Annotated in this window: 47 protein-coding genes, 2 tRNA genes, 1 other RNA gene and 1 pseudogene (1 of these 51 running past the window's edge); 27 read left to right on the top strand and 24 right to left on the bottom strand. The window is 46.3% G+C overall.

What is annotated here, in order from left to right; translation table 11 throughout:
* Positions 1–467, bottom strand: the 5' portion of a protein-coding gene (mrdA, locus tag ACFI32_RS10645) for a penicillin-binding protein 2 (protein ID WP_462626570.1). The gene continues 1510 nt to the left of window position 1, outside the view; the window shows 467 of its 1977 coding nt (coding positions 1–467); it begins with the start codon at positions 465–467; the stop codon falls past the left edge of the window.
* A 576-nt stretch (positions 468–1043) separates the two neighbouring features.
* Here mrdA and ACFI32_RS10640 point away from each other — a divergent pair.
* The 6 genes from ACFI32_RS10640 to adk all read left to right on the top strand — a co-directional run bounded on the left by ACFI32_RS10640 (position 1044) and on the right by adk (position 7991).
* Positions 1044–2366 carry a hypothetical protein gene (locus ACFI32_RS10640; RefSeq protein WP_462626569.1) on the top strand — a complete coding sequence of 441 codons (1323 nt, stop codon included), beginning with the start codon at positions 1044–1046 and terminating at the stop codon, positions 2364–2366.
* A 136-nt stretch (positions 2367–2502) separates the two neighbouring features.
* Positions 2503–4506: a heme lyase CcmF/NrfE family subunit gene (locus tag ACFI32_RS10635; RefSeq protein ID WP_462626568.1), complete on the top strand. Its 2004-nt coding sequence runs from the start codon at positions 2503–2505 to the stop codon at positions 4504–4506.
* The gene (locus ACFI32_RS10630) at positions 4507–5160 is read left to right on the top strand and encodes a DsbE family thiol:disulfide interchange protein (RefSeq protein ID WP_462626567.1); all 654 of its coding nucleotides are present in this window, start codon (positions 4507–4509) and stop codon (positions 5158–5160) included.
* A gap of 131 nt (positions 5161–5291) precedes the next feature.
* Positions 5292–5795, top strand: a complete 504-nt coding sequence (locus ACFI32_RS10625; RefSeq protein WP_462626598.1) for a cytochrome c-type biogenesis protein — start codon at positions 5292–5294, stop codon at positions 5793–5795.
* Positions 5792–7072 (top strand): c-type cytochrome biogenesis protein CcmI, encoded by a 1281-nt coding sequence (ccmI, locus tag ACFI32_RS10620; protein ID WP_462626566.1) that lies wholly within the window; start codon positions 5792–5794, stop codon positions 7070–7072. Before ACFI32_RS10625 ends, ccmI begins: the two co-directional genes overlap by 4 nt.
* A 262-nt stretch (positions 7073–7334) precedes the next feature.
* Positions 7335–7991, top strand: coding sequence for an adenylate kinase (gene adk / locus ACFI32_RS10615; protein ID WP_462626565.1), 657 nt, complete (start codon positions 7335–7337; stop codon positions 7989–7991).
* 230 nt (positions 7992–8221) lie between these two features.
* On the opposite strand, the gene secB is transcribed toward adk, so the two are convergent.
* From secB to rsgA, 4 genes are all read right to left on the bottom strand, one after another.
* Positions 8222–8674, bottom strand: coding sequence for a protein-export chaperone SecB (secB, locus tag ACFI32_RS10610; protein ID WP_462626564.1), 453 nt, complete (start codon positions 8672–8674; stop codon positions 8222–8224).
* A 125-nt stretch (positions 8675–8799) separates the two neighbouring features.
* The gene (gene grxC, locus ACFI32_RS10605; RefSeq protein ID WP_462626563.1) at positions 8800–9063 is read right to left on the bottom strand and encodes a glutaredoxin 3; all 264 of its coding nucleotides are present in this window, start codon (positions 9061–9063) and stop codon (positions 8800–8802) included.
* A gap of 270 nt (positions 9064–9333) precedes the next feature.
* The gene (locus ACFI32_RS10600) at positions 9334–9783 is read right to left on the bottom strand and encodes a rhodanese-like domain-containing protein (protein WP_462626562.1); all 450 of its coding nucleotides are present in this window, start codon (positions 9781–9783) and stop codon (positions 9334–9336) included.
* A 138-nt stretch (positions 9784–9921) separates the two neighbouring features.
* A complete protein-coding gene (gene rsgA / locus ACFI32_RS10595; RefSeq protein ID WP_462626561.1) occupies positions 9922–11025 on the bottom strand; it encodes a ribosome small subunit-dependent GTPase A in 1104 nt (367 codons plus the stop codon).
* 205 nt (positions 11026–11230) lie between these two features.
* On the opposite strand from rsgA, the gene orn reads away from it, so the two are divergent.
* Positions 11231–11818, top strand: coding sequence for an oligoribonuclease (orn, locus tag ACFI32_RS10590; RefSeq protein WP_462626560.1), 588 nt, complete (start codon positions 11231–11233; stop codon positions 11816–11818).
* Positions 11819–11849: 31 nt separating this feature from the next.
* On the opposite strand, the gene ACFI32_RS10585 is transcribed toward orn, so the two are convergent.
* Positions 11850–12689: a UDP-2,3-diacylglucosamine diphosphatase gene (locus ACFI32_RS10585; RefSeq protein WP_462626559.1), complete on the bottom strand. Its 840-nt coding sequence runs from the start codon at positions 12687–12689 to the stop codon at positions 11850–11852.
* 24 nt (positions 12690–12713) lie between these two features.
* Complete coding sequence (locus tag ACFI32_RS10580) at positions 12714–13226, bottom strand: peptidylprolyl isomerase (protein ID WP_462626558.1); 513 nt, start codon at positions 13224–13226, stop codon at positions 12714–12716.
* Between the two features lie 281 nt (positions 13227–13507).
* Between ACFI32_RS10580 and ACFI32_RS10575 the strand changes: the two genes are divergently transcribed.
* From ACFI32_RS10575 to ACFI32_RS10560, 4 genes are all read left to right on the top strand, one after another.
* A complete protein-coding gene (locus tag ACFI32_RS10575) occupies positions 13508–15235 on the top strand; it encodes a glutamine--tRNA ligase/YqeY domain fusion protein (RefSeq protein ID WP_462626557.1) in 1728 nt (575 codons plus the stop codon).
* A gap of 178 nt (positions 15236–15413) precedes the next feature.
* Positions 15414–16697 (top strand): TerD family protein, encoded by a 1284-nt coding sequence (locus ACFI32_RS10570; protein ID WP_462626556.1) that lies wholly within the window; start codon positions 15414–15416, stop codon positions 16695–16697.
* 236 nt (positions 16698–16933) lie between these two features.
* Positions 16934–17572, top strand: coding sequence for a peroxiredoxin (locus tag ACFI32_RS10565; RefSeq protein WP_462626555.1), 639 nt, complete (start codon positions 16934–16936; stop codon positions 17570–17572).
* A gap of 270 nt (positions 17573–17842) precedes the next feature.
* On the top strand, positions 17843–18505 hold the full coding sequence (locus ACFI32_RS10560; protein ID WP_462626554.1) for a glutathione S-transferase family protein: 663 nt from the start codon (positions 17843–17845) through the stop codon (positions 18503–18505).
* Between the two features lie 196 nt (positions 18506–18701).
* Here ACFI32_RS10560 and ruvC read toward each other — a convergent pair whose 3' ends face one another.
* Entirely contained in the window at positions 18702–19286 is a 585-nt protein-coding gene (ruvC, locus tag ACFI32_RS10555) for a crossover junction endodeoxyribonuclease RuvC (protein ID WP_462626553.1), read from the bottom strand.
* Positions 19287–19413: 127 nt separating this feature from the next.
* On the opposite strand from ruvC, the gene ACFI32_RS10550 reads away from it, so the two are divergent.
* A complete protein-coding gene (locus ACFI32_RS10550) occupies positions 19414–20034 on the top strand; it encodes an FxsA family protein (RefSeq protein WP_462626552.1) in 621 nt (206 codons plus the stop codon).
* 162 nt (positions 20035–20196) lie between these two features.
* On the opposite strand, the gene ssrS is transcribed toward ACFI32_RS10550, so the two are convergent.
* A non-coding RNA gene (ssrS, locus tag ACFI32_RS10545) (6S RNA) lies at positions 20197–20392 on the bottom strand.
* A gap of 235 nt (positions 20393–20627) precedes the next feature.
* Here ssrS and gpmI point away from each other — a divergent pair.
* Both gpmI and ACFI32_RS10535 read left to right on the top strand, forming a co-directional pair.
* Positions 20628–22253, top strand: coding sequence for a 2,3-bisphosphoglycerate-independent phosphoglycerate mutase (gpmI, locus tag ACFI32_RS10540; protein ID WP_462626551.1), 1626 nt, complete (start codon positions 20628–20630; stop codon positions 22251–22253).
* A 272-nt stretch (positions 22254–22525) separates the two neighbouring features.
* Positions 22526–24019 carry a S41 family peptidase gene (locus tag ACFI32_RS10535; RefSeq protein WP_462626550.1) on the top strand — a complete coding sequence of 498 codons (1494 nt, stop codon included), beginning with the start codon at positions 22526–22528 and terminating at the stop codon, positions 24017–24019.
* 18 nt (positions 24020–24037) lie between these two features.
* Here the strand turns inward: ACFI32_RS10535 and ACFI32_RS10530 are convergent, their stop codons facing one another.
* The 3 genes from ACFI32_RS10530 to ACFI32_RS10520 form a co-directional block, all read right to left on the bottom strand.
* Positions 24038–25696 (bottom strand): sigma-54-dependent transcriptional regulator, encoded by a 1659-nt coding sequence (locus tag ACFI32_RS10530; protein ID WP_462626549.1) that lies wholly within the window; start codon positions 25694–25696, stop codon positions 24038–24040.
* 124 nt (positions 25697–25820) lie between these two features.
* Positions 25821–27623: an ATP-binding protein gene (locus ACFI32_RS10525; RefSeq protein ID WP_462626548.1), complete on the bottom strand. Its 1803-nt coding sequence runs from the start codon at positions 27621–27623 to the stop codon at positions 25821–25823.
* A gap of 17 nt (positions 27624–27640) precedes the next feature.
* Positions 27641–28276: a response regulator gene (locus ACFI32_RS10520; protein WP_462626547.1), complete on the bottom strand. Its 636-nt coding sequence runs from the start codon at positions 28274–28276 to the stop codon at positions 27641–27643.
* Positions 28277–28694: 418 nt separating this feature from the next.
* Here ACFI32_RS10520 and ACFI32_RS10515 point away from each other — a divergent pair, with 418 nt between their 5' ends.
* Both ACFI32_RS10515 and ACFI32_RS10510 read left to right on the top strand, forming a co-directional pair.
* Positions 28695–29756: a serine hydrolase gene (locus ACFI32_RS10515; RefSeq protein WP_462626546.1), complete on the top strand. Its 1062-nt coding sequence runs from the start codon at positions 28695–28697 to the stop codon at positions 29754–29756.
* Positions 29757–29871: 115 nt separating this feature from the next.
* On the top strand, positions 29872–30573 hold the full coding sequence (locus tag ACFI32_RS10510) for a thiamine phosphate synthase (RefSeq protein WP_462626545.1): 702 nt from the start codon (positions 29872–29874) through the stop codon (positions 30571–30573).
* A 25-nt stretch (positions 30574–30598) separates the two neighbouring features.
* On the opposite strand, the gene ACFI32_RS10505 is transcribed toward ACFI32_RS10510, so the two are convergent.
* Positions 30599–30928: a TraR/DksA family transcriptional regulator gene (locus ACFI32_RS10505; RefSeq protein ID WP_462626544.1), complete on the bottom strand. Its 330-nt coding sequence runs from the start codon at positions 30926–30928 to the stop codon at positions 30599–30601.
* Positions 30929–31296: 368 nt separating this feature from the next.
* Here ACFI32_RS10505 and ACFI32_RS10500 point away from each other — a divergent pair, with 368 nt between their 5' ends.
* The 5 genes from ACFI32_RS10500 (at position 31297) to ruvB (ending at position 36441) form a co-directional block, all read left to right on the top strand.
* Positions 31297–32505: a phosphoglycerate kinase gene (locus tag ACFI32_RS10500; protein ID WP_462626543.1), complete on the top strand. Its 1209-nt coding sequence runs from the start codon at positions 31297–31299 to the stop codon at positions 32503–32505.
* Between the two features lie 331 nt (positions 32506–32836).
* Positions 32837–33271: a hypothetical protein gene (locus tag ACFI32_RS10495; RefSeq protein WP_462626542.1), complete on the top strand. Its 435-nt coding sequence runs from the start codon at positions 32837–32839 to the stop codon at positions 33269–33271.
* A 300-nt stretch (positions 33272–33571) separates the two neighbouring features.
* On the top strand, positions 33572–34609 hold the full coding sequence (gene fba / locus ACFI32_RS10490) for a class II fructose-bisphosphate aldolase (protein ID WP_462626541.1): 1038 nt from the start codon (positions 33572–33574) through the stop codon (positions 34607–34609).
* Between the two features lie 60 nt (positions 34610–34669).
* Positions 34670–35290, top strand: a complete 621-nt coding sequence (ruvA, locus tag ACFI32_RS10485; protein ID WP_462626540.1) for a Holliday junction branch migration protein RuvA — start codon at positions 34670–34672, stop codon at positions 35288–35290.
* 170 nt (positions 35291–35460) lie between these two features.
* Positions 35461–36441, top strand: a complete 981-nt coding sequence (gene ruvB / locus ACFI32_RS10480; protein ID WP_462626539.1) for a Holliday junction branch migration DNA helicase RuvB — start codon at positions 35461–35463, stop codon at positions 36439–36441.
* 128 nt (positions 36442–36569) lie between these two features.
* Here the strand turns inward: ruvB and ACFI32_RS10475 are convergent, their stop codons facing one another.
* From ACFI32_RS10475 to ACFI32_RS10455, 5 genes are all read right to left on the bottom strand, one after another.
* On the bottom strand, positions 36570–38015 hold the full coding sequence (locus tag ACFI32_RS10475; protein WP_462626538.1) for an FAD-binding oxidoreductase: 1446 nt from the start codon (positions 38013–38015) through the stop codon (positions 36570–36572).
* A gap of 36 nt (positions 38016–38051) precedes the next feature.
* Positions 38052–39713, bottom strand: a complete 1662-nt coding sequence (locus tag ACFI32_RS10470; protein ID WP_462626537.1) for an ABC1 kinase family protein — start codon at positions 39711–39713, stop codon at positions 38052–38054.
* 268 nt (positions 39714–39981) lie between these two features.
* Positions 39982–40668, bottom strand: a complete 687-nt coding sequence (locus ACFI32_RS10465; RefSeq protein WP_462626536.1) for a hypothetical protein — start codon at positions 40666–40668, stop codon at positions 39982–39984.
* An 83-nt stretch (positions 40669–40751) separates the two neighbouring features.
* A complete protein-coding gene (ubiE, locus tag ACFI32_RS10460; RefSeq protein WP_462626535.1) occupies positions 40752–41816 on the bottom strand; it encodes a bifunctional demethylmenaquinone methyltransferase/2-methoxy-6-polyprenyl-1,4-benzoquinol methylase UbiE in 1065 nt (354 codons plus the stop codon).
* Positions 41817–41980: 164 nt separating this feature from the next.
* Positions 41981–42694: an FFLEELY motif protein gene (locus tag ACFI32_RS10455; RefSeq protein WP_462626534.1), complete on the bottom strand. Its 714-nt coding sequence runs from the start codon at positions 42692–42694 to the stop codon at positions 41981–41983.
* Positions 42695–42966: 272 nt separating this feature from the next.
* Here ACFI32_RS10455 and ACFI32_RS10450 point away from each other — a divergent pair, with 272 nt between their 5' ends.
* Positions 42967–44724, top strand: a complete 1758-nt coding sequence (locus tag ACFI32_RS10450) for an ATPase (protein WP_462626533.1) — start codon at positions 42967–42969, stop codon at positions 44722–44724.
* A gap of 682 nt (positions 44725–45406) precedes the next feature.
* A complete protein-coding gene (locus tag ACFI32_RS10445; protein WP_462626532.1) occupies positions 45407–47014 on the top strand; it encodes an inorganic phosphate transporter in 1608 nt (535 codons plus the stop codon).
* Positions 47015–47158: 144 nt separating this feature from the next.
* On the opposite strand, the gene ACFI32_RS10440 is transcribed toward ACFI32_RS10445, so the two are convergent.
* Positions 47159–48823 (bottom strand): aminotransferase class I/II-fold pyridoxal phosphate-dependent enzyme, encoded by a 1665-nt coding sequence (locus tag ACFI32_RS10440; RefSeq protein ID WP_462626531.1) that lies wholly within the window; start codon positions 48821–48823, stop codon positions 47159–47161.
* A 532-nt stretch (positions 48824–49355) separates the two neighbouring features.
* Here ACFI32_RS10440 and msrB point away from each other — a divergent pair.
* From msrB to ACFI32_RS10420, 4 genes are all read left to right on the top strand, one after another.
* On the top strand, positions 49356–49781 hold the full coding sequence (gene msrB, locus ACFI32_RS10435) for a peptide-methionine (R)-S-oxide reductase MsrB (RefSeq protein ID WP_462626530.1): 426 nt from the start codon (positions 49356–49358) through the stop codon (positions 49779–49781).
* Positions 49782–49930: 149 nt separating this feature from the next.
* Positions 49931–50422: a glutathione peroxidase gene (locus tag ACFI32_RS10430; protein ID WP_462626529.1), complete on the top strand. Its 492-nt coding sequence runs from the start codon at positions 49931–49933 to the stop codon at positions 50420–50422.
* A gap of 447 nt (positions 50423–50869) precedes the next feature.
* Positions 50870–50945: transfer RNA gene (locus ACFI32_RS10425), tRNA-Val, on the top strand.
* Between the two features lie 36 nt (positions 50946–50981).
* Positions 50982–51058: transfer RNA gene (locus ACFI32_RS10420), tRNA-Asp, on the top strand.
* A 345-nt stretch (positions 51059–51403) separates the two neighbouring features.
* Here ACFI32_RS10420 and ACFI32_RS10415 read toward each other — a convergent pair.
* The 5 genes and pseudogenes from ACFI32_RS10415 to ACFI32_RS10395 all read right to left on the bottom strand — a co-directional run.
* Entirely contained in the window at positions 51404–52675 is a 1272-nt protein-coding gene (locus ACFI32_RS10415) for an McrC family protein (protein ID WP_462626528.1), read from the bottom strand.
* Positions 52672–55065 carry an AAA family ATPase gene (locus ACFI32_RS10410; RefSeq protein ID WP_462626527.1) on the bottom strand — a complete coding sequence of 798 codons (2394 nt, stop codon included), beginning with the start codon at positions 55063–55065 and terminating at the stop codon, positions 52672–52674. The genes ACFI32_RS10415 and ACFI32_RS10410 overlap by 4 nt, the downstream gene beginning before the upstream one ends.
* 38 nt (positions 55066–55103) lie before the next feature.
* The gene (locus ACFI32_RS10405; RefSeq protein WP_462626526.1) at positions 55104–56738 is read right to left on the bottom strand and encodes an SAVED domain-containing protein; all 1635 of its coding nucleotides are present in this window, start codon (positions 56736–56738) and stop codon (positions 55104–55106) included.
* A gap of 3 nt (positions 56739–56741) precedes the next feature.
* Entirely contained in the window at positions 56742–57257 is a 516-nt protein-coding gene (locus ACFI32_RS10400; RefSeq protein ID WP_462626525.1) for a Mov34/MPN/PAD-1 family protein, read from the bottom strand.
* Positions 57242–57671: pseudogene (locus ACFI32_RS10395) on the bottom strand (hypothetical protein); the annotation flags it as partial. The gene ACFI32_RS10400 and the pseudogene ACFI32_RS10395, both read right to left, overlap by 16 nt.

The raw sequence follows: 57671 nt of genomic DNA, 5'->3' as shown, positions 1-57671 counted from the left end.
ATGGTAACGCCGCGAAAAAAAGGCTTACGCTCGCTGAACTGTGCCACTTGAGTATCGGTTAAGTCGATTTTGATGGTGACAAGATCCTTTCTGGATTGGTCGATACGTGCCAAAATATCCGTCATGTCGGTATCGGTCAGGCCAAAAATAGGTGCCAGTAGTGCTAACGTATCTTCCGGGTCTTCGACGGCATCAGGGCTAAGCATGGCGGTAAAGACGGGCTGATTGTCCGCCAAAACGTTACCATTGCGATCGTAGATATAGCCGCGACTTGGCGGGGTTGATAAGTGCTTAATACGGTTGCTGTCTGCTTGTGCTTGGTATTTGTCATGCGCGTAGATTTGCAGGTAACCATAGCGTAGTAACAGTACACCCAATCCAAGAATAATAAGGCCGCCAAAAATCAAAATACGACGCGTAAAAATACGATCGACCCGTTCGTTGTCTGGGGTGAGGCGTGTAATCATATAAGCGCAGTACCAAGATGAGCGAAGATGAGTGACGAGTAGGGTGGTCGTCAAAACCATCAATAAAAATGGTTAGAATCCCAATTAAGTACAGAATTAGCGGTGCAGCGAACACAGTATAGCCCTGGACACTATGCCAACTTTGAGTATAACAGAATCAATATATAGGCGCTTCATATAGAAATTTAGGGAGGCTTGTTTTTGTTTATCAGCAGGGTACAAGATTATATTTTCTGTGCGGATTTGGTGAGTAAATGATACTCAAGTGTTGCCAATAACCGTGTTTATAGGGTCGCTTATATAGTGCCGCATATTGTTACGACTTAAGTGTGCAATGTCTGGTCAGAGTGTGCTAATAAATGGCAAGTATGTTAAAATCAGGCGGCTTTATTGGTCGGGTAGGTTAGAGACAACATAGAGCTAATATGGAGATATTTTTGCTGTATGAATGATTGATGGTTGTACGTTCAATCTTCGCATTTTGGTGCCAACTCAATGACGGTAGTAGCGATACTCGGTGGGTAAGTCCAAGCAAGTTATTGAAAGACAACGATTTAGGTGGGAGCAGATACAATCATGGTCACAACTTCAATATGGCAAATGCTCACTGAGCATCCAGAATTGACCATCCCGCCAGTGACCGCATTTGTCACATGGGTACATGTCTGGATGGCGCTAAAAATGCTGTTTTATCCCATTAGGTTTTGGGGCGTTCGCGTGCCTAACTTTCCTTTTTTTGGCCTGCCGGGTATCGGCTGGCAAGGGATCGTACCGCGTAAAGCTGGCAAAATATCAGGGGTTATTGTCGACCAGACATTATCCAAACTTGGCTCGCTTGATGAGTTTTTTAAGGCCATGGAGCCTGATCAGATGGCGGTGTTTATCACCGAGACGGTGGATGACAACCTCGAGCTACTAATCGATGAGATTATGTTAGAGCGTTCAGAGACGCTATGGGGCAATATCCCTTATGCCATCAAGCGCCGAATCTATCAACAAGCGCACGACGCGCTGCCCAAAATTATGCAGTCGTTGGTCACGGATTTGACCTATCATGTTGAGGATCTGGTGGATATGCGCCAGATGATCGTTAACAAGATGGAAAGTGACCGTCGATTGATGGTCAATATGTTTCTAAAAGTCGGTCAAAAAGAGATCAATTTTATTTGGCACATCAGCGCGCTGATTGGTCTGGTTTTTGGCATCATTCAGATGTTTATTTTTTTGGTGATACCGCAGCATTGGACAGTACCGTTTTTTGCGGCAGTGTGGGGGCTCTTAACCAATTGGATTGCCATTTGGATGGTGTTTAACCCTGTTGAACCGCGTCTTATTCCCTATATCAAGTTTTTTAGCGTCAGTAAGCGCTTGCCGTTTATTCGTTTAGAGTGGCCACATGTGGCGCGGTTTCGCTGGCAAGGCGGCTTTATGAAGCGCCAAGAAGAGGTCTCAGATGTGTTTGCAGGCATTGTGGTTCACGACTTGGTGACGGTAGAGAACATCATGAATGAAATGATGTATGGTGAGCGCGCGGCGCAAACGCGTGAACTGATGAAGTCGCACTTGTATCAGATTTTAGACACACCAGTGATCAGCACCACATTACGAGTGAGCCTTGGCCGCCGCGAATTTGGCCAATTAAAAAATACTATCATCGATAAGTCCATTACCGCAACCATGGTGCCGCTTCGTGATCCAGAGCTTAATGACAGCCGAGCCAGTAAGATTTTTGGTCTGTTTCGTGATCGCATTCGCGCGCTATCACCCAATGAGTTTCAAAATTTGCTGCGTCCAGCTTTTCGTGAAGACGAGCTCACATTGATCGTACTTGGTGGTCTGACTGGATTCTTGGCGGGCTGGCTGCATTTGGTCTTAGTATTTTTCCCCGCTACCCATTAGCCATAGACGACTGGACAATACGAGCCAAGCAAGCGTGCGACATATCAGCAAAAATAGGGCAGCAAATAATGCGCCCTTACTCTGCTTATTTCTTAAGTAAACTATGACCGTATTAAGGTAAACAAGGTTAGACCGTATGTTAATCACAGAATTGGGCTATTTTGCCTTACTGGCCGCCTTTGTATTGGCGATTTTGCAGGTCGTATTACCCACGGTGGGCATTATGCGCCATCAAGTGGCGTGGCAGCGTTTGGCTCCCAGTTTGGCTTGGGCGCAATTTGCCGCGATGCTGGTGTCATTTTTATCGCTGATGGCAGGCTTTTACTATAATGACTTTAGCCTTGTTTATGTTGCTCAGCATTCAAATACCTTGTTGCCTTGGTACTATAAACTGTCGGCGACATGGGGCGGTCACGAGGGGTCGCTGCTGCTGTGGATGACCATCATGGCCACATGGTGTGCTCTGGTATCCTATTTTAGCCGTGGTCTGCCGTTATCCATGCGGGCGCGGGTATTGGTGATTTTGGCAGGCGTGCAGATGATGATGCTGGCGATGCTGATTTTTACCTCATCACCTTTTAATCGTACTTTGCCCAATTTGCCAGTAGATGGTGCGGATCTTAACCCAGTACTGCAAGATCCCGGTTTGATCATTCACCCGCCGATGCTATATATGGGCTATGTGGGTATGGTGGTGCCGTTTGCTTTTTGTATGGCGGCGTTATGGTCAGGCCGCTTGGATGCGGTGTGGACACGCTGGTCGCGGCCGTGGACACTAACCGCTTGGGGCTTTTTGACCCTTGGTATCGCGCTGGGTTCATGGTGGGCGTATTACGAGCTTGGCTGGGGCGGCTGGTGGTTCTGGGATCCTGTTGAAAACGCATCATTGATGCCGTGGCTGGCAGGTACCGCGCTACTACATTCGCTGGCGGTTACCGAAAAACGCGGGGTGTTTAAAGCATGGAGCATCATGCTGGCGATTTTCGCATTTGCGCTAAGTTTGCTGGGTACTTTCCTTGTGCGCTCAGGTGTCATTACCTCAGTGCATTCATTTGCCGCTGATCCGACCCGTGGTATGGTGATTTTGGCTATTTTGGGCGTGATTGTCGGCGGCGGCTTGTTGATGTTTGCCATACGTGGTTGGCGTTTGACGGTTGAGAGTCAGTATAAGCTGATCTCACGCGAGTCCTTTTTGGTCATCAACAACGTTATTATTTTGATTTCCACCTTGGTCGTGTTATTGGGTACGCTATATCCCATCATCGCCGATGCCTTTAATTTGGGGCAGGTGTCTGTTGGCCCTCCTTATTTTAATGCCCTGTTTGTACCGCTGACGTGGCTGCTGCTACTGGCAATGGGTATGGGGTCTAATATTCGCTGGAAAAAAGATAAGCGTCCCTTGCTGGGCATCGCAATGGTAATAGGCGTGAGCGCGGCGGTGCTTGGGGCGGTGATTGCTTACTTTACTCATCCGTCTGACATGCTCAATATTGCTGTTTCGGTGGCGCTGAGTATTTGGGTGCTAGCATGGATGATATTTGATATCAAAGACAAAACCAAAAACGCACAAGGTTTGGGGTCTGGACTACGCCAATTACGCATGAGCTATTGGGGCATGCAGGTTGCACATATCGGTGTGCTAATGGCGGTGATCGGTGTGGCGTTTACCACCAGCCTAAGCATCGAACGTGATGTGGCGCTTGCTGAAGGCGATACCATTAACGTGCAGGGTTATGACTTTGAGGTTAAGGATTTTCATGATGTAAAAGGCAGCAACTTTGATGGTATTCAGGCGCAGGTAGAAGTTACCAAAAATGGCGCACCAGTAGCCACGTTATATCCTGAAAAACGTACCTATGTTGTCAGTATGATGCCAATGAATGAAGCGGCCATCGATGCCAGCTTGATGCGCGATGTGTATGTGGCGCTCGGTGAACCAATCGCTGATGGCAGCAACCAGTGGGCGGTGCGTATCTATGTGAAGCCGCTGATTCGCTGGATTTGGCTCGGCGCGATCATTATGGCGCTGGGCAGCTTAATCAGTATGCTTGATAAGCGTTACCGCATCAAAAAGACCAAAGCAGATAGCACTGGTTTGGTCTCGCCGCTGTCCAAAAAACCTGTGATGGGGGAGCAATAAATGAGCGCACAGCAACACACACCCAATCAAAATGGACAACCGAACAACAATGGTCGCCCAGTGCAGAAAAATAAGCTGAAAATATGGTATTTGATTCCGCTGATTGTGTTTGCGGGCCTGTTTATCATGCTTTATATGCGGCTTGGCAAACCAACAGAGATTGTGACCAATACCGCGTTAGAGCGTCCTGTGCCTGCGTTTGAGCTCCCACTGCTTTCTGACACCACACGGACGATGACCAATAGTAATCTACCAGATCAACCGTTTTTGATGAACGTCTGGGGCTCTTGGTGCGCCACTTGTGTTATTGAGCATCCGTTTTTGATGACACTTGCCGATCGCGGTATCAACATTGTCGGGGTCAATTACAAAGATGAGATCGGCAACGCACTCAGTTATCTCAATCAGCGCGGCGATCCGTTTTCGATGTCTATTCAAGATTCTCCCGGTCAGTTTGCCCTAGATTTGGGCTTGACTGGTGCACCAGAGACGTTTGTGGTCGATGGTGAGGGTGTTATTCGCCAGCATATTATCGGTGAGATCAACGAGGTGAATTGGCAAGAACGTGTGGCACCGTGCATGATGGTACTCAATGAGGCCAACACAAATGCCACCAGCCCTGATGCCCAAACGCTTAAGGAGGCCTGTCAGTGAAGTTACTAGTTATCAATCGCGCTGATAGGGCACTAAGTGGGTCGCCCACACTGATGCCAACGCATAAAAGCATGCCATCTGTGTTAGCAGATATCGCTAAAGCGACGTGGCTGGCGCTCATAGGTCTGCTGATGGCGCTATTATTTAGCGTATCAACGTACGCTGCTATCGATGTCTATGAGTTCGATTCGCCGCAACAAGAGGCCCAGTACCGCGGTTTGATCGAGGAGCTGCGCTGCCCTAAGTGTCAGAATCAAAACCTTGCAGGCTCTGATGCACCGATTGCGCAAGATCTCAAACAAAAAACTTATGATTTGGTCAAAGACGGCCGTACCGATGGTGAAATACGCAACTATATGCAAGAGCGCTATGGCGACTTTATCAGTTATCGTCCGCCTGTACGCCCATCGACATGGATCTTGTGGTTTTTTCCGCCACTATTATTGATTGTATTGATTGCCGGTTGGTTTTGGCGCAGTAAGCGTCAGCAATTGGCCGCTAGCGGTCAAAGTAGTGCCGCACCAATGCCAGCACCAGAGGCATTGAGCGCAAAGGAGCAAGCAGAGCTGGATCAGCTGTTATCACGCTCGAATACCGTTGACCATGATATCACCAGCCCAGAGGATAAAAAATGACGCTATTTTCTACTGCGGGCTTATTTGTTTCCCTAAGCTTGTTGCTCGCTTTGCTACTTGCTGTAATTGTTATTGTGCCATGGTTACGTGCGCCGCGCACACAGTCGCGTACGGCGGACAATCAGTTGCTAGATATCAACGTGGCCGTCTTTCGCGAGCGCTTGGCTGAACTAAAAGTCGATAAAGACAGTGGCACCATTGACGACGCCCATTATCAAAATCAAAAGCTAGAGCTTGAGCGTCAATTGCTCGATGTTCAGCGGCAAGCGACACCAATGGTAACCCCTAGTGTCAAAAGCCGCATGATCGTGACTGTTTGGGTACCTGTGTTGGCCGCGATGGCTTATCTGTTGGTCAGCGACCGTACACCAGTATTTGAGCTGTGGCAAGCGGAAGACAAAGTCGGCAAAGTGGCTGATGACTTGTTAACCGGCCAAATTGATCAGCCACCTGCGTGGGCGATTGAAGATGGCCGTCAGCTGATTACCGCGATGCAGACCAATGTCTATCGTCATGCTGATGACCCTGATCGCTGGATGCGCCTATCAGAGCTGTTTTTATCGTTAGAATCCACCGATTCTGCCTTAGAGGCATTATCGCGCGCGTATCGTTTGTCACCAGATAATGAAGATATTGCCACCACCTATGCACAGGTGAGTTTCTTTTCAAACAGTGGCCAGCTGGATGCTACCAGCCGCCGCGTTCTACAAGATGTGTTGGCCACAAACCCTAATCATGAAGGCGCGCAAATGATCATGGCCATGGGTGAAGCTCGTGCCAGTAATTTTGATCAAGCGCGTGGCTGGATCAATCGTTTGCGTAGCAGCATTGCCGCCAAACCCGGAGACCACACGCAAGCTTTGAGTAGCCTAGATGAGCTCAGAGCCAACGTAGACAAGCAGCAGCAGCAAGCAGCGCAGGGTATCGATATCACTGTCAGTATCAACAGTAGCTTGTTGCCATTGGTTCAGGCGGACGATGTGCTGTTTGTCGCCATTCGTGATGTTAACGGCGGTCCGCCGTATGCGGCCAAGCGTCTGCCCATCAGTGTCATCAAACAAGGTGAGGCCAGCGTCAGCTTAAGCGACTTGGATGCCATGATGCCAGGACGTACCATTCAGTCTGCCCGTGCTGAAAAAACTCAGCTCGCTGTGGTGGCTCGCATCAGTCACAGTGGTACGGCGATAGCACAATCTGGCGACTTATCAGGTAACCCTGTGGTCATCAGCGCTGAGCAAAACCAAGTCAACGTTGCGATCAATCAGCAGGTGCCATAACCTGCTGAGGTAGGCGGCACTGTAAGGTCGCTTTTTTCAGCTATGTTTTTAATATCTCATATATGCCATAGCCTGATGATATGTTGATCAAAATCAATTGGGTGCGAGTCTACGCAATGGTCGTCTATGACTCCCCAATTCACTGGCAGTAGTAGGGCTTGCGCTAAAAAAACTTGAGCTTTATAGGAGCACAAGGTAAGGTAGTCGTGGCAATGACTCAAATACCAATCCACCAATCCCATTTATGAAGGAGAAGCGTACAATGATGCGTATTATTTTGCTAGGACCACCAGGCGCTGGTAAAGGCACTCAAGCCCAGTTTATCTCAGAAGCCTTTGATATCCCGCAAATCTCAACGGGCGATATGCTGCGTGCGGCTATCAAAGAAGGCACTGAGCTTGGTATGAAAGCTAAAAGCATCATGAATGCTGGTGGTTTGGTATCTGATGATTTGATCATCAATTTGGTAAAAGAGCGTATCGCCAAGCCTGATTGTGCCAATGGCTGCATTTTTGATGGTTTTCCACGCACCATTCCTCAAGCGCAAGCATTGGCAGATGCCGATGTAGCGATCAATCATGTGGTTGAAATCAGTGTTCCTGATGATGAAATCGTCAGCCGCTTGTCAGGTCGTCGTCAGCATCCAGGTTCAGGTCGCGTGTATCACGTGGTTTACAACCCGCCAAAGCAAGAAGGTATCGATGACGTGACTGGTGAGGCGCTTATCCAGCGTGAAGATGACAAAGAAGACACCATCCGCGAACGTTTGGCCACGTATCATGAGCTAACCGCTGCTTTGGTTGGGTTCTATCAAGAAAAAGCCAAAGAAGGTGCCGATGCGCCAAACTATGATAAATTTGATGGTACGCAAGATATCGAGGTAGTTAAGCAGCAAATCTTGTCAGCACTAAAAGGCTAGTTATCGATTGTAGCCAATAGAGGCGCTTATTAAAGACCCTGCTAATAAGCAGGGTCTTTTTGTGCCTGCTCATCAGGCCAGCGAGGGCTCATAAGTATGAATTAATGCCTTTTATCCTTGCTATCAATACAAAAAAGCCGCACATTGATCATCAACGTACGGCTTTTTTTAGCATTTATCAAATAGGCAGTTGGTAAAGACTGCCTATCTATTCATACTTATGCCAACATTTACGCGTTGCCTTGAGCGTCTACTTGGGCTTGCTGCTGGCTTTGTGCGTAGGCTTGGTCAAAGTTAACAGGCGCAAGTAGCAGCTGCGGGAAGCTACCACGAGTCACGATGTCGCTGATGACTTCACGCGCATAAGGGAACAACACGTTCGGGCAGTAGGCACCAAGGATTTGGCCGATTTGTTCTTCTGGAATATTTTTAAGCAAGAAGATACCTGCTTGATGCACTTCAGCGATAAAGGCAGGCGCGTCCGCATTTTTGGCGTTGACGCTCACAGTCAAAATCACTTGATAATGATCGTCGTCCAACTTTTCAGCATTGCTTGATAGGTTGATGTCCAGCTCAGGGTTCCACTCTTTGGTGAATACGTCTGCGCCCGGCACTTCAAGTGACATGTCTTTGACGTAAATGCGCTCAAGTGCCAATTGTGGTTGTGCTTGTTCTTCAGCCATGGTAATTCCTCAAATATAAAAAAGGTAAATATAAGCCAGTTATGATAATAACTATTGATCGATCCAGCAAGGTAAATAGGCGTTTGTTTGGCCTATGATACTTTGCCAAGCCATAATGTAGCAGATTAGCCTGCCAATAGCTCGTCAAGCTTACCTTGTTGGTTCATCTGATTCAATTCATCAAAACCGCCAACAAAGGTTTCACCAACAAATATTTGTGGTACGGTGCGGTAGTTGTTGGTCTTTTGCATGAGTTCTTGGCGCTCTTCGCGGCTCATGTCGTGCATACCAATCTCTTCATAATCCACGCCTTTTGATTTTAAAAGTTGTTTGGCATTTGAGCAATATGGGCAAATTGGTGTGGTGTATACTTTAACAGGTACAGTCATGATGATTCCTTAGTAAATGGTAGGTCGTGATCATTATTATGATAATAAGCGACATAAAGGTTGATAACCTTATGGCTTTCGTATCTTTACGTTGTCATACATATGATATAAAGCTGTGTTTGTGAGGTGGGGGTAGTGGTTATAAATTCAAGCGGGTACAGTCTGGCAGTTACAAAGGCTCACGTAATCACAGATAAACGCACAAAAAAAACACCACATCAGGTGGCGTTTTTTAATCATTCATATTTTATATAAGCAGGCCGATAAGTTTTATTTACTCAAATTGGCCTTGCCTTTGCCTTTAGCTGGCACGTCTTTAACACCCACAAGCGGCATACCACCTGCCTGCCAGCCGCCAATACCGCCCTCTAAGCGATAGACGTTTTCTTTACCGATCATCTGTACCGCAGCGCCTGCTTGTGCGCCCATATCACAGATGATAATCACAGGCTGCTCAATCGCACGTATCTCGTCTAAGCGGTCTTTGAATTCTGTAAACGGAATATTACGGCTACCGTTGATATAGCCTGTGGTAAATTTCTTTTTGGCGCGGATGTCGATCAGCTGCGCGTTATCAGAGTTCACCATCATGCTTAGCGTATTTGGCGATATTTTTCTACCGCTGCGTTTACTTTCGATGGTAAAAAACAATACGATAAGTACCGCTAAAATACCAAATAAAAACGGGTGGTTGCCCACAAATTCAAGCGCACGATCCAAACCATACCTCCAAAAAATAAGCGTTCTACCAGACCATGATTATGGTGTGATGTTTTTGAACAAGGCGCTATTATACCGATAAGGTCATCTATAGTAAACGTGCGATAAAATAGCGCCGATTATGTACCATAACGGGGACTAATAAGGTTTAGTGTCTGCTTCAGCTTGCAGGGTAACTAAATTTTCGACGCGGCGCTGCAGGACGTTGCCATCAGCCACAGCTTGCCACAGCGCACAGCCTTTGCTGTTGTGCGTGTGCTTGCAGTCACGGAACTGACAATCACCTGATAAGGGTGCCAACTCAATAAAGCCTGAAATGATGTCATCAGGGGTCAAATGCCAAATACCATATTCACGGATGCCTGGGGTGTCAACGATACCACCTTGAGTCAGCTCATCAGGGTTAAACGGTAACAAGCGGCTGGTGGTGGTGGTATGCTGTCCCAACTGCGAGTTTTCGGAGATGATATTGACGCTTTGAGCCGACTCGGGCAGTAGCGCGTTAATCAGACTACTTTTACCAACGCCTGATTGGCCAGCGAAGATAACCAGCTTATTATCGATATGGCGTTTTAGCTCGCCTAGGCCTTGTTGCTCATCGCTATCGGCGATGTTTTCAGGGCAGTCAACCGATGTCAAAACACTGTCATAGCCCAGCGCCGCATATTGCAGCAGCAAGTCATTGGTTGCGGCATAGGCCGCTTCGGTGAGCAAGTCGGCTTTGTTCAGTACCAGTAGCGGCTTGACGCCCGCGTGATGACAGACCACGAGGTAGCGATCGATCAAAGTCGGCGCAGCGGCAGGCAAGGGCGCAAAAACAATGGCCAAAATATCAACATTGGCGGCGACAGGCTTGAGCTTATGATAGCGATCAGGGCGCGAGACCAGTGAGGTGCGTGGCTGCATCGCTTCAATGCGGCCAAGCCCTGTATTAGGATCCGCAGTCCAGCGCACATGATCGCCAGTCGCCAACATAGGCAAATTGGTACGCGCATGACAGCGCCAAACATCGTCCAGTGCCAATGCTTGCCAAAATGGCTCAGGGTCGTTAGGAGCCACTTCAGGCTGCACAGGTATCACGGCAGGCAAACTGGTGACTTGGACTTCTAATTGCTTGCCGTAATGTGCCATCACGACGCCATCCATGAGGCTGTCATCAAGACTGTCTTGATTGGATTGTTGCTGCTTGTCGATGCGCCGAATCTGCTGTTTACTCAGTTTGCGTTGCCGGATTAATGCCATGGGTTGTGACCTATCATAAAAATATCTCTAAGTGTATCGTGAAAATTTGCTAACATACAGCCTAAAGCGCTTGCGTCAGGCAGGGGTTTTGTAATGTTTTGGCAGCGCTGCTACTGGTGCGCCTGAGCCTCAAACCATCAACGGCAGCTGTTTTGCTACAGCCGTGACCCCAGCCATTCAAAAAATATTGAGCATAGGATACTGTATGAGTACCACTGATCATCCCAACAAGATTAAAATCAAGCATCAAGGTAAAAAAGGGTTGGTATGGATTGATTTAGAGATGACAGGGCTGGACACGTTAACAGACGACATCATTGAAATTGCCACTATCGTCACTGATGAGGACTTGAATGTCTTGGCAGAAGGCCCAGTAATGGCGATTAAGGTATCCGACCGCGTCCTAAATGGCATGGATGAATGGAATACCAAGCAGCATGGTCAATCCGGTTTGGTAGACCGCGTCCGCCGTAGTACTGTCACACTAGCGCAAGCAGAAGCAGAAACCATCAAATTTTTAAGTAAGTGGGTCGATAGCGGCAAGTCGCCCATGTGCGGCAACTCGATTTGCCAAGATCGCCGATTTATGGCGCGGCAGATGCCTGAACTCGAAAAGTTTTTTCATTATCGCAACTTAGATGTGTCGTCGATCAAAGAGCTGTGCTTTCGCTGGCGTCCTGATGTGCTCAGAAGCTTTGAAAAAAATGGCAGTCACTTGGCACTAGATGACATTCGTGACTCAATTCGCGAGCTGAAACACTATCGCCAGCACTTTTTTAAACTGATTCCTTAAGACCAAGTTTTAAGGTCAGGATAATTGGGGCTTAAAGTCGGTGCTCAAAGCCAACCAAATCAAGTCGTTCTGGCTCGTCTTCGGCACTGATAACCGCTGCAATCACCGCGTCAACTTTTGGTTGGCGCGTTTTTTTGTCTGCAATGCGCCAGTCGCCAAGCACGTAGCGAATTTTGTCATTATTATCTCCAGCAGTATGACAGTCTGGACGATGGGTGTGGCCATGCAATAAGACGTCAGCGTGGGTAAGCACTTCATTCACTGCCATCTCATTAACATCCATGATATAGGCTGCTTTGGTCTGATTGTCTTGCTTGCTCTTTTTACGCATATTATCAGCAATAGCCAAGCGCTTATTAAGTGGTTTGCGCAAAAAATACCACTGCACCAAACGGCTGCGCACCAACTTACGAAAGCGTTGATACTTGCTGTCGTCAATGCATAGCGCGTCGCCATGCTCAAGGCGATAACGCTTTTGGCCAATGGTCAAAAAGTGAGGCTCTTCAATCAGCTTGCCGCCAAAAAGATTACAAAACGGCTGGCCCAATAAAAAGTCACGATTGCCGTGCATCACCACTATGTCGCAGCCATTGATGCGCAATTGTTTGAGTTTGCCAATCAGCGGAGTGAGCCAGTGCTGCTGTTTTTCATCTGCTGACAAGGTCAGGTAGACATCATCACCTAGCCATACCTCGAACCAGTCGCCAAGGATCACTAAGCGCTGCAACTTAGGCAGAGCCAGTGCATCATCAAGCAGCGCCAAAAAAGCCTGCACTAAGGCAGGCTCATCAGGTGATAGATGCAAATCGCTGACCAGAAGCAGCCGCACATGATGTGGACGGGTGGTGATCAGGTGATTAAAAGTCTGCATGTATCATAACCTTGGTGGTAACTATTATTTGTTGATGATGGTGGCTGATTTGATGACCACAGGCTCTCTTGGTACATCAGCATGCATGCCGTAGCGACCTGTTGGTACGCCTTTGATTTTTTCTACCACATCCATGCCACTTGTGACTTGACCAAATACAGTATAGCCCCAACCTTGCATGTTTTTGCCAGAATGGTTCAAGAAGTCATTGTCTTTTACGCTAATAAAAAACTGGCTGGTGGCTGAATGTGGGTCTTGGGTACGCGCCATAGCGATGCTACCAGCGGTATTTTTTAGACCGTTATCGGCTTCGTTTTCGATAGGGGCATTGGTTGGCTTTTCGTTCATGTCAGCGTCCATACCGCCGCCTTGAATCATAAAGCCGTCGATGACGCGGTGAAAAATAGTACCGTCGTAATGACCTGATTTGACATAGTCTAAAAAGTTTTTAACGGTTTTTGGGGCTTTTTCTTCGTTCAGTTCAATAACGATTGCGCCCATATTGGTGTCAAGTTCTACTACTGGCATGTCAACCATGTTGTTATCCTTTTTTGGTGGCAGTATCGACAGTGATACTGTACAGAGTAAAGCGTGCGCTGCAAGCTAACTACTAACCGCCAACCATACAATCACGATTGGCTGGCGCGCACGCCAAAGTTGTGGCTAGTCTAACGGCTTTTTTCTCATCTGTCATGTATCAGGCTGTTAATGCGTTTAGGAAACCTGATAGAATAACGCAACGTTTATTCTACCAGCCTTTGAAATTTTTTTATGATGCGTGATGGCATTATTACAACTTGTGTTAGGAGCAGTGCCCCATGAGTGCAGACTCAACCAGTACCGAACCAAAAAATGACTTTATTCGTAATATCATTCGCGAGGACATCAACGCACAAAAATATCAACAAATCGTCACGCGCTTTCCTCCTGAGCCAAACGGTTACTTGCACTTAGGTCATGTCAAATCCATCTGCCTAAACTTTGGCGTTGCTGCGGAGTTTGATGGTGCCTGCCATTTGCGCTATGACGACACCAACCCCGTTGCTGAAAAGCAAGATTATATCGACAGTATCAAACGAGATGTACAGTGGCTCGGTTTTGAGTGGACAGGGGAAGCGCTGCATGCATCACATTACTTTGACCAGCTACATGCGTGGGCGGTGCAATTGATTGAGCAAGGCGATGCCTATGTGGATTTGCAAACCCCTGAGCAAATCAAAGACAATCGTGGCTCGTTTAATGAAGCAGGTACAGACTCACCGCAGCGTGGTAATGATGTCGCCACCAACTTGCAGCATTTTGATGATATGAAAAATGGCAAGTATGCTGATGGCGAAGCGGTGCTGCGCGCCAAGATCGACATGGCCGACGCCAATATGAATATGCGTGATCCGATCATTTATCGCGTGATGCACCAGTCACATCACCAAACGGGCGACAAATGGTGCATTTATCCGATGTATGATTTTGCCCATCCGCTATCAGATGCTCTAGAAGGCGTGACGCACTCACTATGTACGCTGGAATTTGAAGACCATCGTCCATTGTACGACTGGTTGATTGACAAGGTTGGCTTTGAGCTACCGCCACATCAGTATGAGTTCTCTCGCCTTAATGTCGATCATACGTTAACCAGTAAGCGCAAGCTTAAGCAACTGGTGGATGAAGGTATCGTCAGCGGTTGGGATGATCCTCGTATGCCGACCGTTGCTGGCATGCGTCGCCGTGGTTATACGCCTGAAGGGCTGCGTGACTTTTGTGACCGTATTGGCGTCACCAAAGCCGATGGTATGGTTGATATGCGTTTGCTCGAATTCAGCATTCGCCAGTCGTTAGAAACCACCACCGCACGCGGTATGGCAGTGCTAAAACCGCTGAAAGTGACCATTACCAACTTTGAGGAAGCGGTGAGCGAATGGGAAAGTCTTAAGGCCGACAGTGTTGACGCACGCTGGGACGAAGATGCTCAGGCGCTATGGCTGAGCCAGCCAAAACACCCCAATGTCGATATGGGCACGCGTGAGATTCCATTCACGCAAACGCTGTATATCGATCAAGGCGACTACGAAATTGAGCCGCCAGCGGGTTACAAGCGCCTGTCTCCACAAAAGCCGGAGATTCGCTTGCGTAATACGTATGTGCTGGCAGTCACGGAGCACATTACCGATGAGGTAGGCAACGTGGTTGAGCTAAAGGCCACCATCGATCCGACCACGCTTGGCAACAATCCAGAAGGCCGTAAGGTTAAAGGAGTGATTCATTGGGTGTCAGCGAGCCTTGGCATCCCTGCTACGGTGCGCTTGTATGAGCAGCTGTTTAACACTGAAGATCCAAGCAGTGTTAGTGATGTACATAACGCGCTTAACCCCAACTCATTGACCACGCTGGACGCGGTTGTTGAGCCGTCACTGGCGCAGGCGGAGGCGGGTACGCGCTTTCAGTTTGAACGTGAGGGTTACTTCATCGCCGATAGCGAAACACACAGCACCGACAAACCCGTATTTAACCAAATTGTCAGCTTGCGTGACAGCTATAAGCCATCTTAATCACTGAACAATAGTGGTTTATAATCAAGCCCGTTTCTAGTACGCTAGGAATGGGCTTTTTTGTGGTCAACGTCAACGATTGATGCTGACTGTCACTCAGCTTATTAAACACAACCTTATAAAAATAACCAAAACCATAACCATTAGAATAAATATCACTCAGCGTAGGAAGTCATTCATGATGCAGCTCATTACTGGCCAAAAAGCCAAATTTACCGATATCAATCTGTCAGCGCAATTTACACTGATCACCACACTGGCCGCAAACCATACTGTTATTGACGTGGCCTGTTTTGGGTTAACTGCTGAGCAGAAGCTTGCCAGTGATGATTATATGACCTTTTACAATCAGCCAACTACGCCTTGCGGAGCGGTTTGTTTGCATAATGATGGTGACGAGCAGCGCTTTGAGATGGATATTAGCAAGCTGCCTGAGGGCATCGATTACTTGGTATTGACTGCGACGATAGATGCCCATGCTCCGATGCAGACCACCATGAGTACGCTGGCGGCCAGTAGCGTGCGCGTAGAACAAGCAGGGCAGGTGGTTGCGGAGTATGCCTTTGATGGTCAAGCGTTTGCCAGTGAGCGTGCCATCATGCTGCTACAGGTTTACCGCAAAAAGGGCGTGTGGCGGATTAACGCGATTGGTCAGGGCTTTAACGGTGGTTTGAGCGCGCTGGTAACACATTTTGGTGGCGAGGTTACTGACGACACCCCAAGCCAAGCACCGCAAAACCACAGCCCTATCAGCAGTAGCCCGCAGCCGACCAACCCCTCTGATCATCCTACCGCCAATGGCCAAAATGCGCCTGTTAACCTTAAAAAAGTGACGTTAGACAAGCCCGGTAGCAGCCACCGTGTCAACTTGCAAAAAGGAGATGGCGAGCAGCTGGTAGTAGAAGCCATTTGGGTTGATAATGGTGATGCCAGTGATGATAACGATGACTTGGATCTGCGGGTGGGTATACTGTCACAGCAAGATAAGGATATGCGCTACATTCATGCGCCCGAGCAAGTTGGTAGCTTGCGTAACATGCCGTATGTGCAGCATCAAGGCGATATCAAAGTGGCCAGCGCCAAAATGCCGGGCAAAGAGACCGTGTTGGTACATCCTGATATTGCCAAGCATTATGGTGGCAAGGTGGCGTTGGTCTTTTCTGTGTACTCGGCGGTGTCAAATGGGGTGGTGTCTATCGCGTCATTACAGCCAAAAATGCGTATGCAATATAAAGATCAGGTGGTCGAGTGTGTGTTTAATATCAAGGCCTCACCAAAGGCTAAGAGCCGCTTTGTCTACACATATGTTATTGGTATTGCCATTATTGATGAGCAAGGCATCACCTTACAACATTCAGGCGAAACCAGCCGGCGTATGAGTGAAGCCACGCCAAGACTGTTGTGGAAAGGTGATGACATCTCCCTAAAAATTGATGGCCCCTCGATGTTCAAAGCTGAATAGCAGAGCTGCCATTGCGTTGCCGCTAGGGGGTCGCTTTATAGCAAACGGAATAACAGCATTACAATCAGTCACAAGACATACATAACCAATTTGATAAGATAAAATGAGTTTTGGCGGCACATGGCTGACATTCGTTACAGCTTATGTGCCGCGATAGCAATCATCGTCCCTAATCAAAAAAAGCGCTGTGATAACACATGACGATAAGCGCATAACGTAACTATAAGGAAAACATAATGGCACATCTACGTTTGGGTGACACCGCACCGAATTTTGACGCAAGCACCACAGAAGGTGATATCAATTTTTATGATTGGGCAGGGGACAGCTGGGTCGTTCTCTTTTCGCATCCTGCTGACTACACGCCAGTATGTACCACTGAGCTGGGTCGCACTGCTGCACTTGGCGGCGAGTTTCAAAAGCGCAATGTCAAACCCATCGCCTTGTCTGTTGACGGTCTAGACGATCATAAAGGCTGGGTGAGCGATATTGAAGAAACCCAAGGCACTGCTGTTAATTTCCCGATTATCGCTGATGCCGATCGTACGGTTGCTGACTTGTATGACATGATCCATCCAAATGCTGATAACACAGCGACGGTTCGCAGCGTCTTTATCATTGATCCCAACAAAAAGGTACGTCTCACACTGACCTATCCTGCCAGTTGTGGCCGTAACTTTAATGAAATCATCCGCGTGATTGATGGCTTGCAGCTCTCTGATGAGTACAATATCGCCACCCCAGTTGACTGGCAAGAAGGCGATGATGTGATCATTCCACCAAGTGTCAAAAATGAAGACATCGCGGCCAACTATCCTAAAGGTCACACCGAAATTAAGCCTTATCTACGTACCACGCCTGCGCCCAATAAATAAGCGGCGTCGCACCGTAATAACCGCTAATGAGATGCTTAAAACAAAAGCCGCATAACGTAAAGTTACGCGGCTTTTACTATTTTTTTGACAAGTGACAATGGGCTTTTGTTATGATGCAAAGGCGGGCTTCTGTTAGCCGTGACGTGTGGTCATAATGACAACCTATAATCTGATCATATGCAGTGATACCAATAATCAGTACAAATAAACCCAAACTTTTATAATCCTGAGCAATGATTGCTCTTTGATGTCTTTGACAAGGAAACTGCCATGAAAACCTTATATTTATCACGTACCGCCCCAAACCCTCGTAAAGCCATTATTCTGTTGGCATCAAAAGGAATCGATGTCGATAATATGGACGATCTCAATGTGGTCGAGATTGACTTTAGCAAAAAAGAGCAGTTCTCAGAAGCCTTTACCAAGATCAACCCCATGCAGACCATACCCGCGATGACGCTCAGTGATGGAACGGTGCTCAACGATTCGCAAGCGATTTGCGAATATTTGGACCGTGTCTATGGTGAACGCTCAGTGATGGGCAATGATGTCGTGCAGCGTGCAAAAGTGTGTTCTATGCGCCGTATTGCTGAGTTTGAAGTGCTGTATAACTTTATGTTGGCCTTTCAGCATAGCCATCCTTCAAAAGCAGAGCGCGTGGATCAAGTCCCTGAACTTGCAGATAAGTCGGTTGCACGCGCCATCAAAGCCTTGCCTTACTTTGAAAATGCATTGCAAGATCAAGAATACTTGGTCAATGACCAATTGAGCTTTGCCGATATCGTGCTTTATATCGGCCTAGACTTTGGTAAAGCGCTACAGTTTGACCCAACGGCGCACGGCGACAACCTTGCCCGCTTTTATCAAGCGATGAACGAGCGCTTTGGTATTAAGGTTATGAATAAGACAAAAACCGATACCGATGCGGATTGATTATCTAATTGCGTGATATGAGCGCAGCCGTTTGATAAAGGGAAAGTGTCCCATTGTCAGTCGCCGCACCTGTCTAAAAAGCGTGTGGATACATCGAGCAATAAATGAAAAAACCAAAGGGGCAGCCGCAATGACTGTCCCTTTTTTGTGCTAGGGCATTTACTATGTTGTTTGATGATACATTGGCTCAACACACTTAACGTAAATTACCAATATCATCTTCACTCAAACGCCAGCGGCCTTTTTTCTTTGACGCGCCGCGTCCGCGCATGGCGCTGTTGAGCAAAATTTTATTCATCGAATGACTAGAGTGCGCGTGACAAATGGCGCAGGCGAGTCCATCGGCGGCATCTGCTTGTGGCACCACATCGAGCTTGAGAATACGGCAGACCATCTCTTGAACCTGCTCTTTACTGGCCGCGCCGTAGCCACATACTGCCTGCTTGATCTGCCGTGCAGTATATTCAGCCACTTCCAAATCCAGCGCCACCATGGCAGCAATCGCCGCGCCGCGAGCTTGACCCAGTTTGAGTGCTGAATCTGGATTTTCGGCCATAAAGACTTGCTCAATAGCGGTATATATCGGCTCCTCAGCGTATTTAAGGTGATGCTGAGTGATGCGTGTTAAGCCGTTAAAAATGCGTTTCAGACGCTCGGGCATCTCTTTGGTGTCGGTGCGTATGGTGCCTGCATCCATAAAGGTGAGCTTGTCGCCAGTCTGTTGTACGATGCCATAACCGGTCATGCGTGAGCCGGGATCAATCCCGATAATAATTGCCATAGTGTTCCATATTACTTAAAAATCAGCCTTAAGTTTGATAGTATAGCAAGCCATCCCCATATACTTTATCAGTTAACCATTTTAATTTGCATTACGCTTTATTCTTTACTTTATAGGACGACACTTTATGGGTCAGATAGTTGGTATCGCCATCGTTTGGTTTATCATTGAGATGCTGCTGTGGTATTTGATTGCTCAGTTTATGAGCGGCTGGTGGGTATTTATGTGGTTTATTGTCGCTGCGGTCATTGGTATATCACTGATCCGCAAAGGCATGGCATCACTCAACCCGCTAGCACAGCAGATGAAAGCAGGCGGCATGATGAATCCTTCCATGCGTCCACCCGAATCGACGATGATCAAAAGCATTGCGATGGCAGTGGCGGGTATTTTGCTACTGATCCCCGGTGTACTGAGCGATCTGCTTGCGGTATTGGTCATCTTGCCACCAGTGCAAAAGAAACTCAAAGACATGGCCAACAACTACGTCATGAACAATCAGGAAAAAATGATGGAAATGATGGCCAAGCAAATGGGCGGCCAAAATCCATTTGGCGGCGCTGGTGGCATGGGCGGCCAAAATCCATTTGGCGGCGCAGGGGGTATGGGTAGTCAAAACCCATTCGGCGGTGCACAGCAGCAAAATCCGTTTGGTGACGTGTTTAAACAACACACCACCGTTGATGGCACTGCCAAATCTGTACCCAAAGACGTCAAAAAAATCAGCAAACCTGCAAACGATGACTAAGTCTGCTGCCGCTGGCGAGAACCGCTAGCGGCACACCATAGATAGTAGACGGTACTGTTGATGGTTTAAAGACAAAAAATTGAGATAAAAAAAGCCCCTTTCGTCAATGACAAAAGGGGCTTTTGATCGCTTAGGTCTCTTATTATGATATCTAAACGGAATATAACAACCGAAGTGCCGCCGTAAGATGGTGACCCATGAACCGTGAAGTTCAGGGCGGATGCGTCATCGTCTCGGAAGGTTTCCTGATACACTGCAAGCAGTGCAGGCATACACAATAAGACAATAGGTAGCGCATCCAGGTAAAGCATTATCGGCTCAGGGAATAAACATCTACTAGCCAACACTTCAGAATAGATTTATCTTAACCAATGAGATAACAGATTGCAAGTGAGATTTATAGATTACTGGCCGAAAAGATATTTCAAGATATTGATATTACATCAAAGTTTATTACTTTGTACAAACTAAAGCCGATATTTGGTGCAAAAAAATATTGTATTTTCGGCTATTTTGAGATATGTGGTAAGATAGGGCGCTTATCTACTCTTGTACAGCAAACAGGCGTTCATCCACTTGAGGAGCGGTAATTTATGACCAGTCAACAACAATCAATCTCTAATAATGACAGTAACTCAGTAGCAGATAAAAAAATACCCCATGTCTTAATGATTTTAGATGGTTTTGGGCATCGTGAAGATGACAATGATAATGCCATCGCTGCGGCCAATACACCAAATTTGGACAGAATATACCAGTCTTATCCGCATGGCCTTATTTCAGGCTCAGGTGAAGATGTTGGTTTACCCGATGGTCAATTTGGTAATTCAGAGGTTGGGCACATGAACTTGGGTGCAGGCCGCGTGCTATATCAAGACTCTACCCGCATCTCAAGCGAGCTTGCCAATCGTGAGTTTTACAAAAACGAAGCGCTTGTCAATGCGGTAAACGCTGCCAACGAACAAGGTGGCAATGTGCATATCATGGGTCTGCTATCAGATGGCGGCGTACACTCGCACCAAGATCATATTGAAGGCATGTGTCACGCCGCATTGGTGCATGGCGCTAAGAATGTCTTTGTACACTGTTTTTTAGATGGTCGTGATACGCCGCCAAAATCAGCAGACAAATACATCAACCGCTTACGTGAGCATCTAAACAAGCTCAACGCCCACTACGAAGGTCATACCCAAATCGCCAGTATCGTTGGTCGTTACTATGCCATGGATCGTGATAACCGCTGGGATCGCGTGCAAAAGGCTTATGAGCTGATTACTGAAGGTAAGGCCGAGCGTGTCTCAACCCGTGCAGATGGTGCCGTGCAAGCAGCTTATAAAGCCCGTGAGACTGATGAGTTTGTCAGTCCGACCACGGTCATCGAACATGGTGAAACCCCATTCACAGTAGATGATCATGATGCGCTGATCTTTATGAACTTCCGAGCCGATCGCGCGCGCGAATTGGCACAAGCCTTTGTATTGCCCGATCATGAGTTTTCAGGGTTTGCTCGTCATAAACAGCCCAAATTGGCTGCCTTTGTGATGTTGACCAAATACTCAGACGTACTCGAAGATAGTGACCAGACCAGTATTGCTTACTATCCAACCTCATTGACCAATACTTTGGGCGAATATCTACAAAACCAAGGAAAAACCCAGCTGCGCATTGCAGAAACTGAAAAGTATGCTCATGTGACGTTTTTCTTTAGTGGCGGCCGTGAAAACACCTATGAGGGTGAAGATCGCATTTTGGTAAGCTCACCTGATGTCGCCACTTATGATTTGCAGCCAGAAATGAGTGCGCCTGAGGTCACAGACAAGCTTGTTGCGGCAATTGAGTCGGGTAAATACGACGTATTGATCGTCAACTATGCCAATGGTGATATGGTTGGTCACACTGGGGTCTTTGATGCGGCTGTGAAGGCCGTTGAGGCCCTTGATGTGTGCGTGGATCGTATCGAAAAAGCGGTACGTGCTGCAGGCGGCGATATGCTCATTACCGCAGATCATGGTAACTGTGAGCAAATGCAGGACTATGAAAGCGGTCAAGTGCATACCCAGCATACCACAGAGCATGTACCTCTTATTTATGTCGGTGAGCAAGATGTGCAAGTGCGTACTGGCGGTAGACTGAGTGATGTGGCACCAACGATTTTAGCCTTAATGGATATGGACATTCCTGAAGACATGACAGGTAAAAACCTACTGATTGAGGCTTAATGGTGTAAGGGACAGTGAGGGGTAGGTCTGCTGATTGCCCAGTCACTGTTTTACCCAGTATCGATAGCAGTCGTTGTGATTGTCAAAAGGGGGAAGAATATACTTTATTCTTCCTCCTTTTTATGGTGTATGAAGCAGGCAGTAATACCAGCGGATGTTTCGCTTGCAATACTATAATGGTTTTTTGCCATGGTTTAATGCTACTTTAGATTTTCTGGCTGGTTATTACGTCAATAACACTTCGTTTTTCTTTAATGGATATGAGTTTCTCTATGCACTTATTCACTCAGCAGTCGCTTAACTCCCCTCAGCCATCGATCAAGCGTACACAGCGGCGATATCGGCCTATTGCTCATGCCTGTGTGTTTGGCGTGATGGCGATGCTCAGTGTGCAGGCGCAAAGCGCAGAGGTGGTAGACGATAGCGCTTCTAGTCCCACCGCAGGCCTACAGCTTATTAGCTTGAAGGATGATGATCTCACTACTGATAGTGGTACGGACGATGCGCCGTCAGCCAATCAACAAGAGGATTGGATAGATAGCCAGCCAGACGAGACGGCCATCGATGATGGTGCTGGCGGTACCGATGGGTCAACAAGTATACCCGATGAAGACGCTCTAGAGGTCATTGATACAAAGATTCCAAAAGAGGTCGCTAAGGTATCACTCAATGCCATCTCTCCTGAAACTTTGGAAACCTTTGTCGCCGTGGTCGATTTAGTGCGCCGTGAGTATGTCGAGCCTGTGAATGACGAAGCGCTCTTTAGCAATGCTATGAGCGGTATGCTGACTAAGCTGGACAGTCATGCGGAGTTTTTGGATGCTGAAGCGTACGAAAATCTACGCGCGTTTACGCAGGGCGATGTGGGCGATGTTGGTATCCGTGCCACGTATCAAGATATGATTGGCTATTGGGTGATCAGTCATGTGGTGCCAGACTCGCCAGCGGATCAAAATAGTATTGCCGTTGGCGATTATTTGCACCAGATTGATAGCTTTAAACTGGATAGCGAAGAGCAGGCCAATGATGTCGAGCAGTTATTAACAGGTATTGCAGGTACCAAAGTGGACGTTGTAACCTCAAAGGCAGGGCGACGCAAACACAGCAGTACGCTACAGCGTAACAACAGCCATCCGCAAAATATTGAGACCAAGCTGGTCGATGGTATTGCCGTTATCAAACTGCCAGCCTTTCAAAATAATAGCCGTGAGAAAATTTTGCAAAATCTTACCCGCTTAGATGCGCCTGTGAAGGGCATCTTGCTTGATGTGCGTGACAATCCAGGCGGAGTATTGACCTCAGCTGTGCAAGTGGCCGGCTTATTTATGGCGGATACAGACGTGGTGCAGATAAAAAGTCGCCAAGAACCTCTGCAGACGCTCAGCACCCAAGGCAACGCACTGCTCAAGCCATTACCAGTCGTTGTATTGCAAAACCGCTACTCAGCATCCGCAGCAGAGGTGCTAGCCAGCAGTCTGCAAGCACAAAAGCGCGCTACGGTTATGGGTGAAGTCAGCTATGGCAAAGGATCCGTACAGTCAGTGATACCTATTGATAATGATCATGCGGTGAAACTAACCGTCGCGCATTATTTGACAGCTAAGGGCAAAAAAATAGATAAAATTGGCGTGCAGCCTGATGTTTTATTATCAGGTAGTGAGGCTGATTGGGAGCAGCAGGCGCTTGACTTACTGCGTGCAAAAGCAATCCCAACGGGCGTTCGTTTTATGCAAAAAGTGTCTGCGACAAACAATGATAGTCAGTGATTGCAGACGATTATTATCTTAATCATTATGTCGCTCTTCATCTATATTTAGCTTTTTCATGCGATAACGTAGGGAGCGAAAGGTTGTTCCTAGCAGCTCGGCTGCTTGGGTTTTATTCCAATCAGTCTGTTTGAGTGCGGTGATAATCAGGCGTTTTTCTTGCTCTTGCAGATAGGCTTCTAACCCTTTTTGTGGTAGTGAGGCCTCGTCATGATCATCATTTTGAGTATCTTGGTGCTCACTTAGTGGCGCGTTAGGATCAGCGATACTCTCTACTGGGACTGGTGGTGTTTGAGTGGCTGGCTGAGCTCTATTATCAAACCCATTTGATGATGACTGAATGGCAGAGGCATAGGCTTGGTTGTTGGTACGATAAGGGTGCAAGTTGACGACAGAATGGTTATCGATATCGTCTGCCTCGGCAGTTTCATCGGTTTCATTTGAGGTAGCAGGCTGTTGAGCGTTGGTCTTGTCCGACTGAGTGACAGCATGAGACCTTTCATTTTCGAGCGCAGGCAAGCCTAAATGGTGTACTTCAATGAGGGGCGTTTCTGCTAAGGTCAGTGCGCGCTCAAGTACATTGCGTAGCTCGCGCACATTGCCTGAAAAGTCATGCTGCTGCAAGCGCTGATAAGCAGAGTCGGTCAGCTGCGAGGGTGCGTCAAGCTGCCATTCCTTGGCAATTAATATTAAAAAATGCTGTGCTAAATCTGGGATATCTTCACGCCGTTCTTGCAGCGCGGGCAACTTTAGTTCGATAACGTTGATACGGTAATATAAATCTTGGCGAAACGCGCCAGCGTGTACCAGTTGGCTCAAATTTTTATGTGTTGCAGAAAGTATACGGATATCAACAGCAACTTCACGAGTGTCACCAATGGCGCGGACGGTCTTTTCTTGAATCGCGCGCAGCAGTTTGACCTGCATGGCAAGTGGCAAATCAGCCACTTCATCCAAAAATAGCGTGCCCCCGCTGGCTTGTTGAAACAGACCTTGCTTGTCAGCAACAGCCCCTGTAAAACTGCCTTTTTTGTGCCCAAAGAACTCAGACTCCATCAATTCAGAGGGGATCGCGCCGCAGTTGACTGGTACAAAGCTGCCATCACGTCGTGGACTCAAATCATGAATCAGCCTTGCCACCACTTCCTTACCCGTACCTGATGCACCTGATAAAAAGACAGGTGCTTGCGAGCGCGCCAATTTCAAAATGGTTTTTTTGAGCGTTTCCATGACGGCAGAGTCACCAATCAGGCGACTGTCTAGCAGCTGTTGCTCGGGTGTTTTTTGCATTTGTGCCGTATCAGTCTGATCTTGTTTGACGACTTTAAGCGCATTTTCTACCAGTTGGCGCAGCCGTGGCAACTCAAGCGGTTTGTTGACAAAGTCAAACGCGCCAAGCTTAAGTGCTTCAATAGCCAAATCCATACTGCCATGGGCGGTAATCACAGCCACAGGCGTGCTGGAGCTCGCACCGATCTCCTGCACCAGCTCTAGCCCTGAGCCATCAGGTAGCTTTAAATCTGTCAGGCAAAAATCGTATTCATTTTCTTGCCAATAAGCTCTGGCTTGTGCCAGATTGTAGGCAACATCACTTTTGATACCCATCTTTGTGAGCGTGATTTGCATCAGGCGGCATAAATCTACTTCATCATCGACGACCAGCGCAGTTGCTGTCATACATAACCTCACATTTGCTCAATCTTATTTGGCGCAAGCCACGTTTATCATTGGGAGTAGCACGGCGACCTACAATTGAAGCATCATACGAACTGTTCCAGTGGTGGCAGGCATCTGTTTTCTATTAGCTCTCAGACGATGGCAGGCCATATGGTGTGTTGGCTACCGAATTTTTATTCGTCGATGGCTGCCCTGCAAGTGGCGCGATCAGCCGAAAGCACGTTTTTTCGTGCTCAGGAACATACATCAGACGCGTATGGTTGGCTTCACTAAAAGCCTGTGATAAGTAAAGCCCTAGTCCTGTACCCGCTTTATCTGTCGTAAAAAACGGATTAAACAGATGTCCTAAATCAGCATCACTCACGCCATCACCATCATCCATCACATCAATTATAACATCGTTCTGCTGACAGTAGACCTTGATTTCCACATAGGCATGAGGGTGAGAACGACTGCTATAACGCAAGCCATTGTTGATTAAATTAATCAAAATTTGCTCCAGTTGATTGGTATCAAACAGGATAGTAGGCTGGGAGGTGGTTTGTAAAAACACATCGTGACCATGAAAATAATTGTCCAAAAACTGCGGGAGCCATAGAGATAAATTAAGAGCCTGCTGATTGGGCTTTTGCTGCCGCGAGAGTTTGAGCACGTCCTCGATAATACGATTGACTCGCTTAGTCTGCGCAAAAATCATTTTATAAAGCTCTTGATTAGCCATCATCTCAGCAGTCAGGTTATCGGCTTCGCTTTGCAAAGAGTCACTCACGTCTTCCATCAGCAACTGGCTGGCTTGGGAGATGGCCGCCAGTGGATTGCGGATTTCATGAGCAATGCTGGCGGTCAGTTGGCCAAGTGAGGCCAGTTTTAATTGCTGGGCATTGGCTTTTTCACGGCGTAAGTCCTCAAGTAGGATCAGTTGGCTACAGTCTTTTAAAGGAGTGATTTGTACGCGTATGTGATCGGTCACTGCTGCGCTGGTCAGCGCTGGTAACTCATATACAAAGGAGCGTGATTGTCCTGCGGCAACCGACAAACATCCCTCAAGCAGTTGAGCATGCTGAGCCTGTAGCTGCCGCTGAAATTGTGACAAAAAAGGACCGCGCACATGATCTGGAGCAGGCTGGTTCCAGTACCATGGTGCTTTAGTATTGCTTATACTACCATCGTTAGTCGCTGGCTCATTATCGATCCCCAATAGTTGGTAAGCGGCAGCGTTAGCGAGTACCACTTGCTTTTTTTCGATCACCATCACACCACTGATCATCTGACTGATGACCTCTTTGTTAATGGTATTGAGGCGAGCTACCTCGTCTTCGTGCCGCGCCGCCATCTTCTCGACATAGGCCAGACGTTGTGAGACTGACCAGCTCAAAAAGCCTACTGCTAGAAAGCTGGCAGACATTAATAAGGCGTCACCTAAGTTGGTCAAACTCATGCTGTTGGCGATAGCATAAAAAAACTGCTGATAGATAACAAAAATAATCGCAAGCAGGGTGATCACCAGTGCCTGAGAGACATGTAGTAGCATAAAGCTGGCAGCCACCACCACCATATATAACATCGTCAGCTGCAAATCAGGTGCACCATTGGTATACAGCAGCAAGCTCAAGATGATGACATCAAGGGCCAGTCCAAAAACCAGCTGACGCCACGGACTTTTAGCAACCACCAAGAACAGTCCAAACAAAATCAGACTCAGTAAAAAATAGAAAAAAAGCGCGGTTTGCTGTAAAAAACTGGGCAAGAGCAAATCATCACTGGATTTGGCAGAAAAGTAGCTCATCATCACCAAAAAGATGCTGATTACCAAGCGGTAACTGCTATAAATTAGCCCAAGGCGGCGCAGCTGCGCCAAGGGCAGGGTATCGCCGCGCTGTAAATAGCGCAAAATAAAAGCGATGGTTGGTGAGGCAGCAGTTTTCATAAGGATACTCAAACAAATTAGGGCTGAATCAAACCGTGACGAATGGCCATATGAGTGAGTTTGACATCACTGTCTACCCCGACTTTTTCATAAATGCGGTAACGATAAGTATTTATGGTTTTGACACTAACAAATAATTGATCGGCGATTTGTTGTGGACTTTGGCAATTGACCACCATCATTGCTACTTGTTTTTCACGATCGCTTAATAAGTCAAAAGGGGAGCCTGCATTATCAGATAATAAAACCTCGGCCAATTGTTCGGCCACATCATGACTAAAATAACGTCCGCCCTGATTTAATTTCTTGATCGCGCGAATCATCTCATCAAGCGGCGTGCCTTTGGTGATGTAACCATTAGCTCCTGCTTTGAGCAGCATAGAAGGATAAGGCTGCGCTGCCATACTGCTGACGGCCAAAATCTTGATACCCATATCGAGCTGCACCAAGCGTTTGGTTGCCTCAAGACCACCAATATTAGGCATGTTGACATCGAGTAGCACCACGTCAGGATGCAGCTGCTTGGACAACTTGATTGCCATATCGCCGCTGTCTGCTTCACCCACCACCTCAATATCAGCACTATCTGCCAACATACGACTGATACCCATACGTACCAGATCATGATCGTCCACTACCAATACTCGAATCATAACAACACTCTTAATGATTGTCCGAAAACGGTAACGTCGTATTGAGGCTACCGATGATGTACCTAGTTTACCGCATATTTTGCCATATGTTTTTGTATTGTTTCAGCGTGAATGTTGCATAGCACCATCCAAAAAAATAAAGAAATTTTGATGTGTGTGGTCTCGCCTGACATAGGGTTTCACTTTTTTCTGATATGTGAAGAAATGTTACCCAAACCTAAAGAAAATGTAGTAAAGTTTGACTACGGATAAAAAAAGACCCTTAAGTCGAGTTCGTACACCGACATAAAATGTAAAGCATGATACACTAAAAGTACAAAAACTCTATACGAGTGTCTACAAACGCATCCAAATCGCTACGTACGTGAATCGCGCCAAGTTATTTGCCTTTGACGCGACAGCAATAACCGGGGGAAGAATGAAATACCTACCATTGACCAAGCAGCAACTTGTCGCTGCTATGATTTCCTTGAGCTTGGGCAGTATGGCGCAAGCAGCGCTGACCATTAATGGTACCGAGTCTAGTGCTCGCGTCAGCTGGGGCGGCGCTGATAGCCTCTCAGAAGCACGCAATATCATGTATAGCGCTAATGGCTCTGCGATCAAAAAAGTCGATAATGGTTATGGCACGACCAACTTAACCAATGCCAATCAATACGGCAGTAATGCCAATACTTATAACACCACTTACCGTGGTAGTTTTGGTAGCAGCAGTATGTTACCAATTAGCACGGATTCACGCAGTGTGGCGGTCATTGATGCTGAGACTGGTGAATCCATCTATGAGAAAAACGCGGATACCGCACGCCCAATGGCCAGTATCACCAAGCTGATGACAGCCATGGTGGTATTAGACGGTGGTCTTGATATGCGTGAAGAAATCACGTTGGATCCAGAAGATTTTGTCGGCCCCAAACGCGCCAGTTCACGCTTGAAATCAGGTGATCGTATGAACCGCGCTGAACTGCTGCTTATGGCTTTGATGAAATCTGAAAACCCAGCAGCTAAAAGCCTAGCGCGCAACTATCCAGGTGGTTATAGTGCCTTTATGCGTGCAATGAATCGTAAAGCCCAAGATCTGGGCATGACCAGCGCATTTTTTGGTGATCCAACTGGTCTAGATAAGCGTAATGTCGCATCTTCAAACGACTTGGTGAAAATGGTGCGCGCGGCTGGTAACTACGATGTTATTCGTCGTTTTTCAACCACAAAAAGTTATGATTTCTTCGTTGCCAATTACTCAAGCGGCAATCGTGTTTACAAAGCCAACAATACCAGCAGCTTGGTACGATCAGGCAATTACCCCATTGGTATCTCAAAAACGGGCTTTATTAACGAAGCAGGTCGCTGTGTGGTAATGGAAACACGCGTTAATAACCGTCCAGCCATTATTGTAATTTTGGGCGCTAACAGTTCAGCCACCCGCTGGGGTGACGCCAAAAACATCCTAAGCAGCTTGGCCACGCGCCGTACCGTATGATGCTGCTGAGACGATAGAGACCAAATTTGAAGGGCTGTTATGTGATATAACGGCCCTTTTTGTATGTCATCATTAATATCATAAGCAATATCGCACTATTATGAAGGACAACCGTATGATGCTATCGCAAGCAGAGGATATGCCACCAAAGCGCAATATACCAAAGCTCTATCTACTCACCAATGACGATGATTTTGCGTTGCTGTATCCTAAGCTTGAGGCTGCATTAGCCACCAGAGCAGTAGGTCTGCTACAAATACGCCGTAAAAAAGTGCGCGCGCAACCAGACGGTGCTACGCAGCTGGCACAAGAAGCTGTCCGCATGGTTGCGCTTGCGCGTCAATACGATACCCCTGTGATTATGAATGATGATATTGACTTGGCCGCCAAACTTGGTATCGGTGTGCATTTGGGGCAGCAAGATGGCGCTGTGTGCCGCGCCACTGAGGTGCTGTCTACTGGCCAAATCATTGGCCGCACTTGCCATGGTGATGCTGGATTAGTAGAGACAGCAATAGCAGAGGGTGCAAGCTATGCGGCAATGGGTGCGATATTTGCCTCCAGCACCAAGCCGCAAGCGGATACCATCAGTCGTGAGCAACTGCTGGCAGGTTGCGCGTACAGTGATGCTATTGATCTGTGTGTGATTGGCGGATTAACACCTGAAAATATATCGCAGCTTTTTGGTTTGCCAATCACCTATATCGCTGTGGTGGGCGATATTATGGATTTACCAGTGGCAGATATTGCTGCACGCTGCGCCATTTGGCAGCAGGTGCTTCTAAACTGGCACAAAGACCATGAAGGGTACGAATAAAACAGTCGTAGGCAAAGCAAACGTTTTACTCAGCATGATCCATACACAAAGTGGCATAAGGTAAGGCCTGCAGGCGCTGGGCTTCAATAGGCTCATCGCACACTTCGCATTCACCATAGGTGCCGTCTTCAATGCGGCTGAGTGCATTATCCACATAAATGAGATTTTGCTGTGCTTCAGCTTTGAGGTTTTTGCGCATATCATTTTGACGATAAGAAATGGCCTGATCTTCCCAGTGCTCGTTTAGATCATCTTGCGGATTTTGGATATGATCTTCGATTTTGTCGATGCGAGTCTGGTATTCATCTTTTAATTTTAGTAATGCTTGTTCGGCAGCTGATAGATTGATGCTCATAAAGTGCTCCAAAAAAGTGAGGGTCAATATTATTGTGTTCTATAAGGCCATCATAAAAGTTACATGCTAATTGCGCCACCACGAAATGTTACGGCGCGGCAAGTGCGGGTTATTTTGCCAATCATTATTTGAAGTATTATCAGAGTAATCAAGGCTGTGGTACACTCACGCGCCGATATGGCGGTGGTTTTTTGTCCGTGTTTTGGCATTCGGTCATATTATCTGCTGACCCAATGCGACGTTGTTTTGTCGAAGTTTGATCAATATTAGGTTTTGTAAATACTATCTATATAGGGTTAGTGGCTGACATTATTAGTGGTTGATATTGTTAGATATTAGCTCAAGACTATCTTAAATAGGAGCAAGTCATGAATTTTTTGCGTATGAGTGAGCTGGTGTTAAGCGACAAAGTGGTACTGATCCGTGAAGACTTAAATGTGCCCATTAAAAACGGCAAAGTCGCCAGTGCAGCACGCCTACAAGCCAGCTTGCCCACCATTCAATTGGCATTAGATAAAGGCGCCGCAGTGATTGTCTGCTCACATTTGGGACGCCCAACAGAAGGTGTGGTCGAGGAGAAATATTCACTCGCACCCGTGGCTGATTATCTGACAGACAAGCTGGGCACACAGATTAACAAGCCCGTCAGCCTCAGCTGTGATTATTTGGACAATGGTGTCAAGATTGCCTCAGGCGAGGTAGTGCTACTTGAAAACGTACGCTTCAACCAAGGCGAAAAGAAAAACGATAGTGTATTGGCAAGCGCTTATGCAGACTTGTGCGATGTGTTTGTAATGGATGCGTTTGGTACCGCGCATCGAGCACAAGCATCGACCGAAGGCGTCACCCAAGCGATGCGCCGCGAAGACAAAACTGTTTGTGCAGGCCCTTTGTTAGCAGCCGAGTTGGACGCTTTAAGCTTAGCTTTAGAGACACCTGCTCAGCCCATGTTGGCTATCGTTGGTGGCTCTAAAGTATCGACCAAGCTTGAAGTGTTGCACAGCCTTGCAGAAGTATGTAGTCAAATCATTGTCGGCGGCGGTATTGCCAATACTTTCTTAGCCGCGCAAGGCCATCCTGTTGGTGCGTCACTCTATGAGCCTGATTTGATAGACAGCGCGCGCGACATCATGACCAAGACCGAAGTGCTATTGCCTGAGTATGTGGTCGTGGCTGATAAAAATGAAATCGATTTTGCTGATTTTACAGGCTCATTGCAAAAAGCCACTGCCACAGTCAAAGCAGTCGATGCTATTGCTGCTGCTGATATGATTTTGGATATTGCGCCGCAAAGTGCGGAGCCGTTGGCACAAGCCATTATTGATGCTAAGACTATTTTGTGGAATGGCCCTGTTGGCGTATTTGAAGTTGACGCTTTTGGTGGTGGTACAGAAATCTTGGCTAAAGCTGTCCAACAGAGCGCAGGGTTTTCGATAGCAGGTGGCGGTGATACGCTGGCGGCTATTGATAAATATCAGGTTGCAGAAGGCGTCAGCTACATGTCAACGGGTGGCGGTGCCTTTTTAGAGTTTGTCGAAGGCAAAGTACTGCCTGCAGTGGCAGCCTTACAGATATAACATCAGTAACACGATGCGTACAGCATGTGACAGATATCTGCGGTAATCTATAAAAATATTGTCAGCACCCATAATGCCTTTGGTTATTTCAGCAATAGATTCAACGATAGGTTAAATGACGATACGCTGATACTATGAAATTTGAAAAATATGATGAATAACAATCCGTTTGGTGTCGTTATTATCAAGATAGGGTGCTGATAGTAAATTATTATTATTAAGCTGTTTTTATTTGTTATTACATTAGAAATTGTTATTGCATGTCTGATTTTAGCGCTATAGAATAGCGCCAGCATGTATATTGACATGTACTATTTACAAGAGGTTTATTATGTTAAAACGTCATTTGTTACTTGCTAGCGTTCTTGCTGGTACTTTTGCGGTTACTGCTTGTAGCCCACAAACTGAAGAGCAAGCCGATGCTGGCAACGTAGAAGCGGCAGCTGAGTCTGCTGGTGATGATGTGGCTGCTAACACAGAAGCGGCTGCGACTGACGCTGAAATGGCAGCTCAAAACGCTGGTGATGAAGTTGCTGAAGGCGCTCAAACTGCAGGCGCAGTAGCTGCAGGCGCAGTAGTTAACACTGGTGAAGCGATTGCTAACGGTGCAAACGAAGCGGTCGAGGGTACTGCTGAAGCAGTCGCTGCAGGCGCAAACAACGTCGCTGAAGGCGCTAATGATGTGGCTGCCAATGCGGATGAAAATACAGATATGGAAGCCGCGCCAGAAGTAAAAGACACTGTTGACGAAGATCAAAACTACTAAGCCATTTGCTAAAGCCTTATGGACAGTAAATACCGTCTAAATCAGTATCAGATAAACCTCTAACGTATAAAAAAAGCCTTGGTTATGACCAAGGCTTTTTTTTATTTTTCTCCTCACAAAAGTCAGAGCAACTCAAAAACGTTTTGAATCGGTAGCGCATATGATAAATACTCGCGCAACAGCTGCGAGAGCGTCACAAATTTTGCTATAATCTGCACCGGACGATGGCGGCTGCAGTACAATAGGCTGATACTGCTGCGTACATATCGCACTTACCTTAATTTAACCAGAGAGCGTTTTATGGCTTTAATCTCTTTACGTCAACTTTTAGATCACGCCGCTGAGCACAACTATGGCGTGCCTGCATTTAACGTGAACAATCTTGAGCAGATGCGTGCCATCATGATGGCGGCTGATGCGTGTAACTCTCCTGTGATTGTACAAGCCAGTGCAGGCGCTCGCGGCTATGCAGGCGCTGCATTTTTGCGTCATTTAATCACCGCAGCGATTGAAGAGTGGCCACATATCCCTGTCGTGATGCACCAAGATCATGGCACGTCGGCTGGCGTCTGCCAGCGTTCAATCCAGCTGGGTTTTTCATCGGTAATGATGGATGGCTCATTGGGCGAAGATGGCAAAACGCCAATGGATTATGACTACAATACCAGCGTGACACGTGAAGTGGTCAAGCTAGCACATGCTTGCGGTGTATCAGTTGAAGGCGAAATTGGCTGTTTGGGCAGTCTTGAAACGGGCATGGCTGGCGAAGAAGACGGCCACGGCGCAGAAGGCGTGTTGGGTCATGAGCAGCTATTGACCAGCGCTGACGAAGCAGAGCAATTTGTCAAAGATACCAATGTTGATGCGCTCGCGATTGCGATTGGTACCAGTCACGGCGCTTATAAATTTACCCGTCCACCGACAGGTGATATCTTATCTATTGAGCGCGTTAAAGAGATCCACGCCCGTATTCCAAATACCCATTTGGTAATGCACGGTTCATCATCTGTGCCACAAGAATGGCTCAAAGTGATCAACGAATATGGCGGCGATATCGGTGAGACGTACGGTGTGCCAGTCGAGCAAATCGTTGAAGCGATCAAACATGGCGTACGTAAAGTAAACATTGATACTGATTTGCGTTTGGCATCAACAGGAGCCATTCGTCAATATTTGGCGCAAAATCCAAGCGAGTTCGACCCACGCAAATATTTCAAAGCGTCTATGAAAGCAATGTCTGATATTTGTACCAACCGCTTTGAAGCGTTTGGCTCGGCGGGTCAAGCGGACAAAATCCGTCCGATCAGCTTAGAGGGTATGGTTGATTTTTACCAATAACTCAACTGAGATAGGCATGAGTTGCGACTCAATATAATGAACTGACCATAGGTGGAGATGATGATAGGACTGATTTCAGGGCACGTGCAGTATTTAATGGCGCCGACAGCCTGTATCATGACCGCCTCTGGTGTGGGTTATGATATTGAGCTGCCGCTACCATCTTTTTGTCAGCTACAACTTGAGCAGCCTGCGCGCATTTGGACGCACTTTCATGTCCGTGAAGATGCGCAGCTGCTTTATGGGTTTATTGATCGCAAAGAGCGCGACGTGTTTCGCCAGCTGATCAAAATCAATGGCGTGGGCGCTAAAATGGCGCTGGCCATGCTGTCAGCCATGTCGGCAGCGGAGCTTAAAATGCATGTCGATCAAGACTCAGAAGCCGCGTTGACACGTATTCCAGGTATTGGCAAAAAGACCGCGCAGCGCTTACTGATTGAGCTTAAAGACAAGCTAAAAGATATTGAGGTCGATAGTAGTGATCTTGATATGTCAGTGCCGCAAGCAACATTTGACGCAGAGGGCAGTATCATTGCTGAAGTCGAAGGGGCGCTGATCAGTCTGGGCTATAAAGAAAAAGAAGCTCAGCAAGCGATTAAAGCTGCTAAGAATGGCGGTGATGGTTTCGCCGACACGCAAAGTCTGCTCAAAGCGACTTTACGGCAGCTCTCTAGCTTTTAATGGGCGTTAGCATTGCAGAATAGATGTAGACACAACTGATTAGCATTTAAAAATAAGCGACATTCATTGTCGCTTATTTTTATTGTGCTGCTTATTTTATGGCGTTTGTGCATGACTTATTGGTACGGTTTGGTTATGCTATTTATTATATTTAAACGATGACAGACATTATGACGCAAGACCGCTTAATCAATCCCAATGAGGCCGCCACCGATGCGCCTGATGCCAATATTCGTCCTGCGTCACTGGCTGAGTACATTGGTCAGCCTGTGGTGCGTGAGCAGATGGAAGTCTTTATCGGTGCTGCGCGTGCTCGTGACGAGTCGCTCGACCATACGTTGATTTTTGGGCCACCAGGACTGGGCAAAACCACACTGGCCAACATCATCGCTCGCGAGATGGGCGGCAATCTACGCTCGACCTCAGGGCCAGTGCTTGAGCGTGCGGGTGATTTGGCGGCCATGCTGACCAATCTAGAGGCAGGGGATGTGTTATTTATCGATGAGATTCATCGATTAAGCCCTGTGATTGAAGAGATTCTTTATCCAGCGATGGAAGATTTTCAGCTTGATATTATGATTGGCGAAGGGCCAGCAGCGCGATCGATAAAACTGGATTTGCCCCCGTTTACATTGGTAGCAGCCACCACGCGTGCGGGGCTATTAACTTCGCCGCTGCGTGACCGTTTTGGTATTGTGCAGCGTCTGGAGTTTTATAGTATCGCAGATTTGACCACCATTGTGAGCCGTGCAGCGCGCTTGATGCGTGTGCCAATGAGCGAAGATGGTGCTACCGAAATTGCACGTCGTTCGCGCGGCACCCCTAGGATTGCCAACCGCTTACTGCGCCGCGTGCGCGACTATGCAGAAGTCAAAGGCAATGGTCATGTCGATGGTATGATCGCGGCAAGTGCGCTGGATATGCTGGCAGTGGATCGTCGCGGTTTGGATCATCTCGATCGCCGCTATATTGAAATTTTACACGAGCGCTTTGATGGCGGCCCTGCAGGAGTGGAGGCGGTTGCGGCAGCGATGGCTGAGGATCGCGGTACTCTTGAAGATGTGATTGAGCCGTATTTGATCCAGCAGGGTTATGTACTACGTACGGCACGCGGTCGCGTCCTCACCCAAATGGCCATTGATCAGATGTAAAGAGTATGGACTTGTTATCAATACCAAAAACCCCTAACCATAGTTAGGGGTTTTGTATTGCATCAACTATATTTCATTTAGGGCGTGTCAAGATTGAGCGATTTTAAGGTTGCTAAATGATGCAATGATCATTGGGGTGATAATGGCTGCGGCCAGATTTTCCCAGGGTTTAGGATGTTATTGGGATCAAGAGCTGATTTGATCGCTTGCATCACGACCATGGCATTACCGTGCTCCGTTTGCATATATTTTTGCTTACCTTGGCCGATGCCGTGCTCGCCCGTACAAGTACCATCCATTGCAATAGCACGTTTGGCAAGACGACCGACAATGTCTTCAGCGGTCGCAATTTCGTCTGGATTGGTGGTATCGACCAGTAGCAGTACGTGAAAGTTACCATCACCCACGTGCCCAACAATGGGGCCAATCATACCTGCCGCTTCGATGTCTTTGGCCGTTTCGCTGACGCACTCAGCAAGACGAGAGATGGGTACGCACGCATCGGTAGACAGTGGGCTGGCTTCTGGTCTAAGCGCGGCGCTGGCATGATAGGCATTATGCCGTGCTTGCCACAGACGCTTACGCTCGGCTTCATTGGTATCCCAAACAAAGTCGGTACCGCCAAACTCTTCGATGATGTCAGCGAAGGTCTGCGCTTGTTCGTGGACGCTGGCTTCTGTGCCATGAAATTCAACAAATAACGTCGGCGTCTCGGTCAGGGACAGATTGGCATATTGATTACAGGCCTTGATTTGCATCGCATCAAGTAGCTCAATACGGGCGATAGGCAAGCACATCTGGATGGTCAGCATCACTGCCTGACAGGCATCTTCAACCGTGGCGAAGTGGCATAAGCCGCTGCCAACTGTTTCACTTAAGCCAAACAGCTTTAGCGTGATTTCGGTGACGATGCCAAGCGTACCTTCAGAGCCAATCATCAGCCGCGTTAAGTCGTAACCTGCCGCTGATTTTTTGGCGCGCGTCCCCGTACGGATGATCTCACCGGTGGCAGTCACCACTTCAAGCGACAGTACCACATCTTTCATCGTGCCGTAGCGAACGGCATTGGTGCCTGAAGCGCGCGTCGCGACCATGCCGCCGAGACTGGCATTAGCACCCGGATCGATAGGAAAAAACAATCCAGTATCACGCAGATAATGGTTCAACTGCTCGCGCGTCACGCCTGGTTGGACCGTGACGGTCAAATCTTCGTTGTTGACCTGCAAGATGGTATCCATTTCGTGCATATCGATGCACAGGCCACCATAAGGGGCATTGAGCTGTCCTTCTAATGAGGAGCCAATACCAAAGGCAATCACGGGCATTTGATGCGTATTACAGATTTTTACCGCTTTTGCCACGTCATGCTTGTCACGAGCGTTGAGCACTGCATCAGGTGGCTGATTGGCGAGCCATGTTGTGGTGTGACCATGCTGCTCGCGTACGGTGGTATTGACGCTGAGCTGGTCACCGAAAGCGGCTTGTAGCGCCGCAATCGCTGTGCTGTGGTCGGTGTTGATAAGGTCAGATACCGACAAAAAATCGGTATCGTCTTGATGGATAGCGTATGACATAAAAACCTCTCTCGGTCGCCGAAGGAGGTTAATGAGTTAGGCTAACAGACGCCACACCACCGCCAATACGGCAAAGATATAAAAGATAATAGATAACCAGCTGCCAACTTGCAGCGCTAAGGTGATAAATATCACAAATCCTGCCAGCGCAAACCAATCACGTCTGCGATCGTTCAGCATATCGGCACGAATTTGTTGGATTTCTCGCAATTGACTGTCTTGCCGCGCGCCTTGTGAGGCAAGGCTTTGCAGGCCTTGATCCAGCAGCCTAGGAATGTCAGCGCCTGACAATAACAGCTCAGGAAGTTGCGTACGCAGTTGTTGTAGCTTACGCATGGGGTCGAGTTGTTCTTTAACCCAAGTACTCAAAATAGGCTTGGCAAGCGCCCAAATATCCAAGTCAGGATACAAGTCACGTCCTAAGCCTTCAACATGTACTAATGTCTTGAGCAGTAGCATCAGCTGCGGCGGAATACTCATATGGTGACGGCGCGCAATATCTAATATTTGCATTAAAACGCCTGCAAAGTCAATATCATTTATCGACTTTTGTAGCATCGGACCAACGGTGCGCTGCATGTCTCGCATCAGGGCATGCTTGTCTGCATTAGGTGGTATCCAGCCTGCACGGCTGACGATATCGACCAGTGCAGTGAAGTTGTTGTTCATCACCGCGAGCAGCATACGCGCCACAATCATCTGATCATCTGATGATAGTGTGCCCATAATGGCACAGTCTAAACCAATATAACGCGGTGCATGTCCCAAATCGGCGGCCGCGGTATCTGAATTCATGGTATGGATGGGCGGCGTCTCAACAAAAACATTACCCGGATGCATATCGGCATGGAAAAAATTGTCACGAAATACTTGGGTAAAGAAGATGGTCAAGCCCTTTTCTGCTAACGCTGCGCGGTCGTAGCCCAATTGATCAAAGATTTGCGTCTGTGAGATCGGCACGCCTTGAATACGCTCCATTACCATCACATTTTTGGCCGCATCGTACACCTCAGGCACATACATCAGCGCTGAACCCAAAAAGTTATTGCGCATTTTGGTGGTATTGTCCGCCTCAAGGGTCAGGTCGAGCTCGTTGAGCATGACTTGCCGATAATTTTCGACAATATCGATAATATGCACCGCACGCGCTGCTTCAATGCGGGCAGAGGCCCAGCTGGCCAGCTCGCGCAGCAGCTCAAAGTCAGCCACAATGGTGGCGCGAATATCAGGACGAACCACCTTAACCACCACTTCACGGCCATCATGCATCGCCGCGGTATGCACTTGGGCAATAGATGCAGCGGCCAGCGGTTTGACATCAAAACGGGCAAATAAGGTATCGACCGATTGACCTAAGCCATGTTTGCGGTCTTCGATTTGTGCGATGGCGGTTTGGGCATCAAAGGGTTTAACCTTATCTTGGAGCTGTACCAGCTGCTCAATAATCTCAGGCGTGACCAAGTCGCGGCGCGTAGAGAGCAGTTGCCCCAATTTCAAAAACAGCGTGCCCATGTCTTCAAGCGCGTATTTGATAGCGTTTGGCTGATGGCGTTTTGTCCATGCGGCAGGATGCAGGCGAATCAACCGTGCAATTGGTTGCAACTGCGGCGCATCATCGATAGGCAGGTGAGTATCAATGCGGTAGGTGGCGGCGATGCGCCACAATTCTCGTAGGCGTTTTTGATGAGATAAAAGCATGAGTGGTGAGTATAATTATCAAAAGAAATGAGCACAATAATAGCATGAAGCCAGTCGGTCACGCATATCTTTGATGCACGCTGCGGCGCAAAACAACGGCGTAAACCAGCCAAAGCAGCGGCAGAAAAACAGACAAAACCATAAAGACGTGTGTCATAGCCATAAAAAACCTCAAGGCAACGTCTGGTTTGCCTTGAGGTCTAATGAGTGAACAAAATGAGGTAAGCAGGTCGCTAGATACTACTTATGCTCAATGGTATTTTTATACTTAATGGTATTTGGCCTGTTCAGCCCTAAGGTGTGCCAGTTTGGCTGATTCACGCTCGATATCTGCTCGCAGCTGAAGCAAATGCTGCTTCATAGCATCAGCTTGTGCTTTATCCGCAGCATCCACCGTGCCCGTACCTGCAATATTGTTTGCCCATGTGCTCATCTCATCACAGGCGCGCTCGGCACTGGGTGTCAAGCTGCTTTTGAGCTGAGTGATAAGCAGTTGCAGTTGACTGGCAACAGACTTGCCGATAAATGGTTCAAGTTTATCCGCCACATTAGGATCAAACCCTGCCATCAGCTGCTTGAGCTGCATCACCACTTTGTAATCACCTGCAATCGGTAAGTTGCCTTCAGCACCGCGCATCAGATTAAGCAGTTCAGTGGGGTTCGCCACACTGATGATACAGTCAGGCTGACTGTGACCAATCCGCCCCATATCCAGTGCTGCTTGCTGGCGCGCGTCCATATCGGCACGCGTTTCAAACACGCTGTCGTCACGAACTGGCTCAAAGCGCAGATGCTCATGATTAAACAGCACATCCAGTTGCAGCTCGGGTTTCGCCATGTTCAAGCGCAGCACTTTGCCAGCCAGCGGGGCAAGACCCGCTTGGGTAATGGCATCGCTCTTGATGGCCAGATTGATCAGCTTTTCGGCACCTGCCAGTAATAATACAGTCAGCATCCTATTCTCCACGCTTACATGGGTCAAAAATAACCCTATTTATGTGTTCTTGTTCGCGTTTTTAATGCGTTTTTGGCACATGGTTATGCTTTAAAGCCGCGATGTACCGCTACGATACCCGCAGTCAAATTGTGATAATCACAATTATCAAAGCCTGCTTGCTGCATCATTTGCTTTAGCGTCTGCTGATCAGGGTGCATGCGAATTGATTCAGCAAGATACTGATAGCTTTCAGAGTCATTAGCCACGATTTTCCCCATCAGCGGTAAAGCGGTGAACGAGTACAAGTCATAGGCTTTTGACAATGGCTCAAAAATTGGCTTTGAAAACTCAAGAATCAACAAGCGGCCACCCGGTTTGAGCACGCGGTACATAGCACGCAGCGCAGCTTCTTTATCTGTAACGTTGCGCAAGCCAAAGCTGATGGTCACTAAGTCAAAGCTGTTGTCATCAAACGGCGCGAGCGTCTCAGCATTGGCCAAGACAAAATCAACATTGTTACAGCCAGCGTTGATCAAGCGCTCGCGACCGACCTCAAGCATCGCCGCATTGATATCAGATAAAACCACATGGCCATTACGGCCCACTTCGCGGCTAAACACTTTAGCCAAATCGCCTGTGCCGCCCGCGATATCAAGCACGTGCTGACCTGCGCGCACGCCAGACAGGCTGATGGCATAGCGTTTCCACAAACGGTGGATACCAAACGACATCAAGTCATTCATGATGTCGTATTTTTTGGCAACAGAGGTAAAGACGTCAGCCACGCGGGCTTGTTTTTCTGACTTTTTGACTGTTTTGTAGCCAAAATGGGTGTCTTCGGTGCCATCGGTATCGGGCGTATGCGGGTTATTGATGTCATCGCGCTGATGAAAAGCGGCTTTTTTTGCCGCGGCATTATCGGTTTCTGTCGTAGTCTCGGTTGCTTGCGAGATGCTGGCTTGTTGTCCTTGCGGTGTACCTGCTGGTAAATCCTGCACTTGAGTGAAGTCAGTGGCATCACTGGGCAGGGTTTGGCGCGCTTGGGCTTGCTTGCTGATGTCTTGGCTGTGCGTGATGCTGTCTTGTACCAGTTTGTCTTGGATATGGCCGCCAGTTACTGCTTTGCTGTCAGGCATGTCATTATCGGTATGGTTATTGTCAGTCATGAAAGGATCCGTTTTTTTGGTTTTTATGGTGATAACACTAAGACGAGCGCCACTGATGAATAGGCGAGCGCCTGATGATGAGTGATGGTTGCTCAAGTAACAACACGGCAACCATCCTCAGTTGGTAAAGGCTTGATACCGCAAAACATAGTGCCAAGCAGTGCTTATTGCACACCAAATGCAGCGGTGTTGTTTTCATTACCCGCGCTATGTACTTGATCGATAATTTGTAGCTCACGCTCACAAAATGGCTCGATAAAGCTGCTGACGCTCTTGAGTGGGCCCATGGCTTCAAAGCCTGCGGCAATAAAGTCATAGAGCGGCTGATAGCCACGGTTGTAAGCGGTGCTTTTGGCCATGGCAAAAGCTTTGCGTAGCATAAATGAATTTAAGTATTTGTCCGTGCGGTAGCAGACGTCTCTTAGGTTTCTGATCTGTGTGCGGCGTTCGCTGGCTTCATCAACGGCGCGGTAGGCGGCAAGCATGTTGTCTGCATTGACAGGCAGGTCTTGTTTGAGCAGCCACTGGGCAAGGTGCATATCAAGCTCAATCGCTAAGATAGATGCTTGAATGGCCAAGCTGCCAGTTTCTAGTGCTGACTCTTTTGCCAAACGTTCAAGTTTTTTGGCCTTGGGCAAGATACGCTCAAGCTGTTTTGCCAATAGCTCAAACTCTTGTCCGCCATATAGTTTGGTCAAAAAGTAATTGGCCATCGGCTTATTTTTTGGCTGCTCGAACATCTGCTTGTGTGTTTCGCGGATGCGCGCGCGCTGCCACTCTTGCACTTCATTAAGCTTGATGTGAAGCGCCTCGTCATTATGATAATCCAGCGCCCAGTAACGGGTTAAATGGGTTTGTAACTCAGATAAAGCAGCCATAGCAAACAGTCCTCTACAATAAACGGGATATGTGTGGTTTAACAATCATTCAAATGCCGATTATATCAGAAGCAGCGCTTATGATTGCCATAGGTTTAAAGACAATTATCTCAAACACATGCTGATGCATCGACCGCTACCATAAAAGAAAACCAAACAGAATACAAATGCCAAACTGTTACATGGCAAGCAGCCAAACTGAGTGCTATGATGTGAAAATGGCAACCTTTTGCCATGAGGCATACCCAATCATTAAAAATAAGAGTATAAAAATGTCTAAAAATAAAAACAGCAAGCGAAAGTCAGCAGCCAAAGCAGCCAAGGTCGCCGCCGTCAGTGAACAGCTTAGTGAAGATGTGGTCAAGCAGCACTTAACGCCCAATCCACTCAGCCAGTTTTCGCTGGATAAAGACGAATTACGCTTGGCACTGGTCACCGCCCAATATGCACTCAGAGCCACACGAGAAGACGCGCCGCCAACCAGCAACCAGCCAACGGGTCTGTTGGTATTGGTCAATGGTATGGAACAGGCGGGCAAGGGTTCGGCCGTCAAGCAGCTGCGCCAATGGGTAGACCCAAGATTGCTCAAAGTCGAAGCCACCATCGGTGATGCGCCACTGGCCTATCAGCCGCTGTGGCAAGCACATACCAAAGCGATGCCGCGTCATGGTGATGTAATGGTGTATTTTGGCAACTGGTATGCCGACCTTATCTACAATGTCATGCGCATGACTCGTCAGCAAGCGGACGACGATAACCAAAAAAGCACGAAGAAGAGCGCAGCCAAAAAAGGCAAGCGCAAGGCCAAAAAAATCACCACCTCAGAGGATAGGGTCAGTCAATGGCAGCAATATCTCAAACAGCAGCTACGTGAGTTACAATCCTTTGAGCATGATCTTGCGACCAATCAAACCAAGCTATTAAAGTGCTGGTTTCACGTCGATGATGATACGCTGCAAGAGCGGATCACGGATAAAGAAGCCGATCCAGAATATCTCTATCAAATCGACTGGCGTGATAAGGATACCTTAACCCAGTTTAATCAAGTGGCTGCCAGTATCATTCGTCAACAAGGCGATTGGGTCATCATCGATGGCGCGGACAAAGCGCAAGCCACCAATCAATTTTGTCACGAAGTCTTGCAAGCCATGCAGTCGGCGTTAGTCAGTAGCCGCGTGCCAACTGATGAACCTGCCAGTGACACGAGCGATGGCAATCTTGATGCTGATATACCGCCCTTAAGCACCGCTACCGTGGTCGATTGTGACCACTTACCAAGCGCACATGGCGATGCGACGTTCACGCCCGTCGATATTCCTGATGTGTTGACTGACATCGATGACCCTGACTTGGACAAATCTGAGTATCAAGACGAGCTGGCAGACAAACAAACCAAGCTGGCAGCACTATTACGGGCACGCGGCGGTCGTCATGTGGTATTTGCCTTAGAGGGGATGGACGCAGCTGGCAAGGGCGGGGCGATCAAAAGGCTGGTTGCGCCATTAGATCCGCGTGAATACCAAATCTACAATATCGGTGCGCCGATGCGCTATGAGCTTCAGCACCCTTATCTGTGGCGCTTTTGGACACGACTACCTAATGAAAAGACAGATCGGATCAGCCGTATTGCGATTTTTGATCGTACTTGGTATGGCAGGGTATTGGTCGAGCGGGTGGAGGGCTTTGCCATTGAGGCACAGTGGCAACGCGCTTATGCAGAGATCAACCGTTTTGAAGCAGATTTGGTGTCTGCTGGCACGATAGTCATCAAATATTGGCTAGCGATTGATAAAGATGAGCAGCTCGACCGTTTTGAAGATCGCCGTGATACGCCGCATAAGCAGTTTAAACTGACTGATGATGATTGGCGCAACCGTGACAAATGGTCGGATTATGTCCAAGCGGCTGCAGACATGCTGGCACATACCAACACCACTGCTGCGCCGTGGTGCGTGATTGCCACCAACGACAAGCGCACGGCGCGTTTGCAAGTGCTTGATCATGCTATTGAGCAATTAGAAAGTCTTTGAGTCTGATCAACGCATCATGTGATGACGCATGAGCGCAATAATATTTGTCAATATGCGGCGGTGATGATGGCGTGTTTGCCACCGCATGATTGGTATACAGTTGTTGTTCAAATAGTATCAAAGTGAGCCAAATATCCCAATTTGGACATTTTTTTTGACAATAAGCCGTTAATATCTACCACTACTCAATAAAAAGGGCAAAAGAAACAGCTGGATACGAGGACAAATTTGTAAGTATGACCGCTTGATCATGCATTTTTTGTTAATTTTTAATATAATAGGCAGCCAACATGAGCAGGTTTGGAAGTGTAAATCCGCTAGAGCGCAGTTACCACCAGCTCTCCAGCCATTATTGACACTATGATTATTAGCATATTTGGCTGATAATCGACTTTTAAAATCGCTCGGATATACTGTGGGCAGTTAAGCCGCAAGAAAATGAAATCGATAGATTTAATCATTTTACTTGCGGCTTAGTGTTATATTGGCGGCCGTTATGACAGTTGCCTCAGAGGCAGTGGCCTGTGTGCTGGATAAAAAGCGGCCATTTGCCAAGACTGCCTGATATTGCAACATTGTACCAACGGCCAATGTGTCTTTGCTCATGTGTCCATGCAGCAGCCATTGGCCGCGTTATCAATCGCATTATTCTTCAATAAGCTTACGCAGGGCGTATCAACCTATGGGTATTAGCAGCAGTTCTACAGAGCCTACCAAACAAGTCGGCTCTATGAGAATTAATCTATTTTTTGCCATCCTTCTGATAGCAATGACTGGTTACTTTTTATGGTGGGGTCTTGACTACACCATGCATCAGCAGAGTATGTTATTTCTCATAGCCACCGCATTTGGTGTGTTTATGGCCTTTAACATCGGTGGTAATGACGTTGCCAACTCGTTTGGCACATCAGTGGGTGCAGGTACGTTGACCATTCCGCAAGCGCTTGGTGTGGCCGCGATATTTGAAGTCTCAGGTGCCGTCTTGGCAGGTGGCGAGGTAACCGATACCATTCGTAAAGGTATCGTAGATTTGGATGGTATGTCAGTCACGCCAAACCAGTTTATTTACGTCATGCTGTCAGCTTTGATTGCAGCGGCGTTTTGGTTGCTGTTTGCCACGCGTAAAGGCTTGCCCGTATCGACCACGCATTCGATCATCGGTGGTGTGATTGGTAGCTCTATTATTCTAGGCTATGACTTGGGCGGTAGCGGTTCAGCATTGTCCACAGTTGACTGGAGTACGGTAGGCCAGATTGCCATCTCTTGGGTGCTCTCTCCTGTGCTTGGCGGCGTGTTAGCCTACCTTTTATACGGTCAAATTAAGAAAAACATCATTGATTATAATGATATGGCCGAAGCCCGTATTGAAGATTTTAAAGCCGCCAAAAAAGCGCTCAAGAAAAATCACAAAGAGTTTTTTGATCAGCTTTCAGAATCTTTGCAGTTGTCATATACGTCAGCAATGCTACGCGACCAAGAAATTTACAAAGACGACGACTGTACGCGTGAAGATTTGGAAACGGATTACTATCAAAATCTGTATGATATCGAGCGCGAGCGTAATGACTTAGACACGCTAAAAGCGTTGAAAAAATGGGTGCCGCTGATTGCCGCTATGGGCGGGGTAGTCATGACCGCGCTGGTTGTGTTCAAAGGTTTGAAAAACGTCAACAGCAACCTGACCAACTTGCATGGCTTCTTATTCATGGGCATGGTTGGCGCGCTGATCTGGCTGGCGACCTTTATCTACACTAAGAGTATTCGCGGCAAGCATAAAGAAGATTTGAGCAAAGCCACCTTTATTATGTTCAGCTGGATGCAGGTCTTTACCGCATCAGCGTTCGCCTTCAGTCATGGTTCAAACGATATTGCCAACGCCGTTGGCCCGTTTGCAGCGATCATGGATGTGATTCGTAACAATGCCATTGCGTCGCAAGCCGCTGTGCCCTCTGCAGTGATGTTGACCTTTGGTGTGGCACTGATCGTTGGTCTTTGGTTTATTGGTAAAGAAGTAATTCAAACCGTCGGTACCAATTTGGCAAAAATGCACCCAGCTTCAGGTTTCTCAGCAGAGCTTGCTGCCGCTGCGGTTGTAATGGGCGCATCAACCATGGGGTTACCCGTTTCAAGTACGCACACGCTGGTAGGTGCGGTATTGGGCATTGGTATCGTCAATAAAAATACCAACTGGGCATTGATGAAGCCAATCGGCTTGGCATGGATTATCACATTGCCAGCTGCAGCAGCGATGTCTGCCATCAGCTTTGTGGTGCTAAAAAATATCTTTTAGCAACGGGTCAGGGCTGATGCGGCACAGTGATTGATATGACAACCGTCTATCAGCAAGCCTACTATCCATAAAAAAGTGCTTATCGTCAGCATGGCGATAAGCACTTTTTTTGTCTGCCGTTAAAATAACTGACCCAATACGGGCTTAGTCAGTGCCAAACTGTTGGCGTTTTTTGGCAAAAAAGCGATCCAAGCGATCCATTGCATCTTCTAAATCGAGCAGGTTGGGCAAAAAGACCACGCGGAAATGATCAGGTGCATCCCAATTAAAGCCCGTACCCTGTACCATCAACACCTTTTCTTCAATCAACAAATCCATCATAAAAGCCATATCATCTTCGATGGGGTAGACAGCAGGATCCATTTTTGGAAAACAATAAAAGGCCCCTTGCGGCGTGGTGCAAGAGATACCTTTGATGGCATTCAGACGTGAGATGGCCATTTCACGCTGCTTAAACAGTCGTCCTGAGTCTGCCGTGAGCGCTTGCATGCTTTGATAGCCACCCATAGCCGTTTGGATGGCATATTGGGCTGGGACATTGGCACACAAGCGCATAGAGGCAAGCATGTCCAAGCCTTCAATAAAGTCAGCGGCATGGTCTTTTTTACCTGAAACCATCATCCAGCCAGCGCGAAAGCCGGCAATACGGTGTGATTTGGACAGTCCATTGTATGACAATACCAACACTTCATCAGTCAAAGTGCTCATTGGTATGTGTACCACGTCATCATAAAGCACGCGGTCATAAATCTCATCGGCCATGATGATCAAATCATGCTCTATCGCCACTTGGATAATTTGCTCTAGCAGCTCTTTTGAATACAGCGCGCCCGTTGGGTTGTTGGGGTTAATGACCACGATGCCTTTGGTTTTGCTGGTGATCTTGGACTTGATGTCTTCGATATCAGGATGCCAATTGTCTGCTTCATTACAGCGATAATGAACTGCGGAGCCGCCTGCCAAATTGGCTGCTGCCGTCCACAGTGGGTAGTCAGGCATCGGAATCAAAATTTCATCACCATCATTCATCAAGGCTTGCATGGTCATGACGATCAGCTCAGAGACGCCGTTGCCCAGATAGACATCACGCACATCGACTGCCGAGAGCAGGCCTTTAGACTGATAATACTGCAGCACCGCCTTACGCGCCGCAAAGATACCTTGCGAGTCTGAATATCCTGATGCCTCAGGCAAATTCATTGAGATATCGCGCAAAATCTCGTGCGGGGCATCAAGACCAAAGGGGGCAGGATTGCCAACATTAAGCTTGAGGATACGATGGCCATCAGCTTCCATTTGGTTGGCTGTTTTGAGCAAGGGGCCACGGATGTCATAGCAGACGTTTTGTAATTTGGTTGATTTTTTGATGGGGCTCATAGAAGTACCAATGATGTTGTCTGTGGGGAGTAAACGGGATGGCTGAGGCTTTGTATTGTCGGCAGCAGTGACTGGGTCTGCATTTATAGTAGCGCCTTTGGCAAGCGGAGCGTGGGCATCGCTCAGCGCCGCGCTGGTATCATCAACCGCTTCTGGCGCTGCTACAGGTACAGGATGACTTTCCGCTGCATTATTTGCGCTGACGCCGCGTAACAGATAGCCCTCGCTACAACCCAGAATGCGCGCTAGGGTAGGAAGTTTCGAGGACACAATACCATTAGTACCGCGCTCCCAGTTGGAGATGGCACCGCGGCTGACTTTTGCGCCTGCCTGCGTCATCGCTTGCGCCAACTGCTCTGCTGTCAGTCCTTTATCACGGCGTAGCTGGACGAGGCGCGCAGCTTGTGCCAATTTTTCCTTGTTATTTTGCATGGGTCTAAAGGCCTTGTGATATAAATGCCAAGGGCATCATATGTGTCTATTGACATCATTATGTCAGTGCTAATGCAAGATATTATTGCATTTTAACAAATGGTGCAAGTGTAGAAAAAGCAGAAAATGCAAGAATAACTTGCAATTTGGTAAGTAGGCTCATCACTTGCTATAGAAAGTGCGGTGTCAATTCTAAAAAGAATACAGCATCGCTTTGATTTTATTACTAAAAAAACAAAAATGCTCACAATAAACCAAACATATGGATGATACTCTTAGCCCAAAGTGTTACGTTGAGGTTTGGTAAACGTCAATACGCATAAAAGCCCTATCTTGCTTAGCAGCAGCACTTTAGATCATGTTTTAGAAATAAGGGGTTAGCCATGATGACAAAAGTTGTTGATCTAAATGGTAAGGGCACTACACGACACCATCACTATACAGATGGGGTGGTAAAATACGCCAGCCGTCACCATATTATAGAAGTGCGCTGATAATACAGCGGCCAGACAACACACAATAAGGAACCGTTATGCAAGACAATCAACTCAGCAAAGAAGAAATCGCTCAATTAACCGAAGCGGACTGGAAAGAGCGCTTAAGCGCTGATGAATATCGCGTGATGCGTGAAAAAGGTACCGAGCGCCCGTTTACAGGTGTCTATAACGATAATGACGAGAAAGGCGTATATCGCTGTAAAGGCTGCGGTGCCAGCTTGTTCGATGCTGACAACAAATTTAATGCAGGTTGCGGCTGGCCAAGTTTTGATCAGACCATCGACAACAGTGCTATTGATGAGCATGTCGATAACTCGCTTGGTATGAAGCGTATCGAAGTCACGTGCAGCAACTGCGGCGCGCACCTCGGCCATGTATTCCCTGACGGCCCACGCGAAACCACAGGCATGCGCTACTGCATCAACTCAGTGGCCCTTGACTTGGATAAAAGCGAGGACTAACTAGATTTGTGAACGACTGAGTACAACCAATCGCCGTGCATCAGCGGCGGTTAGCAGGCATGATAGAGGCCAATCGCTTGCTGCATCGTTGTGACACAGCTTGTTACGGTATTGGATAATAACAAACAATCATAACTATAGGATGACTCATGACTACCATCTATGACTTTACTGCCGAACGTATGGACGGCAGCGTACAGGACTTTTCTGATTATCAAGGGCAAGTGTTGCTGGTCGTCAATACTGCCAGTAAATGTGGTCTAACGTCGCAATTTGAAGGCTTAGAAGCATTGTATCAGCAGTACAAAGATCAAGGGCTTGTCATCATCGGCTTTCCTTGTAACCAGTTCGGTCATCAAGATCCGGGTAGCAATGATGAAATTGGCACATTTTGCCAAAAGAACTACGGTGTTAGCTTCCCTATGATGGCAAAGATCGACGTCAATGGTAGTGAAGCGCATCCTATCTTTGATTGGATGAAGTCTGAAAAGGGCGGCATGCTCATTGATGCGATTAAGTGGAACTTTAGCAAGTTTTTGATTGGCCGTGATGGTCATGTGATTGAGCGTTATGCGCCAACCACCACTCCAGAGGCTGTTAAAACCGATATCGAAACTGCCTTGGTTGCCAGTGCACCATAGAAGGCAGCAACAATCCCCAAAAAACGTATTTTATCGAATTTATAATGTTATATAAAACAAGTGGTTATGCGTTTTTTGATAAAAAAGTGAAAAAATATCGCAAAAAGATGAAAAAAGCGTTTGACAGCCATCGCTAAATCTATATAATACACACCCACAGCAAGGGGACTTACTTAGATAAGCCTAGCTGATTAAGTTAACATCGAGTGTGACAGCTGATGTTAACTTAGGAATTAAAAAGTATTATTACTTTTAAGATTCCAGAAAATTCTCTTTAAGGAATTTTCGCGATACATATAGTTATCGAGTTTTTAGAATTTACGAAAATATAAATTCTCTTGCGCTCGGACGAAGCAATGCTTCGTTTACTACTCGCTTTCAGAAATATTATTTAAAATATTTCTCTTGCGAACCTAAAATTGCAGTGCAATTTTTTAACGGTTCTCAGGGTGATTAGCTCAGTTGGTAGAGCGTCTGCCTTACACGCAGAATGTCGGCGGTTCGAATCCGTCATCACCCACCACTTAATAGCTTGTGGTAAAAAAGCTAGACGACCTAAGCAGCGGTAGTTCAGTTGGTTAGAATACCGGCCTGTCACGCCGGGGGTCGCGGGTTCGAGTCCCGTCCGCTGCGCCATATTTAAAACGAATTTAGACCTTTGGGTTTAAGCAAGTTTCGCCTCAAGTATTAGTTTACTTGAGGTTTTTTTGTGCTTGTAATTCTCCTTAAGACCTTTATTCGTAAGGGTTAGTTATCCTGTCTTTATCAACCCTTACGAAGTAGTCTACTCTTTAATAACGTATTTTCTATAAGTCTACGTGCATGTACTCTGACTTTTGAAAATCGGTGACCAAGGGCCCGGTGACCAAACGGTGACTATTTTGTGACCAATATTGTTAAAAGTTGCTAACGGTAACTGATCGCCAATTTTTATGCTTATCGATAAGTTTGGGAGCTTAAAGGATTAGCCTCAAACTAAGTTTAAGATAAAGACGGAAACCTTTCTACCCATTCACTGGTAACCATTTTGCCAGTTTCAATACAAAATGGTATGGCCCATAATCTCAATTCTTCTGCTAAATAAAAACACTCCAAAGGTGTATCGAACTGATGGTGTTTAGGATAAATAAGCATCATGTCCCCACACCCATTCAAATATTTATGACCATAAGCAAATAACTGATACATATCCGACTGACTGATATTGAAGTTGTTATCACTGTCACTTAAATTTATTAACTTCCATTTGGTATCGAGTACATGGTAGTTTTTTCTTTCTTTACTGATTAATAGATCAGGCTTTAATTGAAAGCGCGCTTTTAAACCTTTTTGTTCATTCACCATGTACTTACTAGAAGCTTGTGTTGTTAGTTGCCAGTGCGCCTTGATATCTCGTTGTAAGCAGTTTGCCACATACTTCTCGAACAAAATTTCCATTGGGAATAACAATGCAATACCCCGGTGTTCTCCCTTTTGAAAGTTTGGATTAAGCTTTTCAAGTATTAGTTGGCACCATGGCTTTATCGCTCGGTAGGATTGCAATATTTTGATGTCTGACCATTTAGGCATTGAGTTTAGAGGCTCTTTAAGACTTGTTATAGGGTCTAAGATGTGTGATAGCTCATTAGCCAGTCGCCAGTTCTCAGAACTCCTACAGTGCTGCTGTACGTAGTCCAATGCCGTTTTGATTAGTTGGTTCTCAAGTCGATTTGGATGATAGACATCATGACGAATATGAAAAAGATGAGCTTGACCAACCGTTTGCCTTTGTTGAACTGTAATATCAAGCTGGCCACGAATAAATCTACTTTCTTCTTCAATTCTTTGATAGTCAAATCTGAGCCCAGACGCTACCAGCTCCTTTAGCAAATATAAAAACTGGTAGTATATCCACTCATGAATAGGTAAGTTCATTCGATTGAGACTGGCAGATTGAGTCTCTTTATAGGATAGGTTTAATACGGAGCTTAGCATTTTGCATAAGACCTCTCTGCTCTTGCCTGGCTCCTGTAAACCTAATCCTGTCTTTGGTAGTATCTCAATACCTTCACCACAAGGACTTTCTAAATAACCTACGTAAGAATGTAGTTGTAAGTATTGTGGACGCTTGTAAGTAATAAACCGCCCATAATTGTCTTTTCCACTTAATTCCACTAACCAATCAAATGTTTCTTGCTGGATAATAGCTAAATCTAAGCTAGGACATGCTGTCTTATCTGTAGTCAGCTGAGCATATTCTCTGACTCGAATCATGCTTCGCCATCCGAAGATTCAGACTGAGTCTGATTTAGAATTTTCCTATAGGATTCAGGAGTGTTAAAAGCAGTCTCATTGATAAGGTAGCGACGATCATTTAAGCCGTTGATACTACTATCAAACAATTCGCTAATTGCAGGAGATATATTCCCAGTTTGAATAAATTGTTCTGAGGTATGTTTGCTAGGATCATTCAATACCCAGCCAATACGCTCCCAATCCGAGAAGAAATATTCTTGCAGTAACGGGATAATTCGTCTCTTGAAAATGTTACCTAATTCAATTTCTTTTTCGTCATCTGAACCCCAATCTTTCAAAGACCAGAAGTATGAATGACCTATGGTGTGCTCACGATCTAATAGCACCTCAATGCGCTGATTTATTACTGTCAATATTTCAGATACAGCAATGCCATGAACTATGATGCCATCTAGTAGTTCAGGCTTAGGTAATAGCTCAATAAAATCAAATCGGCGGCGTAATGCTAAATCTAGCTGGGCGAGAGACTTATCAGCGGTATTCATCGTGCCTAGTACATAAAGATTTGAGGGCACTGAGAACGGCAATTTTGAATAAGGTAGTATTACTTCGCGCGCATCTGTACCATCTTTACGTTTATCAGGCTCAAGTAATGTAATAAGCTCACCGAAAATACGAGATATGTTGCCGCGGTTAATTTCATCAATGATAATCAAATGCGGTAACTTGCTAGAATTAGTAGTAGGTTCTGGAGTAAGCAATTGCTTTAACTTTTCTCGATTAATAGTTGTGTTACGTAACTGGTAAATAGTCATTTGAGACAGTGACTTATCAAATAAACGCTCTTTTGGCAAACTCGGGCTATAAATACGTAGCCATTTAACCTTTCTTAATTGCTGAAAACCAGAGCGTTCTTTTGTATCTAAAAATTCATAGTCGTCTGTAACCTCGGCAATAGCACGAAACTTATGGTTACCATCAGATATGATTACTAGATCACCAATACTAACTGCATTTTTGAAAGTATTAACAGCTGTAGCTTTATAATTATTAGGATCATCAGCTAAAGAAATGTTATGCGATTGCTCTATCTTTGCAACTACTTCTCTACGATTACTACAGTTCGAAAAGTCGATGTCATCACCCCAACCTAGAAGCACATAGTTGTTATCAATGCATTCATTAAATATCTCATTTTCATCGGAGATATTAGTGTTTCCTAAAGAAAGCTTCCATATATTTTTACCTTCAATATTGACTGCTTGTGTATAGCCTGTCTGCTCTGTTGTTCTAGCATTAGTACATAATTGCTTGAAAATACCATCAACCACTTCGTAGCTAATATTTGAACTCCCATCTATTCCTTCTACGACTATAGGTCTAATACCTTCAACGAAATCTTCATAAGAAAAGCTTTGATGAAAGGTAGTAAATGCAATACGACCTTTATCCGTTAATTCATCATACTTAGCTTTTAAACGCTCTCTTCTCTCTGATTCATCTAGAGGATCATTATTAAAATCACAATACCAATCGGGAGCAGCGCACTGTACAGCGAGTTCTGTAGTACAGTAGGTCTTACCTGTTCCAGGTGGACCGTAGACGATACGATTAAGCGCTTCATTATCAAACATGCTTATCGTTACTTCATCTAATTCTTCGTTGGTATCGTTGTAGATAGATATTCTGCTTGGCTTAATACCTAATTTCTCACTGTAAAGCACAGACATAAACTCATGGGGAGTGATATCTAAATCATATTCCTTTTTAATAGTTTGGTATATATCGGTAAGCATCAATAAGCGTCGGATGACTTGATTATAAGGTGGTATTCTTGACTCTGGAACATCAAATGCTTTCAGGAAGTGCTCGATATGGTCGGTAGATGAAATTGGCAAGATAATATCTGGATTGTATATAGATATTAAACGCGCACGACGTCCTGCTCCCATAACACATTTAGGCTCTACACCTGCGCGATCATATACCTCATTATCTTGATCAATCCAAGTGATATCAGCGTTAACGTCAGCATCGATTATTATTTGATGGATCTTAAGAACATAACTTAATGCATCATCGTCACTTAAGTCGCTCAAGCTTTGATGCTTATATAGTGTTCCATCTTTTTTCAAATAAAGTAGGTGTCCTTTCGCCGTACCTGGCATATAACGACCAAATATAGGCTGTAGCCCGCGCTCTATCCATCGACAATAATTATCTGTGATAGATCCATGACCTAAGCAGTATTGCTCCTGAGTTAATTCAGTTATTTTATTTTTTGGAAACTTACTTAAAAACTCTTCATAAAGCTCTTCAACGCCTTCTGGTCTACTTGTAATCGCATCGTCTTGGCTTAGCTCAATGAGCTTCGATACTAAATCACTATCTATTTTTGTTGTATCCATACAGCTACTCCCTCAAATTATTTAATTAGTTTTTGAAATTATTCACAATTTTTTCTAATACATTCAATGACTGTAGTATTCCCGTCGTTATATATTCTGAGTTTAGGCTCCATCATCTTAGTTCCATAATCGTAGACTATAAATTCAGGCTGAAATCTATCAACAGCTTGACCAATATATACACAGGCCGCATTTGAGGCACAAACTAATAGATGTACTTTTTTGATACCATGCATTTGATTCAAGTTAGTAAAAATTTCCTTAAGTCTATTAGCTAGTTTCTCACCCTCAAGTGGATGCGCTATTGCGCCATTACCGTATCCGTAACTCTGAGGAGGATATATGTTTATTACTGGAAGCTTGTCTTGGGCTTGCTGATTAAGATGGTCAATTGTTGAATCAATCATCGCAGCGGGGAAAGTTAACTTAATGCTAACAATAACTTCTGAATGCTTTGAGTCAATCTTTGGCTCGTCAATGATAAATGCATCTTCTCTAGGCTGTACTCCAGGCCACATCCAACTACTAGCATCTCTGTAACGGAGCATTGGCATTAATTTAGATTTATTACCAAATTTCGCACCAAAACCTATTAAAGCAAAAGTTGGACCTAAAACGAACACAGCTGCGCTACTACCTTTAGTCCATGCTTTTATTTGATTAACACAGTCTCCTATATGCTCAGAACATCTTTTATGAAATTCATAATAATTTTGCATTGAATCACTTACACCCCAATCTAGAGGAGTTAAATCGTGTTTAGCCCTACAATTGAATACGTTCAATGATTTCGAAATTGATATCGGATCTGGCATTTCTATACTTTGTCCATTTACGCTCCACGGAATAAAATATACTGGAACAGGTGTATAACTCAATGCATTGAGAAGGTTGTTGCATAGCTGAATATGTACGGTTCGCATAGCTTGTAATTTAGATGCAGGATAATCTAAAGTTGCTATTCGATCTACTAACCTATGATGAACATCACACAATAATAGAACATTACTTGGCTCGTCAGCCAGATTTTTTGATAAGTACATTACCCCTCTAGGGCCACTCTCAGAGGCTGCAATGTTATGAGCCATATAACCGAAGTTACCCCTATGTCCTGATAATGAATCAAAATCTAATCTTGAACCACAGCCAGAAAACATGCATCTACCATGACTCTCTTCCATAACGATACGTTTAGTTGATTCACTGAATTGGTTTCCTCTTCCTGTAACTTTCTCTCGACCTAAACTCCAGCGTTTGAATAATTCAGTAGTTTTTTTAGCGTTGAGCCTATTAGAGCTAACTGTAATTTCATCCCATAGCTCCTTAAAACTTTCTAATGTCTGAAAATCTTCTAAACCAAACTCTTCCTTTTCAGAAACTCTTAACCTCGTGTCTATTACATAGCTATCACTTATGTATGAAACCAACTTTTCATTATCGTCACGCTGAAGAGAAAATCTAAAAATATCAATCAACTCACTATTACTGAACAACAATGTCAGTAAGTTGTGGTAGCTTGCGTCTGAAAGAAAGCCAACATGATCCCATTGTAGTCCTGTACCTTTAAGATGGTCGAGATATTGTTTTGCCGAGTCAAGATCGGTAAATATAGTCTTATTTAGGGCTTGATCATGTGAGGTCTGAGTTCCCGTAGATGTATTATTCGTAGTCATTTTTTAATTGTCCAATTCAGTAGAAAAAGGTAAATAGCCTAAAAAAATTTTAGATTCTTGAGAGTAGGCAATCCAAAAGCCAATATGGCTTGTCCCAACGATGACATACAAAATGCGTTCTGATAGGTATTTAGAGCTAGTAAATTGACTCGCTAAATCATTTAAGTCCGTATTAGATGGATTAGGTTTTGGCTCAGGGTGTGTATGCCATAACCCTAACAGACCGCCATAACCTTTGGTATTTTTCCAATATTTTTTCAGAGCTTTATCGTGAGATTTGGAACGAAAGAAAGTGGTGCGAGTACGTCTATCTCTGAACATTGGCGTAGTTAAGTCGTCTACTACTATTGTATGACTGTCTGGATAATAGCTACCTAATAATATACCGCCAGCTTCCTTGGATTTGGCTTGTGACTGTCTAAAATCGAACCATGTGGATATGACAGACTCGGCTATTGCGCCATCGTATGCTTTATCATTTTCTTTCCATATAATGCGCTTATTTAGGTACTGCAACATGAGCAACCTGCCACTTTAATAGTATTTAAAGACTGGGAGTAGTAACCATCATTTTGTAGAGCCAATGCATGATGTTTAGTAGCCTTCAAGTCATAGTCAGTCGGTAGCTTGTTAGTCGCACACCATGACTGTAATCCTACTTTATTCTCGATTACATATTCAGCCATTATTACTGCTATTTTCATAGCATGAACTGAACCGTATGCAGTGAACGCTCCAGCACATCCAGTTATATTTCTTGATAAAACTATGCCTGAAGGATTACTAAACAAACTGGTATTTATATAATTTGAAGGATTGCCATCGTCATCATAGTAGAGACATTTTAAACAGCCATCCTCATTGCTTTTGAATCCTAGAATATGACCACCCAACCCGTAAGCCTCTAGCCAGCCAGATACGACAGGGACATTT

The organism is Psychrobacter sp. PSi21, assembly GCF_054960615.1.
Note: the sequence above shows the minus strand (reverse complement) of the source record. Positions and strands in the feature narration are given on the sequence as shown.

Bases quoted from the DNA above. Each gene is read 5' to 3' on its own strand.
- ACFI32_RS10640 (WP_462626569.1), top strand. From the start codon at position 1,044: ATGGTCACAACTTCAATATGGCAAATGCTCACTGAGCATCCAGAATTG.
- ACFI32_RS10635 (WP_462626568.1), top strand. From the start codon at position 2,503: ATGTTAATCACAGAATTGGGCTATTTTGCCTTACTGGCCGCCTTTGTA.
- ACFI32_RS10630 (WP_462626567.1), top strand. From the start codon at position 4,507: ATGAGCGCACAGCAACACACACCCAATCAAAATGGACAACCGAACAAC.
- ACFI32_RS10625 (WP_462626598.1), top strand. From the start codon at position 5,292: ATGGCGCTATTATTTAGCGTATCAACGTACGCTGCTATCGATGTCTAT.
- ccmI (WP_462626566.1), top strand. From the start codon at position 5,792: ATGACGCTATTTTCTACTGCGGGCTTATTTGTTTCCCTAAGCTTGTTG.
- adk (WP_462626565.1), top strand. From the start codon at position 7,335: ATGATGCGTATTATTTTGCTAGGACCACCAGGCGCTGGTAAAGGCACT.
- secB (WP_462626564.1), bottom strand. From the start codon at position 8,674: ATGGCTGAAGAACAAGCACAACCACAATTGGCACTTGAGCGCATTTAC.
- grxC (WP_462626563.1), bottom strand. From the start codon at position 9,063: ATGACTGTACCTGTTAAAGTATACACCACACCAATTTGCCCATATTGC.
- rsgA (WP_462626561.1), bottom strand. From the start codon at position 11,025: ATGGCATTAATCCGGCAACGCAAACTGAGTAAACAGCAGATTCGGCGC.
- orn (WP_462626560.1), top strand. From the start codon at position 11,231: ATGAGTACCACTGATCATCCCAACAAGATTAAAATCAAGCATCAAGGT.
- ACFI32_RS10585 (WP_462626559.1), bottom strand. From the start codon at position 12,689: ATGCAGACTTTTAATCACCTGATCACCACCCGTCCACATCATGTGCGG.
- ACFI32_RS10580 (WP_462626558.1), bottom strand. From the start codon at position 13,226: ATGGTTGACATGCCAGTAGTAGAACTTGACACCAATATGGGCGCAATC.
- ACFI32_RS10575 (WP_462626557.1), top strand. From the start codon at position 13,508: ATGAGTGCAGACTCAACCAGTACCGAACCAAAAAATGACTTTATTCGT.
- ACFI32_RS10570 (WP_462626556.1), top strand. From the start codon at position 15,414: ATGATGCAGCTCATTACTGGCCAAAAAGCCAAATTTACCGATATCAAT.
- ACFI32_RS10565 (WP_462626555.1), top strand. From the start codon at position 16,934: ATGGCACATCTACGTTTGGGTGACACCGCACCGAATTTTGACGCAAGC.
- ACFI32_RS10560 (WP_462626554.1), top strand. From the start codon at position 17,843: ATGAAAACCTTATATTTATCACGTACCGCCCCAAACCCTCGTAAAGCC.
- ruvC (WP_462626553.1), bottom strand. From the start codon at position 19,286: ATGGCAATTATTATCGGGATTGATCCCGGCTCACGCATGACCGGTTAT.
- ACFI32_RS10550 (WP_462626552.1), top strand. From the start codon at position 19,414: ATGGGTCAGATAGTTGGTATCGCCATCGTTTGGTTTATCATTGAGATG.
- gpmI (WP_462626551.1), top strand. From the start codon at position 20,628: ATGACCAGTCAACAACAATCAATCTCTAATAATGACAGTAACTCAGTA.
- ACFI32_RS10535 (WP_462626550.1), top strand. From the start codon at position 22,526: ATGCACTTATTCACTCAGCAGTCGCTTAACTCCCCTCAGCCATCGATC.
- ACFI32_RS10530 (WP_462626549.1), bottom strand. From the start codon at position 25,696: ATGACAGCAACTGCGCTGGTCGTCGATGATGAAGTAGATTTATGCCGC.
- ACFI32_RS10525 (WP_462626548.1), bottom strand. From the start codon at position 27,623: ATGAAAACTGCTGCCTCACCAACCATCGCTTTTATTTTGCGCTATTTA.
- ACFI32_RS10520 (WP_462626547.1), bottom strand. From the start codon at position 28,276: ATGATTCGAGTATTGGTAGTGGACGATCATGATCTGGTACGTATGGGT.
- ACFI32_RS10515 (WP_462626546.1), top strand. From the start codon at position 28,695: ATGAAATACCTACCATTGACCAAGCAGCAACTTGTCGCTGCTATGATT.
- ACFI32_RS10510 (WP_462626545.1), top strand. From the start codon at position 29,872: ATGATGCTATCGCAAGCAGAGGATATGCCACCAAAGCGCAATATACCA.
- ACFI32_RS10505 (WP_462626544.1), bottom strand. From the start codon at position 30,928: ATGAGCATCAATCTATCAGCTGCCGAACAAGCATTACTAAAATTAAAA.
- ACFI32_RS10500 (WP_462626543.1), top strand. From the start codon at position 31,297: ATGAATTTTTTGCGTATGAGTGAGCTGGTGTTAAGCGACAAAGTGGTA.
- ACFI32_RS10495 (WP_462626542.1), top strand. From the start codon at position 32,837: ATGTTAAAACGTCATTTGTTACTTGCTAGCGTTCTTGCTGGTACTTTT.
- fba (WP_462626541.1), top strand. From the start codon at position 33,572: ATGGCTTTAATCTCTTTACGTCAACTTTTAGATCACGCCGCTGAGCAC.
- ruvA (WP_462626540.1), top strand. From the start codon at position 34,670: ATGATAGGACTGATTTCAGGGCACGTGCAGTATTTAATGGCGCCGACA.
- ruvB (WP_462626539.1), top strand. From the start codon at position 35,461: ATGACGCAAGACCGCTTAATCAATCCCAATGAGGCCGCCACCGATGCG.
- ACFI32_RS10475 (WP_462626538.1), bottom strand. From the start codon at position 38,015: ATGTCATACGCTATCCATCAAGACGATACCGATTTTTTGTCGGTATCT.
- ACFI32_RS10470 (WP_462626537.1), bottom strand. From the start codon at position 39,713: ATGCTTTTATCTCATCAAAAACGCCTACGAGAATTGTGGCGCATCGCC.
- ACFI32_RS10465 (WP_462626536.1), bottom strand. From the start codon at position 40,668: ATGCTGACTGTATTATTACTGGCAGGTGCCGAAAAGCTGATCAATCTG.
- ubiE (WP_462626535.1), bottom strand. From the start codon at position 41,816: ATGACTGACAATAACCATACCGATAATGACATGCCTGACAGCAAAGCA.
- ACFI32_RS10455 (WP_462626534.1), bottom strand. From the start codon at position 42,694: ATGGCTGCTTTATCTGAGTTACAAACCCATTTAACCCGTTACTGGGCG.
- ACFI32_RS10450 (WP_462626533.1), top strand. From the start codon at position 42,967: ATGTCTAAAAATAAAAACAGCAAGCGAAAGTCAGCAGCCAAAGCAGCC.
- ACFI32_RS10445 (WP_462626532.1), top strand. From the start codon at position 45,407: ATGGGTATTAGCAGCAGTTCTACAGAGCCTACCAAACAAGTCGGCTCT.
- ACFI32_RS10440 (WP_462626531.1), bottom strand. From the start codon at position 48,823: ATGCAAAATAACAAGGAAAAATTGGCACAAGCTGCGCGCCTCGTCCAG.
- msrB (WP_462626530.1), top strand. From the start codon at position 49,356: ATGCAAGACAATCAACTCAGCAAAGAAGAAATCGCTCAATTAACCGAA.
- ACFI32_RS10430 (WP_462626529.1), top strand. From the start codon at position 49,931: ATGACTACCATCTATGACTTTACTGCCGAACGTATGGACGGCAGCGTA.
- ACFI32_RS10415 (WP_462626528.1), bottom strand. From the start codon at position 52,675: ATGATTCGAGTCAGAGAATATGCTCAGCTGACTACAGATAAGACAGCA.
- ACFI32_RS10410 (WP_462626527.1), bottom strand. From the start codon at position 55,065: ATGGATACAACAAAAATAGATAGTGATTTAGTATCGAAGCTCATTGAG.
- ACFI32_RS10405 (WP_462626526.1), bottom strand. From the start codon at position 56,738: ATGACTACGAATAATACATCTACGGGAACTCAGACCTCACATGATCAA.
- ACFI32_RS10400 (WP_462626525.1), bottom strand. From the start codon at position 57,257: ATGTTGCAGTACCTAAATAAGCGCATTATATGGAAAGAAAATGATAAA.